This window comes from Candidatus Rubrimentiphilum sp. (assembly GCA_035710515.1).
GTDB lineage: Bacteria > Vulcanimicrobiota > Vulcanimicrobiia > Vulcanimicrobiales > Vulcanimicrobiaceae > Rubrimentiphilum.
This window is the reverse complement of sequence record DASTDE010000003.1, coordinates 227,181-283,508: the sequence shown is the minus strand read 5'-3', so window position 1 is coordinate 283,508 and position 56,328 is coordinate 227,181. Positions and strand designations below refer to the sequence as shown.

The window sequence follows — 56,328 nt, the reverse complement described above, 5'->3', positions numbered from 1 at the left end:
TGAATGGCTGGCGGCGTGCTCCGCAATTCGCCTTTTCACAAGTTTCCGAATAAGTGCAATTGGTAACGGATCGTCCGGCTGAAAACGGATGGTCCCTTTGTGCGTGTCGTAAGCTTTGAGCTCACTTTTGTGCACTCGAATCGGGTGCGCGCCGGCGTGAAAGGCGCAGTGTTTCGCAGCCGCGGCATATGCGACGAGCAGCTTTCCGTTTAGGCGGAAGGCCGGCATCCGGTAACTGATGCACTCCTCGGCCTTAGGGCTGCGGCCTTAATGGCCCTCCGCAGCCTCTCAAGCGCAGCTCGCTTCTCGCTGCTCAGGCGCCCAAGGTACGCGTCGACGGCTTTTGATCGCATGGCTAAGTCCATTTCGGTGGAGGCTACCATGGCCTTTTTCGGGTAGAAGCGCGTCATGGACGAGAAACTTCCAAGAGACGAATTCGGCGAGATACCGCAAGACGATCTGACTGAGAATCAAACGAAATTGGACGGCCCGGAGCGCGACGACATCGAGCACGATGAAGCGATGGATCCTGGGATCGATTCGCAAGAAGACGATCGCGCGATGGAAGAAAACATCTTCGGCGTGAACCAACCGAAGAAGCAATAAGCCTTGGCGGCATTCATATTCGATCTCGATGGGACGCTGGTCGACAGCGTCTATCAGCACGTCATGGCGTGGCATACCGCGTTGCGCGAGTGCGGCTACGATCTGTCCATTTGGCGGATCCACCGGCGCATCGGCATGAGCGGCGGCCTGATGATGCGTGCGCTCACGCGTGAATTGAATATGGACCTGGACGAAGCCACGGTAAAGCGTCTGACTGAGCTGCACGCGCAAGAATTCCGGCGGCGCGCGCCGTCGATCTCCGTATTACCGGGTGCACGGGAATTACTCGCGGATTTGCGGGAAGCGAAAATCCCCTATATTATCGCGACGAGCGGCCGGCTCGAAACGGCCCAGCCGATGCTGCAACTGCTCGGCATCGGTGACGACGAGCCGGTTATTACTCGCGAGAAGGTAAAGCGCGCCAAGCCCGATCCCGATCTCTTTCTCGCCGCCGCCGAAGCGCTGCACGTGCGCGATGTAGATACAATGGTTGTCGGCGACAGTGTTTGGGACATGCTCGCGGCGCGGCGCGCGAACTTTCTAGGTGTTGGATTACTGAGCGGCGGATACGGGCAACAAGAACTGGAGCAGGCCGGAGCCTATCGTGTGTATGCCGACCCCGAAGAGATGCGCCTGCATCTGGACGAGCTCGGCGTGCGCGCAGACTAGAAGGATGAGTATGGAACGCGAACGACTCGACGACGAAGACCAAACCGAGCGCGAGAACGACCCGCATGAATCGGCCGAAGCGGTCTACGGCGACACGGACCTAAATCCGAACGCCGACGACCAAAAAGACGCGCATCACGCGGAGCCGGACGAGCACGTCTAGGGGTTTCTTCACTCGGAAGCCGGATCAAAAATATCTTCGACGGACTTTTCGAACAATTTGGAGATCTTGAACGCGAGCGGAAGGCTGGGTGAATACTTTCCGGTCTCCAGCGCGTTTATCGTTTGCCGGCTTACGTCTAGCCGGCAGCCTAAATCTGCCTGCGACCAGCCGCGTTCGCTTCGTAGAACTCGTAAGATGTTTTTCATTGCGAGCTAGCTATACCGGCGCGATGCGATGGCGAGTCCGACTGCCCAAGTGAAAACCAGAACGGGCATAACGAGCGACATTGATAGTCTGGGAAAATGCGCAAACGACTCCAAGAAGCCGTAAGAAAGTGTCAGGATTGCCGTAATCAAGAACGAGAATTGGATCCCCTCCGATTGAATGCTGCGCTGAAGTTCGTCCAGCAAGCGCATCCGGTCTATGACCGCGATGGCGGCAAAAACTGCAGGAACTATCGGAACGAGGGCAACCGGAATGACGAGCCAAGACGGGACGAGTCTGAAGTTAAAGGCCGCGGCTTGCGCGATCACCGCGAGAATGTAGACGGCCATCCAAAACCAGAACCGACCCATGTGGGAGCCCCGAAATATTGTATGCATTGGGGCTATTGTAAAGTGACCTTGTCATAATGTCAAGCTTCCATGACACCATTTCGGGCTAGAAGCGCAGGCCCAGGCCAACTCCCAGGTAGTGCCCTCGAGCTAGGTCGGTCACGATGCTTCCGAGTTCGGCGTCGACCTCGAACTCCGGCGCGAGTAGATACTGGATGCCCCCGTTGATGCCGAAAAGTGTGCCGCCGTCGGGACGAATCTTCGTCTGCCCGTAGGCCTCGGCGTAGAATTGCGTGCGTGGATTTGTTTGCGTCGTGAAAGCTACGGAAGGCAGCGCCGAAAAAAATCGCGCGCTGCGTCCGTTCAGGTCTTGTGAATAAGAAGATTGCACGCCCAGCGTCGTTGCGAAGCCCGAAACGGATGAAAGGGAACGACCGTAGTCAAAATTGATCGTTGCCAGCGGACCTCCCGCGGTGAAAGCCGGCGCCCCCGTTGGAAACGTGTAAAGCAGATCGATTGCGGCCACGTTCGCGTCGTCCTGAAAGTATTCATATTTCGCCCCCACGCCCATGTCCAGAAAGCCGCGCTGCGTTGTTGCGCCTCCGCGCTGCACTTCGTAGAGCGGGCCGATGATATCGAACTCGACTTTGCGCGCCGCGCCGAAGCGTATGAAGCCCTGCGGGTAGATCGCCGCGCGCGAGCCGTCGGACAGCGACAGATTGTTGTAGCCAAGCTCCCAGACGCTCTCGCGCGGCTTGACGGCGCAGGCGCTGAAACCGATCGTCGGGCGATTCAAGGCCGCCAACAAACTCGTGGTCGCTCCGCCGCACGGGTCCGTGCTTGCGGCTCCGGGCGTCGGCGACGGACTCGGCAGGGCCGCCGCGGCCAATATGAGAATCATTCCTAAATTCATTGACGGCTATATTCCGGCGCGGCAGGGGCGTCCCTGCACCAGGCCCAATGAACCCGGGTTCTTTCCAACCCCTCCCGGGGTCTGTGCGTTTATAAGGGGCTCTTTCGCGTGAAAATCGTCGTGACCGTGAAGTTGGTGCCGGATGCCGGCGCCGTGAAACGGATCGATCCCGCGACCAAGCGCCTCATGCGGACGGGCGTGGAGACTGCGCTCAATCCGTTCGACGAATACGCGATTGAAGCGGCGCTTCAATTAAAGGAGCGCCTCGCGGATGATTCCACGGTTACGATCTTTACGATGGCGCCCGAAAGCTCCAAAGAGACGCTGCGCAAAGCGCTGGCAATGGGTGCGGATGACGCGGTGATGCTCAGTGATCCGGCGCTCGAAGGCAGCGACGCCGTAGTGACGTCGTATGCAATGGCGCAAGCGCTCAAGAAAATCGGTTTCGATCTTATTCTTTCCGGGGCGCTTTCCGACGACGGCAACACCGGCGGCGTTCCGGGCGCGCTAGCGGAATATCTTGGCGTTCCCGGGTTGACGAACGTGCGCAAGATCGAGGAGGCCGGCGGCGGCCGCATCAAAGCGCAGCGCGAAACCGACACCGGTTACCAAGTCGTGACCGGTCCGCTGCCGGCGCTCGTCACCGTAACGATGGCAGTCGGCGAACCGCGCTATGCATCGCTCAAAGGCATCATGGGCGCGAAGAAAAAAACGATCGACACGCTCTCGGTGAGCGATGCGGCCATCGATCGCCCCGTCGGCAGCGACGGCGCGAAAACCGAAGTTGTCGCAATAGCGGCGCCGAAGGCGCGCGAAAAAGCTCGCGTGGTTGAAGCCGCCGACGGCGAGAGCGGAGCACAGGCGATCTTTGACTTTCTGCGCGAACGGAAGCTCGTTTGATGCGCGACGTCGTCGTTTTCGTCGAGCACAGCGGCGCGCAAACGCGCAAGGTCACGTTCGAACTCGCAGCGGAAGCGCAAAGGCTTGCGGATGCGCTGGGCGGCAAAGCGCATGCGGTCGTGGTGGGCGGCGGATCCGCGGAGCTCGCAAAGCAGCTGCAAAATCATCCGCTCGACAAGATTCATTACAGCGACGATGCGGACGTCGACAAGTTCTTGCTCGATCCGCAAGTTGATTACTTGGAAGCCGTGGCCAAAGCCGTCGGGCCGTGCGTGATTCTCGTTCCGAACACGATGCTCGGCCGCGATATCGCCGGGCGGATCGCGGGACGGCTGAACGCGGGGCTGACCTCCGACGTGACCGAGTTGCGCGTCGAAGGCGGTCAGGTGCAATGCGTCGCGCCCAAACTCCAGGGGTCTACGATTACAACGTGCGCGTTCAAGAATGCCGACTATGGCGTGATTACGGTGCGGCCGAACGCGTTTGCGGCTGCCCCGCACGCGACCGGAGCCGAGCTCATCGCGCTTGAAAAGCCGTCCGGCAAGGCCTACGGCATGGCCATTGAGAGCGATGTTGAAGAAGCTTCCGGCGAGATCGGGCTGGAGGAGGCTGCGGTCGTCGTCAGCGGTGGCCGCGGGATGGGTGGTCCGCAGCCGTTCGAAACCCTCCTCAAACCCTTGGCGGATGCTCTGGGCGGCGCAGTCGGCGCGTCGCGAGCGGCCGCAGATGCCGGCTGGGTGCCATACAGCCTGCAGATCGGACAGACCGGCAAGATCGTCAGCCCTCAACTCTACATCGCCGTTGGAATCTCGGGTGCGATTCAGCACAAGGTCGGGATGCAAACGGCGGCCACGATAGTGGCGATCAACCGTGACGGCACGGTACCGATAGGCGAGACCGCGGATTTGCTCGTCGTCGGCGACCTTTTTCAAATCGTTCCCGCGCTTACACTCTTGGTCCAAAAGGCCAAAGCTGCTCACGCGTGACGTTCGCCCCGGTTGGGGCGTTAACACCGTAGCAATTCTATAAGGACGTCAGACTTGAAACGTATCCTACTGGTCGCCTCGTTCGTTGCCGCGCTTGCCTCGGCGCTTGCTTTCTCTGCCGGCAGCGCGCACGCCGACCTGGTTGCCGCCGCCAAAGCGACCGCAACGCCCTCGCCGACGCCGGCCCCGCTTCCGACCGCCTCCCCCGAACCGCCTCAGATTGCTATTCCACGCCTTGAGGGGCTCCTGAAGACGAATCCCAACGACCGGGACGCGATGACGCAGCTCGCCGCGCAGTTCTTGGCATTGGGCTCGCCGCAGGCGGCGCAGGCCGCACTCCAGCTGACGCAGCGTGTGATTCAGCTCGGCACGAAAACGGCACAAATCTATTTCCTGGACGGGTCGGCGCAACAGACGCTCGGCAATTACCCGGCGGCAATCGCCGATCTTGAAAGCGCGTCGAACCTCGAGCCGACCAATCTGACGATCCTCAGCCAGCTCGCGCAGCTGTATCTCAAGACGCAGCCGCCGCGGTTTGCCGACGCCGAGCGCATCGCCAACCGCGCCGTAACCTTCAACAAGACCGAGCCGTCAGCGTACGTCGTCCTCGGCATCGTTCTCGCCGCCGAGCAAAAATGGGATGACGCGCGCAAACAGTTCGACCAAGCCTATCTCCTGGACCCCAAAGACGTCACGCCTTTGATTCAGGAAGCGCAAACCTGGGTCGCGCAAAACACGCTGCCCAACGCGTTGACGTCGATCGAGCGCGCGATCGCGGCCGATCCGAAAAATGTGCGGGCACTCGTTTTTCGCGCCAGCATCTACGCCAAACAGAATAACACTTCGGCTGCGGCGCAGGCCTTCGACGACGCCATTGCCGCGGGCAGCAACGACTACGAGAAGGCTGCGATCATCGTTCAAAAAGCACTGATGTACGCCACAGCCAAGCAGCCGGCTCAAGCGCAAGCCGTCTTCGAGGGCGCGTTCCGGCAATATCCGAACGTTTCGGCGCTGCACACCGCCTACGGCGAGTACTGGATGGCGAATCGTCAAACAGCGCGAGCGGAAGCGCAGTTCATCCAAGCGGTACGAATCGACAAGAACGACACCAGCGCGCTGATCGATCTCGCGCAGCTGAAGATCGGCGAAAAGAAACCTGCCGATGCCGCGGGCTATCTGAAACAGCTGGCAGCCGTGGCGCCGAGCGGGCAAACGTATGCACTGCTCGGCCAAGTGTACGTCTCAAGCCATCAGTATGCACTGGCACGCGCGGCCTGCATGCAGTCGTTTCAAATGGCGCGCAATCCGGACACGCTGGCTTGCATCGCCGGTTCCGACTACAGCGTGAAGAACTTCAAGGAAGCCGCCACGCTCTTCACGATCTTGGATACGCAAGTCAAGGGCTACATGCAGCAGCATCCCGAGTACTTGTACATGGAAGCCTATTCGTTCGGTCAGACGAAGCAGCCGGCGAAAGCGGTTAGTACGTTCAAGCGTTTGCTAGCAATGATGAAGCCCGGAACGAAAGAGTATAAGCAGATACAAGCTCAGGTAGCCGCTCTTCAAAAAGCGGCGCCGCCGGCGAAGAAAAAACCCTAACGAGAGTCGTCTACGACGAGCTTTTCCGCGATCACCTGCGTGGGGTTCCGTTCCCGGAATCGCCCGCGCGGGTTGAAGCGATTGCGGATTACTTGCGCCGGCGCGGGGGTTTGGACGATCTGCTGGCGCCGCGAGACGCCACCCAAGAAGAAATCGAGCGGGTTCACACGCGCGGATATTTCGATCTCGTGCGCGCGGAGATCGCGCGGTTACAGGGCACGGCAGGATATCTTTCAACCGGCGACACCGTTGTAGACGAAAACTCATTCGCGGTCGCGCTGCGTGCCGCCGGCGGCGCGATCGTTGCAGCCGAAACGGCAATGCAAGATGGTAAGGCAACCTTTGCGGTCGTTCGCCCGCCAGGACACCACGCTGAACCCGCTCGCGGGATGGGATTCTGCGTCTTCAACAACGTGGCGATTGCGGCACGCGCCGTACAGGCGCAGAGCGGGGCGCGCACGCTTGTGGTCGACTTCGATTATCACCACGGCAACGGTACGCAGGCCGTCAGCGGTGACGGGCTTTCCTACGTCTCAACGCACGCATACCCGGCGTATCCGGGTACCGGTGGCGTCGAGGAAAACTACGTGCTTCCCGGCGGCGACGCAATCATAAACGTGCCGCTGCCGCCGCACGCATTCGGCACCGAGCACTTCGTCGCGCTATGGGAACGGCTGCTGCGCATCGCCGCGCAGCGCACGCGGCCCGACCTGTTGATCGTAAGCGCCGGCTTTGACTACGTCGCGGGGGATATAGTCGGCGATTTAGGCGTCGATGTGGACGCCGCCGGGCAACTGGCTGCCGCCATCAACGCGACCGCGCATGAATTTTGCGGCGGGCGAGTCGCCTACGTGCTGGAGGGTGGTTACGGCCTGGACGCACTCGCGCGCTCGGTGGCGCAGATCGCCGACGTGCACGACGAAGATCGCACGTCAGAAAGCGGTGCGCCGGACCGCGCGGTCCCTGCTGCGCAGCGCAATCTGTTGGAGAAGATCGAGAACTTAGACTGAGCCGCCGATGCGCGTCAGTTCGGCAAGCGATAACTCACCGACGAGCGCGAAGTACAACCCGCCTTTGTTCCATGCCAGCAGGGTCATCGCGCCGTCTTGAACGTACTGCGCGTCATTGGATTGAATCTTGGTTCCGTGCTGCGTGTACCGGCTCATATCCACGGCCGCGCCGCGCGCGTTTTCAAAGAGCGATATGGTGCGCAATCCGTCGGAGTAGAGCAAGTGCAAGGTGCGCACGCCCTTGATGGTGTTCACCTCGCCGGCGATGGGCAGAAAGCCCTCGGGCAAATACTTTGGACCAAGCGCGTGGAAGCCGGCGCTCTTTACGAGCGCTTGCAAGTCGTTGGACGGGATGCCTTCATCCTGACCACGCACCTGCGAGAAGCCCGACGGCACGTCGAAGACTTGCGGCTGGACGGCGGTGTAGCGGATCTGTTCGAAGCGCATTTGGTTCGTGACGGTGCCGTTGCTGCCGAAGCGGTCTTTCTCCAACACGAGCTTGGTTTCGGCGTCGAGCGAAAGCCGTATCACGGTTTCGCCTGTGTATTTGTTGACTAACAGCACCTGGACCGCTCGTCTTCCCGCGACGCTCGTATCCGGCCCCATCACGGCTTTGTAGTTGCGCAGCAGCATGCCGAAGTTGTCGTCCAAGGCCACCTGATCGTCCAGCGCATTATTGCGCGCGACGACGATGCGGCTCTTGTGGACGTCGACGTCGTACTCCATGCTTCCGCGAATGATGATCGAGTCGCCGTACAGCGAATCGGGCGCGAGGTACCAGCGCCGCGTGAAATCCGGCGCACGATGCTCGATACGGAAGAGCACCGCGTTCGCGTGGCTGCTGCCGAAGTCAACGTTCTGAATTTGTCCGACGTAGGAAAGTTTGCTGTATGCATCGACCGCCTGGCGCAGGAGCTGCGCCGGGTCGGTGCGCTGCGCCGCGCCCGTTAGGAGCGCGGCGAGCACGAGCGCTGCGGAACTCGCTTTACGGATTGGCATCCGCCATATACGAGGCGGTTAACGCGACGGCGTTTGAAGCTTTGGCGGAGCTGCTCGTTTCAAGATCCCCGGAGCTCGAGCTCGCGCGATCGCTGAACGGCACCGTGCTATTGAAGACGGCGTGGTCTTGCAAGTAGTACGCGGCGTCGATGGGAGCGGCGCCTCGCGGCCCCATGTAAGCGGTTCCAAAATACGCGGCCAAGGCAATGGCGGCTGCCATCGGCAGAGCGACGGCGGGGCGCAGCCAGCCGGCGATCTTTTGCAGCGGCGAGGGCTGGGCGGAACGGATACGTTCCCACAGTTCGGCCTTGAGCATCGGCGGCAACTCGCGCGTTTCGGCGCGCGCGTAGGCGCGCAGCAAGTCCGTCAACGCCAATTCGGCGTCGTACTCGGCGCGGCAAGCCGGGCAGGCTTCGAGATGCGCGTAAACGCGCGCGTCCTCTTCCGGAGCGAGCCCTGCGTGCATGTAATCGATCAGGAGTGGGTTGGCAAGATGCTCTGTCATAATTTTTTCTGCTCCAGTTGTCGCTGCACTAATCTTCGAAGTAACGCCCGCGCGCGGTGAAGCCTCGATCGGACGGTTCCGATCGAGCACCCCATGATCTCGGCGATTTCCTGATAGCTGTACTCCTCGATATCCGCCAAGACGATCACTTGCCGCTGATCACCTGAGAGCTGCTCCAGCGAACGCGCGAGCGGTTCGCTCAGCTGGCCCTCGACGTAGTCCTCGATGGGCGACACGGCCAGTGGGCGCCCCCCCGCGAACTCCTGCGGCGCATTGTCCTCGGGGATCTCCTCTTGGTAACGTCCCTTTCTGCGCCGAAGTTCGTCCCGGTGCAGATTCGTGACGATCCGGTAGATCCACGATAAAAACGAGGTTCCAGGCACGAAGGAGCGCCAGGCCCGGTAGACCCGGATAAAGGCCTCCTGGGTCAGGTCGCGGGCATCGGCCTCGTTGTGCGTTAGCCGGTAGGCGAAATTATAGGTCGCCTTGCCGTACTGCTCGATCGCCCGCTCCAAAAAAGCGGCCTGCTCGGGGGTCGGCGGTTGGATCGGCTTACGCGGAACTCCCATTCAACCGTCGTTTTACCCGTACGCTTGGTTCCGGACCTGGCAAGCGCAGGCAACCGCTTGTCCGGGCCTCGTCCCGCCGGATGGGTACCTTGATATGGCAATGAGCGTGCGATGCGGGTAATCCGGGCGGAACAGCTCACGCGGGCCGGTGAGGCATCGCATGGTGAGCTGGCCGAAAATTGCATCTTTGGCGCTCGTTGCGAGATTGCCGGCGTGGTCATGGAGTTGCGGACCGACCTGCACGAGGTAGCGCGGCTTTTCGGACTACGGTATGCCGATCATCCCGCTTCGCGCGAACCCGACTTTTGCTATTACGTTGCCAGTTCGCGGAACGGGTATTCGTTTTGGTCTGACCATGCGCCGTCGTGGCGCTGGACGCAGGGAACGCTGCCGCCGAACGCCATTGCGTTTCTGGCCGACGCGGTCATGCTCTCGGCCGTCATCCGCTTCGATCCCGACATGGCCTCGATTCACGCCGCGGCGCTGGAGTACCGGGGCACCGCGATTGCGATCGCCGGACATTCGAGCGCAAACAAGATCGCGGCCCTGATGGCATGCGTGCGCCGTGACATGCACGTGTATTCGGACGAGCGCGCCATCGTGCGCGGCAATATCGTCTATCCGTTCTTGCGCCGCTGCTCCGTGCGAACCGCGGGTCCCCGGCTGCTGCTGGCGGATCACCAGACGTTGCCCGACGTGCCCGAGCTCTCGTTAAAAACGTGTTTTGGCGCGGCTGCCATCGCCGACCCGCGGCCGCTCGGCGCGCTGTTCGTGCTGGCCGGTTCGGGCAATTCCGCGTCGCTGGAGCGCATCGACGCCGCGAGCGCGCTGCCTGCGATTACGCGCTGGTTCGATGCGCGAGGCGACTTGATGGATCGCGTGACGCGCGCTATCGCACTGTTGCGCGGCCTCCACTGCTTCCGGCTGATCCTTGGATCTCCCGACGCAACCGCGGATGCGATCGGCAACGCGATTTTGTCGCTACGAGCCTGACGTTCCCCAGAGCCTGCGCGCCACCCAACTTAAGAGAACGAACGAGATGGCGGCGATGATCAAGAAAAGCATCGTCTCCAGGGCAACGATTCCGGCGAATTGATTGCCGCCGCACAGCGCCGTAACGCTGGCGATCAGCCACAGCTGAAAGCGGCCGAACGGGTTGCTGACCATGCCGGCAAGGTGCTTGGCTTGCGCCGCCATCGAATCGGGCGTGAAGCCGGAGGTTTGCACGACTTGCGTGATCCGGCCGTCGGGCGCGGACAAGAACAGCCTGTCGTTGTGAATCAGGTTGCCCTTCTCGACGCGCAGCGACGAGATGCCGAAACGATCGAGCAAATTTGCGATCTCGTGCGGCTGTCCGGTAACCATCGACCAGGCCGCGTTGTCGGCTCCGAACTGCCGCGCGTAGCGCGCGAGCACCGAAGGCGAGTCGTAGACCGGATCGATCGTCACTTCGACTAAGTGAAAGTGCGCCGGGTCGAGCTCGCGCTGCAGCGCCGCGAACTTTGCGCTAATGATCGGGCACTCGTCTTTACAGCGCGTGAAGATGAAACTGACCAGGCTTACTTTGCCGCGCACCGCGGCCGCGAGATCGAAGAGCTTCCCCTGCTGGTCTACCAGATGCGTATGCGGCAGATAGCCGCCGACGTCGAGCGCTTTTACTTTTCCGGTTTGCGGCAACCCGGGAACGAATTCTCCGGCGATCGCTGCATCGTACCAGCGCCAGGGCCGCGTGCTGCGATCGATAAAGCCGTCGATCCCCACGCCCGCACTCAACGCAACCGGCGGCTCGACGCGATATGCGTGCGTCATAGACGGCAGCGTGCCGGTCACGGCGTCGTTGCGAATAACCGCAGTGTCTTTTGACGTAACCGCCAGCACCGTTCCGTGCACCGGAATGATCGTGCCGGCGGTTGCGGTTCCAGTGGCCAGCGCCGCGATGAGGATGGTTAAAAGGGTCGGCCCGACAAGGCCGGGATTCTTCATACGCCGGGCGGGAACGTGTAAATTCGCGGAGCCACGATCGGCGCGCCTACTTCGAGCACGACTTCCTGGTGAGAGCGCAGTGGAATGGATGAGAGGTCGCCGTTATACTGCGCGCCGTTGACGAACGCCGTAACGGCTCCCTTGAACGGTCCGACCTGAGTGCGGCTGAGCGGCTGTCCCCAGATGTCGAAGAAGTTTCCTAGCGTATAATTCCCGCCGGCTGGTGCGATGGCACTCCCGGCTTCGACGTGAATAATGCCCGTCGCATCGTGGGTGTGGATCCAGTATAAGCACACACCCTGCAATGTCCCCACGATTCCAACGTTCCGCGGGATCGCGATCTGTTTGCCGTTCACGAAAAGCGAGAGCTCCGTGTGCACGTGCAAGATCGCCTGCTCCATCGATTCGCAAGGGATCCCGTCGACGAGTGCACCCCGGCCGCCGGTCGGAAGATCCGCCGACTGGTTGATGGCGACCTTAAAAAAGTTCTTGCCGACCGCAGTAGGCGGTTGCAAGACGATCGGCTTTGACTTCGCATTTGGGCCCGGCGTCGGAGTCGAATTGACGAAACTCAGCTGCGCGTTGCGCGCCGAGTTTTGCACGTACGCCATGATGCCGAATCCGGCGAAGATGAGGACGATGACGATCCCGAGGCCGATATAGATCGACGTCATGGGATCGCGGCGCGGGGGCGGTCCGGATCCGCCGCGTTCTTGGCGGCGCCGGTCGGCTCGAGAGCTCATGCGCTGCGATTAACTGCCGCGGACGATTCCGCCTGCGGATCGAGGCGCCGGCCGGGCATCAAGTAGTTGCGCACGTAATCTTCGACTGCTTCGTTCAGCGGCGTAACCGGGCGTTTATAGCCGGCCGCGCGCAATTGCGCGATGGTCGCGCAGGTGCAGTACTGATACTTGTCGCGCAGCGTCGCCGGCATGTCGATAAAATCGATCCGCTCGGGCACGCGAAGCGACCGGAAGATCGGCCGCACTAATTCGAGCCACGTGTGAGGCTCGCCCGAGCCGACATTGTACAACCCGTACGCGTCGCGTTCGGCCAGATGCAGCGTCATGTCAACCGCGTCTTTAACGTAGAGGAAGTCGCGGCGCTGCTCACCGTCCTTGTACTCGCTGCGATAACTCTTGAAGAGTTTGATCGAGCCGGTGTCTTGAATTTGATGAAACGCCTTGTCGACGAGACTGCGCATGTCGCCCTTGTGCTGTTCGTTCGGGCCGAACACGTTGAAGTATTTGAGGCCCGTAATGCGATCCAGCCAGCCGCTGTCGCGCGCGAAGAGATCGAAGCGGTGCTTCGAGTACGCGTACATGTTCAGCGGTCGCAGCGAGTCGAGATCGCCGTCGTCACGCAGATCGCGCTCGAGGGCGCCGTACGTCGCGGCTGAAGAAGCGTAGACGAAACGTACGTTGCGATCGATCGCCCACGTCGCCACCTGCTTGGTATATTCGTAATTGTTGCGCATCAGAAATGCGGTGTCGGTCTCGGTGGTGGAAGAGCAGGCGCCGAGGTGCAGCACCGTGCGCACGTCCGCGAAGCTTTGCGGCCGCTCGCGAACCGCCGCTTCAAAATCGCTTGCGTCCGCGTAGTCTCGATAGCGCAGCGGGACCAGGTTCTTCCATTTCTCGGATTCATCGAGCCGGTCGACCACCAGGATGTCGTCGATTCCGCGCAGGTTGAGCGCCCATACCAGCGCGCTGCCGATGAAGCCGGCGCCTCCGGTGACCACTATCCGTCCGCGATCGAGCGAGTGCGACATGCCCTACGTTTCCGCTCCGGGCACGCCCGCGCCCTTGTTAGCCGCTAGTGCGCGTGTTCGTGAGCTGGGCAGTGGTGCGCCATCGGGTGCTTGCGGTTCAGGTACCACAGGTACGCAGCAAGCAAGCCAAAGACGATGTTCAGCCAGAACGTGTAGTTGATCGAGAACATCTCCAAGTGCGAGCGAATGTCCGGATTCGGGTGCGGGATTGCGCCGAAAGCGCCAAAGGCTAACTGCATGATGATGCCGGCGGCGACCATCGTCACGAAGAAGACGGCGCCGATGTAGGCCGCCATTTTCAATCCGTAGTAACGCCGGTACACGTCCAGCAGCGGCAGCACGATCAAGTCGGCGTATAGGAAACTGAGCACGCCGCCGAAGCTGATGCCGCTGCCCCAGAGAATCGCCGCCATCGGAACGTTGCCGATCGAGCAGACGAACGAAACGACGGCTATCAGGGGTCCGACTATGGCGTTCGCGAGAACTTGCACGCCCGGCGGCGCGCCGTGTAAGAAGAGCGCGCTCCAGACGCCGTTCGGGATAAACGCCGCAAGCGCGCCCGCGATCAAGAATCCCGCGGCCAGATCCTTCCAGAGCATCGACCAGTCCATCACAAAACTCTGCGCAACGAGAACCGGTGTCTGCGGGTCGCGCAGCTTCTCCCAGAACGTTGCGCCCTCTGCCATGTCGTCGTCATCGCCGCCGGTGACGTCAATGACGTGGCGGCGCGCATCGTCGATGAGCCGTTTCGGATATGTCGCCTTCACGATGACGGCCATGATGGCGATCAACAAAACACCGCCGAGCCATTCGGCCGCCGTAAACTGCCAGCCCATGAGAAGATACAAGATGATGCCGAGCTCGACGACGAGATTTGTGGATGCGAACAGAAACGCGAGCGACGGAATGAACCCGGCGCCCTTTTTGAAGAGGGTCTTGCTCATCGCCGCCGCCGCGTACGAGCACGACGAGCTCGCCGCGCCGTACGCCGTGGCGAGCGCGATCTCGCGCACGCCGTTTTTTCCCAGCTGCGCGGTCATGCGTTCCTTTGAAACGAGTACCTGGATCAATCCCGAGAGCAAAAATCCCAGGATCAGACTCCACGCGACCTGCCAAAACATCCCCGCTGCGAGGAGCAGCGCCTGCCCGATCGCCTGAAGGATCACGCCCGGTACACGACCTCGGTCATCATGCCGTCCATCATATGGATTGCGTTGTGACAATGCAATAACCAGCGCCCGGGCGGTGAATCCGCGCGGAAACGCCAGCTCAATGTGCCGCCGTTTGCGCGAACGAGAGATGTGTCTTTGGGAAGCGGCCGGGCAAGTGCAACATCGTCGATTCCCGTGATCTCAAAGACGTGGCCGTGCAAATGCATCGGGTGATCCATGTCGGTCTTGTTCAGGAGGCGCACGCTTACGATGTCGTTGCGATGCACGAATATCTTCGGTGTGTACGGATAGGTCTGGCCGTTGATCGTCCAGCGCGAACTGCCGTATTTTCCGTCGTCGAGCGTAAAATCGTAATGAGCTCCGCCCTGCGGCGGCAGAGCTCCCGCTGTGCCTCCCGCGTTTTGGTAGGTAAAATAATCGACGCCTTCAAGCGATTCCGTGCTCGCCATTGGCGGCGCATTTTCCATCGATTCGGTGTGAACGACGGCCGCCTGCTCGTACGCCAGCGGATCGCTCGAAAGACCCTGCAGCAGCCACGCTCCGGGAGCGTTTACCTCAAACCATGCGTCATAACGTTCGGCGACGCCCACCCGAAGCGCGTCGACCTCGACGGGTTGCGGCAGCGGATTGCCGTCACTATGCGTTACGACGAGACGATGGCCTGCCAGGCGCACGTAGCGCGTCTCCGTTGGATTTGCATTGAGGATCCGCAACCGCACGTGCTGGCCAACCTTTACCGGAAGCCGCTTCGTGTTCGGATAAGCAGCGCCGTTGATGCAGTGCGCGATGAATGCGATCTCATCGCCCATTTTGTCGTCCATGGGCATTTGCGTGAGCTCCGGCGAGCCAAGCGGATCGGTCATCGGGGCGTTCCCAACGCCGCGCATTGCCGGGTTGACTGTCGACATCCTCGGTACATCGTGAAAAACAAGTGCGAACTCGGCATCGGGTACCTGGTCGCGCGGATCCTCGACGATAACCATGCCGAAGAGTCCGCGCAACAGTCCATTGCTGACGTGATCGTGGTACCAACGCGTGCCCGGAGGGTCCGGCAAAAACTCGTAGACGAACGAGTCGCCACTGCGGACGGCGGCTTGCGTCACGCCTTCGGCACCGTCCATCGAGTTCGGCAGTATCATACCGTGCCAATGAATCGTCGATCCCTGGCCGGTGTTATTGTTGAACTTCGCCCGCAACCGCTGGCCGTGCACGATTCGCAGCAACGGACCGGGAATGGATCCGTTAAAGGCCAGTCCGTCGAAGCTGATTCTGGCCGCCGGTGAAAAGCGCATTGGCGCCGCTGTAAGCGTGTAATCCACGACATCGCTTGCCAGAGCGCGCGACGAGAGGTGGGGGAGCGTCAATACCGTCATTGCGCCCGCGCTCGCCTGCAAGAAGTGCGAACGCCGCATTACGATCCGACGCTTAAAGGCACGTCGAGCTCGTGACCGTCATACACGATTTGCACGATCCACGGCCCACCCATAGAGAACTCTATGCGGCCCGTGAAGGTGTTCGGGTCGGCGGGCGAAGCTTGCAGTTGAACTTGCCTGGTGTGATGCATGCCCGTGCCCATGTGCATGACCGGCAGCACGCTAACGCTGGTGGGAGCATTGCCCGGGAACGTCACGCTGATCGTTGCCTGATCGACCGGCTCCGAAGGAGAGAACGTCACGACCGGCATCGTATTCCCGAGTCCGCCGTCAAGCGCCCCCAGATAAGCCACGATGTCCGAGATCTGTGCGTCGCTGAACCCAAAGTTCGGCATCGGCGCACGCGGGTGAGCGATGAAGTCGGCGATCTGCGGGTTAGAAAGGCGATGCTCCAGGCCGTAAAGTGCCGGCCCGATTCCGCCGCCTTTGAGTCCCGCGCCGTGGCAGCCGGCGCATCCGTTGGCCTGCACCAGTTTCGCACCGTTGTTGGCATCGCCGGAGCTCGGCGACAGCGCGGTCGCCGGTAGTATTGTTGCGGGCGCGGTCTGCGCCGCGAGGTTTGCGGGCATATCGTGAAGGTTCGAGAGAATCCGCCGGCCGTTTTCCCACGGACCCGCATAAGCGAGCCGGAATGAAATCTGCGGCTTTTGCGCCGGCCCCATGCGAGCCTCGCCGATCAGTGCGAGGTTCGGCTGAAAGTTGTGCGCGAAGTCGACGACGTATTGGCGATTAAGCGTGTCGCTTGAGGCAACATCATAGCGTACGAGCGCGCGATCGTTTCGGCCGAACGCCCGGTCGGCTTCAAAGAAGTAGCCGTTGAGCGGGGCGTTCATAACGTCCACGTCGGATTGACTATCGTTGCCGCGATAATACATCGTCTGAAAATGCCAGCGGTTGTCTTGATACGCTAAGTATAAACCTTGCCGAGTCCACAGCTCGCTCTGAAGAAAGTCGCCGCTATCGGGATCGAGCAGCGGTGAATCTCCACGTATGGCGACCAAACCAATCTCCCACGGCACCTGCATCCCGCCGTACGACGCATTCACGTCGTAGGCGCGCGGGCCCGCAGTCTTGTTGAAATTCAACGCCTGGCCGGTTGGTCCGCTGCCGGCGATGTACGAAAGGTTGTACATGAATTCATTCGACATGCCGCTGAACGCCATACCCCAGCGCGCTTCGTCGGGGTTAAAATCATTTTGGCCATTTGTTTGCGTGGCCAGCAGATATGGCGAGAGCGTCCATGCGTGCGCCGGCATGAACGGAAAAGGCGTGTGAAATTTGCCGACTTGCAATGAGTTCGTGCCGCCGAAGAGCCCGTTCCACGAAAGCCACACCTGCTCGGTCTGTCCAATCTGCCCCGAATCGATAATGTGCTGCTCCGCATACCAGGTGAAGTTTCTTCCGGCGAACCCGCCGCCGAGCAGCGAAAGGTCCCCCACCTGCGTGAAACCTTTTTGATCGGACGTTCCGAGCACGGAGTCAACGTACAAGCGCACGCCGATCGGGAGCGCTTGATCTTGAGCGTGACGATTCAGGATTTGGAAGTTGGTCATCATCACCATCATCCCGTAGCGCGTCATGCCGGGAATTGTGGTGTGACAAGTCTGGCACGAGACACCTTGGCCATTGGCAAGGACGGGAATGGCCTGTGCTCTTGTGGTGAGCGCTCCGATGATGAACGCAATCCCAAATACGAAGCGAATGTTCATATTTAGAAAGGCGCCGACAGCCGGAACAGAATGCTCCGGCCGTTCGCAATCTGCGTCGTGTTGAACCCGTTGGCGATCTTGATGATGTACTGGTGATTCAACAGATTGTCCACAGTCAGATCGAAGCCTAACGACTTATCGCCGTTCTTTCCGGGGTCTTTGCCGAGCGACAGGTTTGCAGTAAGGTGCGCCGGCAGCCGGCCTTCGCCGCTTTCGAATTGGACCGGATAGCCGGTGCCGTACTCGCCTTGCAGCGTCGCAAACCAGGCCGACTTCAATCCAAAGCGGTGCGTGTATGCGGCATTCGCTTCATAGGTTTGATCGTGATCTTCGGGTTGAAAATCGGCGGCAGTAATTTGACCCGGCGGGTTGACGTCAGGCGGGAAGAGGAACGTCGAGCCGGAGACGCCCGCCGCTTCAGCTCGGGACCATGTTCCTGAAAAGAACCAACTGTCGGCGATCCCGTTGCGGCCCTGCAGCCGAACTTCTACGCCTTCGTCGCGACCGATCGCGTTGTTGAAGACCGCGAAGAGCGGCGTGTTTAGCAGCTGTGTCGTGTCCAGCACGTTGACTGCCGTTCGCATGAAGAAGTTCACATATCCCGTCATCGAGGGATCGAACGTGTGCGCGACGCCCATCTCAAAGTACGCGTCGCGTTCCGGCTTTAAGTCATAGACGGGTTCGGTGGGACAGCCTTCGAGCGCGACGCATGCCTGGCGTACATCTTCCAACTGCGGAGCGGCGTACATCCGCCCGTAGTAAAAATGCACGACGTTCCTGCCATCAGGCGCGACGTTGATGCCGATGCGCGGGCTTATTTGGTAGCCGCTAGTGAATCCGGTCGAATGATCCCAGCGCACGCCGTAATCCACGGAAAGCGCTCGCGAGGGCGACCATTTGTCTTGTGCGTAGAGACCGATCTGCCAGCCCGGCTGGGATACATTGGTGGCGACCGTATCCAAATCGCCGGTGATCGGATCCATGCTTCCGAAGACTTGACTTGCGGTGAAAAATTCGCGCGACAAGTCGGCGCCGACTTTCACGGCGTGATGCTGCGAGGCTCGGAACTCAGAGAGCCGCAGACCCACATACGAGGCACGGCGATCTTGCCGCAAACCGATCAGGTTCACAGGAATGCCGGTATCCGGATCGGGCTGTGTTGCCTGGATATCGTTTGCGAGGTCGCCGTCGTAGGCGATACGCGTGAACCTGAACCACGGAATGAGCTGGAAGAAGCCGTTGCCGTCTTTCGACGTCAGCGTTAGATTCAAGTTGGCATAGCGGTCGTACTCGCGCTGAACGTCATCCGTTCCCGGAACGCTGACGACCGGGTCATTCGGATTTCCGGGATCCGTATTGATTGGAATCTGAAATTGCGCCAGCTGATTGGAGAGGTCAAATGAGAGCGTTCCGCGCGGCCCGATCGGCGTGATGAAGCGCAGAAATTCGTCGGACTGCGACGAGTTGTCGTGGATCGCGTTGAAGTTGGGTGCGTCCAGCCCGCGATTGGTATGCTGCGAGTTCGCGTTCAGGAATAGCTCGGAAGAACCGAATTTGAACGCTTGGTCGAAGCTGGCTTGCGCCTGACCTTGATTGCCGCCGCCGAATGTGAGCATCCCTTGGGACGGCGGGCGGAGATCGCTCAAGCGGTTGCTGACGATGTTGATGACGGCGCCCTGCCGGCTGCCGCCGTACTCCGCGGGGAAGGCCCCCGTAAAAATCTCGAGCGAGTCGATATTTTTCGGATCGATCAACTCGGCAAAGTTTGAACTGGTCGCTTGGGGAATCGGCGCGCCGTCGATCTCGTAGGTCACGCCGTGAAAGCCGTGTGCGACCGGTTCGTTGTACGAAAAGCGAACGATGCCTGGTACCGTCTGTATGATACGATCTAAACTGTCGTTTGTCGGCATGGCCGCCAGTTGCTGCCGCCCCAGGACGTTGCTTGAAACGGGTGTGCCCGAAGCGCCGCCGCGCGATGTGACGTTCAAATTACTAATCAGTTTGAGTTGTCCAAGCCCGAAGTTGATGTTCAGCACCGCGTCTGAGGCGACGGAGATGCTCAGCGTGCGATCCGGAACGCCGCTGTAAGCCGCAGTCAGCGTGTAATCGCCGAACGGCACTTGTGAAAAAACGTAGTTGCCGGCTACGTCAGTCGTTGTTTGTAGTTGCGCGCCTTCGCCCTTGAGAGTCAAAGTGACGTTCGCACGCGGGATGTTATCCACGAGCACATTGCCGCGCACGATGCCGGTCACGGCCGCGCTAGCAGGCAGCGCATCAAAAAACAGGACGATGGCACAGAGGGCCAGGATAAGCTTTCGCATGAGGTTTCCTTTAACGCAGAGAGTTGAGTAACAATCGCGCGAGTGCGCGTTCTTGCGTTAAACCGGCGGCGGCCGGGAGAATAAACGATGCGCGTGAGCGTGCGCTGCGATCGTTGGAACTGCAATCCCTATGCCGGCGAATGCCCGGGGCTCGGAGGCCGCGCGCAGGATCTGAACCAATTCGAGCGCGATTTCCGCCGCGGCGCGAGCAAGTCCGCGCCAAGCTACACCGACGATCCACGCAGCTAGGCCGAGCGCGATCATCGCGGGCAGGACGGGAATCGCATGCGGCTGCTCGCGCAATTCGATGACGGCAAACCACGATGCCGTGCTGGTAAGCAGCGCAGCCAACGGAGGCGCGAGAGTCGATTTGAAGCGCGCGTTCAGAAAGGCGGGGATGAGTGCGCTCGCAACGGCGGCGCCGGCAAAGGCTATCCACAGCGCCCAGAAAAGCGCGTGGCTCCCTCCGCCCAGGACGTGAGCGCGGCCAAAGATTCCCGCATGAGCCAAGACGGCCGCCGGCAAGCCAAGCAGCGCGGAGAGGGCGACTATGCGGCCGGCCTTCTGCGTCACGTCCTCCATCATAGGTATTTACGAGGCCTCGGGCAACCGGGACCCCCTGGCGGACGGTTGGAGCTGTCGTGAAAGGCACAAGGGGGGCTGTTGGCACGATGTCTAAGAGACGGGACCCCCTAGCCCGGCCCCATCAGATCAGGTAAGGAAGTATCATGACCGCCCGCCCTCTGGAGAACAGCGATACCGTCAATTTGGTGTGCGCGCTGCTTGTGCGCTACCCCGAAATTGCGTCTATCCGTTCGATGCCGGGTGAAGGCACGGTCAAGTTTACGTTTGCGGTCGGACAACGCATGGACCGCGCGACGCAACGTGCCGCGGCGGAAGCGATCGAGGCTCACGTCAACGGGTTTCTCGCGCTGGCGCGCGACGGGGGCGACGTCAGCGTCGAGTGCGAGTCGGACCGCACGCACAGTTTCGTTCACGTAACCCGCGATCTCGACAGTTTCACCAAGGACGAACTAGCGATGCTTACCGCACTGTTTGCGCAGCGCTTTGGAGCGGCGCTGGTCCGCAATCCCGTGCCCGACGAACAGCCTGATGAGGATCCGGCCGCACAAGAGGAACTGGTCGAATCCGCCATCGAGGCGTTGCGCGATCCCGCGCAATCCAAGAGTTTGGTGGGATTCCGCGAAGAGAAACACGTTCTCGTCTACTTCTTGAACTCACGGAAGAAAGCAAAGGCTCCGGCCCGCCGATAAAGACACTCAATCTGCTGCTGGTGGGCGACGTCGTCGGTTCACCAGGCCGCGAAACGCTCAAACGCTGTCTCCCGATGGCGCGCGATCAATACAAGATCGACGCGTGTATCGTCAATGGCGAAAATGCCGCCGGCGGTTTCGGACTCACGGTACAGACCGCCGAAGAGATGTTTGCGACCGGCGTTGATTTTATTACGAGCGGCAATCACATCTTTGACAAGCGCGACTTCAAAGACTATCTCGATACGTCCGATCGCGTCATCCGCCCAGTCAACTATCCGCCCGGCGTTCCCGGGCGCGGCACGGGCACGTTTTCGGCCAACGGCACGACGGTAGGCGTTATCAACGTGATGGGACGCACGTTCATGCCGCCGGTTGACGATCCGTTTCGCGCGGTTGACTCGGCGCTTGCCAACGTCGCCGCCGATGCGCGCATTATCGTGGTGGACGTGCATGCCGAAGCGACCAGCGAAAAGGTGGCGCTCGGGCGCTATTTGGATGGCAAAGTCGCCGCCGTGTATGGCACGCACACGCACGTCCAAACGGCCGACGAACAGATTCTGCCCGGCGGAACGGCATACATTAGCGACCTGGGGATGACCGGGCCGACCGAAGGCATCATCGGAATGGAGTCGGAAGCCGTCCTCGACCGGTTCATAACGGGGTTTTCCGATCGGTTTTCCGTAGAGAAAGCCGGAACGAAACAGTTTTGCGCCGCGGTCGTAACCATCGACATAGACTCCGGGCGTGCGACGGAGATTCGACGTATTTTTCAGCGAGGCATAGCATGATAGAGAATCCGGTAAAGCCCGTTATCACAGGCAACGTTCTTAAGGTCTCCGCCAAGAGCAACCCAAACTCGGTAGCCGGGGCGCTGGCGGCGGTTCTGCGCGAACGGCCGCTGGCCGAGTTGCAAGCCGTGGGCGCGGGCGCGATCAATCAGGCCGTCAAAGCGATTGCGATCGCGCGCAGCTATCTGGCCGGCCAGACCGAACTCGTCTGCGTGCCTTCCTTTATAGATGTGCAAATAGAAGGCAACGATCGCACCGGCATCTCGCTGCTGATCGAGCGCCGTCCGGAAGGGGACGTCCAGCGCTAGTCGACTTCCACTCGCACACGAGCGAGAGCGACGGCACCCTTGCGCCGGCGGCTCTCTGCGACTTCATGCGGTCGCGCGGCGTGCAGATATTCGCCATCACCGATCACGACACGCTGGCAGCGTTTGACGGGCTCGAAACGCCGCCCGGCAGCCGCATCATCACCGGGATCGAAATCAACGCGACGTTTGACGACAGCGAAGTTCACGTCTTGGGTTTTCGCCTGCCGCTCGGCCCGTCGCCGCTGACGGCGGTGATCGAAGCGAACCGCGCCGCACGCCGCGTGCGTGTCGGCCGCATCGTGACGCAACTGCGCGACGCCGGGCACCCAATCACGTTTGAAGACGTCGAAGGCGAAGCGACCGCGAACGCATCGCTCGGCAGGCCGCACGTCGGCAAAGCATTGATCCGCAAGGGGATCGTCTCAAATATAGAAGCGGCCTTCCGGTCGTTTTTGCGAAGAGGCACTCCCGGTTACGTTCCTTCGACGCACATCACACCGCACGAAGCGATCGACGTGATTCTGGCGTCCGGCGGCATACCCGTGCTCGCACATCCGGGCCGCCTGCGGGATGAAGCGATCATCGGTGAATTAGCTGAGCGTGGACTACGCGGGCTCGAAGTCTTCTATCCGCGGCACGACGCGAATCAAGTGCACCACTTTCGCGGCATCGCTAAGCAGTACGGCTTGGTGATGACGGGCGGCTCTGATTTTCACGACATCCGTTATAACAAACGCGGCGTCGGCATGGAAGTTGCCGAAGACGACATCAAACCGTTTCTAAATTTGCTGTCATCCTGAGGTATCGAAGGACCCCGAGGTAACGAGGGGAGCGTGCTACCTAGTCAGCGTTGCACTCACCGCTTTACGCAACGACGCCACTAACCCGGTCGCTTCCCGCTCGTAGTCTTCCAGCAGCGCACGCTGGTCGGCGACCTTCGCTGCGTCTTTCATGAAGCGGTGATTGATGCGCACGTTGTAGGCGCAACCCATGAGCCCGGCGTGCGCGAATTCGGCGGCGCAGCCGGCGTCGCTGACGAGGTTGACGTTGCCAAGCGCGAGCGCGTTCGCGCTTAAGTGCAGCGCGTCCAGAGCGATGCGCATGCCTTCAAGCGGAACGGCTGCCGCCTCGGCCAGTGCGGCCTGGCGCTCCTCGCCGCGGGTCTGCATCACGCGTTCGAAGGCTTTTTCGTCCCGCTCGCTGTGCCCGAGCGCTTTCGCTCGGAGCGAATCGGCCGTCGCCGCGAGGGCGTCGTCCTTACAGATGCGTGCGACCATCGCCACCAGCGCGCAAGCGGCGCCTGCGACAACCATCGCAGCGCTGCCTCCCCCGGGAACCGCGTCCGCCGAGGCTAGACGCTCCAAATACTCGTCCACGTGCCACTCTTTAGGTAGCGGGGAGGGCAACTCATGTGGCAGAATAGCGAGTCTTATCCCACCAGAGAGGAATTTTGCTTTGCCAGTACTCCAGGAGCACACCGTGCGCGGAGACGTGAAAGATCGCGCCCTAGCCGAAACCGGACGTTCCCGGATCGCGTGGGCTGCGGCATACATGCCCGTGCTCGCACAGATTCGCGATCGCTTTGCGCAGGAGAAGCCGCTGCGCGGCGTCCGCATCGGCGCGTGTCTGCACGTCACCACCGAAACGGCGAATCTCATGCTCGCGCTGCAAGCCGGCGGCGCCGAGATAGCGCTTTGCGCCAGCAATCCGCTTTCGACGCAAGACGACGTCGCGGCCGCGCTCTGCGAGTTCGGCATTCCCACCTTCGCGATCAAAGGCGAAGACAACCAAACGTACTACAGCCACATCGAGGCCGTGGTCGCCACGCATCCGCACATGTCCATGGATGACGGCTGCGACTTGGTCACGACGATCTTTACCAAGCACAAGGAACAGCTCGCCGAGATGATCGGCGGCTGCGAGGAGACGACCACGGGCGTCATCCGCTTGCGCGCAATGCAGAAGGACGGCGTGCTTCCCTACCCGGTCATCGCCGTGAACAACGCGCTGACCAAGCACATGTTCGACAACCGTTACGGCACGGGGCAGTCGACGCTCGACGGCATCATTCGCGCAACCAACGTTCTGCTCGCGGGGCGGACGGTCGTCGTGGTCGGCTACGGCTGGTGCGGCCGCGGTGTTGCGTCGCGTGCGGCCGGTCTGGGCGCGCACGTCGTGATCACCGAGATCGATCCGCGCAAAGCGCTCGAAGCCGTCATGGACGGCTACCGCGTGATGCCGATGGAACAAGCCGCACGCGAAGGCGACATCTTCGTGACGGTCACGGGCAACTATCACGTGATCGACGAGCAGCATTTCAACGTCATGAAAGACGGCGCGATCGTCTGCAACTCGGGCCATTTCAACGACGAGTTGAATCTCGATGCGATCGAGCGCATCAGCAAGCGCAAGACGGCGCCGCGCACGTTCGTCGAGCAGTACGAAATGGCAGACGGACGCCGCATCTGCATCTTGGCGGACGGCCGTCTGATCAATCTAGCCGCGGGCGAGGGCCATCCGGCCTCCGTGATGGACATGTCGTTCGCGAACCAGGCGATGGCCGCGGCGTACCTCGCGCGCGATCACAAGAAACTCGAAAATAAGGTTTACGACGTGCCCGAAGACATCGACGAAGAAGTGGCCACGCTAAAGCTAGCATCCATGAACATCACCATCGACAAACTGACGCCTAAACAGGCAAAGTACATTGCCTCGTGGAGTGAGGGAACGTAAAGATGGCATCCCGCCGGCTCTTCACCAGCGAATCCGTCACCGAGGGTCATCCCGACAAGGTCGCGGATCAGATATCCGACGCGGTGCTCGACGCGATTCTCAAAGAAGATCCGAACGGGCGCGTCGCGTGCGAGACGTTCGCGATCACCGGCCAGATTCACATTGCCGGCGAGATCACGACGAAGACGTACATCGATATTCCGCGCATCGTGCGCCAGGTGATCGAAGATATCGGCTACACCAAGTCGGCCGTCGGATTCGATGCGGAGACGTGCGGCGTCAGTGTTTCGATCGACGAACAGTCGGCCGATATCGCGATGGGCGTCGATAATTCGCTGGAAGCCAAAGCCGGGGAGCATCCCAACGACCGCTACGAGCGTCTCGGCGCCGGCGATCAAGGCATGATGTTCGGCTACGCCTGCCGCGACACCGAAGAGCTGATGCCGCTGCCGATCGTGCTCGCGCACAACTTGGTGCGTCACCTCACCGCGCTGCGCAAGAACGGCGACATCCCGTATTTGCGCCCTGACGGCAAATCACAAGTCACCGTTGAGTACGAAGACGATAAACCGGTCCGCATCGAGGCGGTGGTCGTTTCGACGCAGCACGACCCGGAGATCCCGCTCGAGACGATTCGGGCAGAGATCACCGAAAAAGTGATCAATCACGTTATTCCGGCCTCGTTGCGCGACAAGAACACGCGCATCTACGTCAATCCGACCGGACGCTTCGTGATCGGCGGACCCAAAGGCGACGCCGGTTTGACCGGACGCAAGATCATTGCCGACACCTACGGCGGGATGGCGCGTCACGGCGGCGGAGCGTTCTCCGGCAAAGATCCGACGAAGGTCGATCGCTCGGGCGCGTATGCCGCGCGTCACGTTGCGAAGAACATCGTGGCAGCGGGGCTCGCGGATCGCTGCGAAGTGCAGGTCGCGTATGCGATCGGAGTCGCGCGTCCGATGAACGTTTCGGTCGAAACGTTCGGCACCGGTAAGATTCCCGAGCAGCGCATCGCCGAGATCGTTGCCAAGACATTCGATCTGCGCCCGGCCGCAATCATCGATCACCTCGGGTTGCGTCGCCCCATTTATAGGCAGACGGCCGCTTATGGCCACTTCGGGCGTCCGGATCTCGATCTGCCCTGGGAGAAACTCGACAAAGTCGAGGCGCTGCGAGCGGCCTCGGGCGTCAGCGCCGACACGCTCAAGGTCCCCGATTTCGCCAAACATTGAACTCCGCGCGGGTCTTTCACGTTAACCGGGAAAGTATCCAGCCAAAGGAGACTGCATGAACTTTCGCAGTAAAATCGCAGCCCTCGCAATGCTCGCAGCCTTCGCGGCCCCGAGCGTTGCGCTTGCACAGGCGATGGTCACGCTTGCCAAAGGCGACAACGTTAACCTCGTGATGCAGAGCGCGCTCGACACCGGCACGGCCTATGTCGGCCAGCGCTTCACCGCGCGCGTCGTACCGCCGTATCCCGAAGGCGACACGGATCTCGCGAATGCCGTTGCCAGCGGCGAAGTCGTCAAGGTAACTCCGGCCGGACAGGGCCGCAATCCCGAACTGTTCCTGAGCTTCACGACGATCACGCTAGCGAACGGCTCTTCGTATCCGATCAACGCTGAAGTGACCGGCGCCGGAACGACTCAGCAGCAGAAGAACGCCGGGCATACAGTGCTGACGACGATCGGCGGACTGATCGCCGGCAACATCATCGGCAAGACGATCTTCCACGCCGCCACCGGCATCGGCGGACTCATCGGCGCGGCCGGCGGATTCCTCATCGGGCAAAACAAGAAATCCAACCTCACGCTTTCGCCCGGCGCGAATATCCAGCTGACGCTGACCCGGCCCTTGCTCGTCCGCAGGCAAGCCACGCAGCCTTAGCCCCAACCAACCGAGCTGCAGAGCGCGGCATCCGGAAACGGGTGCCGCTTTCGTTAGCGCCGAACATGCGGGGCGCAGTCCGGATTAGCTCAGTTGGTAGAGCAGCTGACTGTTAATCAGCGGGTCGTTGGTTCGAGTCCAACATCCGGAGCCACTTTTCGAAGATCCTGACCCCAATCCCGAACCCAATCGGAGATTGGGATCGGGATCTTCGAATTTATTTTGAGAAGGCCCGCGCATTGAATTAACTAAGAGGCTGCGTTGGGAGGTTCACATGAAGGTTCTTATTTATTTCTTGGTAGCCGTTGCCATGCAATGAGCTGCTCGCAACCGGCGAGCGCCTATTTCGACGCCGTAACCGCTTACAACAGCTCGACATCATGCGCGAGGGTAACGGTCTTTCAAGCTGACGCGATAGGAAAGGGCACGCGCCATTTGGCCGACTCACACGACATCAGCCCCGGCCGGCACTATCGGTTTTTATGGATGAGCCTCCCTGGTGGCGCTATGGGAACTATACTGAAACCCTATACCGTATTGGCTCGCTTCGAGATGTTTCCGAGCGCGGACTGCCACGGTAGCCCGGTTGGAAGAAACCACGAAATGAAGAAGCAAGACAGCAACCCGTTCAAGGGCAACACCTGGCGCGTCAGAGTGCTGGGCGAACCCGGCCGGTACTACCTCCGGGGCTAGCTTGCGTCGTCACAAGTCGCCATCCGATCGACCGGAACAAAACCCGGCCCAAGGCCGTATCCCATGTAGTTTCGTTTATGCGCGTCATAATTGCCGCCCTCGCCCTTGCCATGCTCGCGCCGACTGCAATTGCGTCGGCCGATACCCTGTCCACCGGCGTGCCCATACTCGCGGCAATGCCGAGCATGAACGGCACCATCGACGACTCCTGGAGCAAGGCGGTGAAGCTGCCCGTGCTCTTCGATTTCACGTACCAGCGTTCCGGTGAACCGACAGACGCCTACGTCGCGCAGGATCCCAACGGCCTCGACGTCGCGTTCGATGTTACGCAGCACGCTACGCTGACCGCGTCGCAGCAGACCAACGGTCCGGGCGTATCCAGCGACGATCGCGTTGCCGTCACATTGTGGCCGCAAGGCAACAATGGCTTCCGCTATCGTTTCGTCGCCAACGCGCTCGGCGCGCGGTACCAAAGCTCGAGCGAAAACAGCGCGTATGAACCAACGTGGATCGCAGCCGCGCGCCGCACACCTTCTGGTTACACCGTTACGATGCACATTCCGTGGAACATCATTCGCAGCGGCGGCTCGAAAAGTTGGAGCGCGCAATTCGAACGCCTCACCGTCGCCGACAACGGCGACCAAGTTTGGGAACACATGCAAGGCCAGCGCAACGCGGCCGATTCCGCATACGCAGGGCTATTGACCGGCCTCAACGTCACCGCGCAAGCCAAGCTGGTACGCCCGCAACCGCGCTTGCAAATTTATGGTCTGGCCGAAGCAGCTCCCCCGCGCTTCGGCGGCAACACGTCACGCATCGGCGCCGACCTCGCCATCCCCGTCACGGCGACGTCCTCGCTGCTGGGCGCCTTCCACCCCGATTATTCTAACGTCGAGACGGATCAGCAAAGCATTTCCCCGACCGCATTCCATCGCTTCCTCAGCGAAGTGCGGCCGTTTTTCACGCAGGCGGCACAGAATTTCAACAACACGTTCAGCTGCACGAACTGCCCAACCACACTCTATACGCCCGCCATTCCGACGTTTCGGCAAGGCTATGCGTACGAAGGCACCGCCGGCCGTTTTTCATTCGGCGCGTTTGACGCCGTTGGTTTCAGCCGCACCGACAGCGCGCAAGTGCTCAACTGGGGCGTCAACAATACCAAACAGATCATGGGCGTCTCACTTCAACGCGTGAGCGTGAACGTTCCGGGCTTCCGCGACAATACGACCACCCTCTATACCGGCTATCTCAACCAGCATACGCACGACTTCGTCTACTTAAACGCCGGAAGCGATAGCGGGACCAACGTCACCGACAACGGCTTCGCCCAATACTGGGAATATGGCGGCGGGTACGTCGATAAGACCACCACGATCGGCTTCACCTTCCAAAAAGTCGGGCCGCAATTCAATCCCGTCGACGGATTTCTGAATCAGCCCGACGTTTCGGGTTACCAACTCTTCGCCAATAAGAAATTCATCTTCTCAAAAACCGCCACGCTCCAGGATGTCTTCGTCAGCGGATTCTTTACGCGCATGCACGATCACAGCGGCAATCCGGCGCAAGCGGTCAATTCCTGGCAGACGAACTTTGACTTGAAGAACCAGCTCTCGATACACGTGTTCGGGGGTTCGCAAACCATCGAGATCTTCAACGGAGAGTACTTGCCGTTTTACGGCAACGGCGGCGCGCTGATCTACCGGGGCTCGACGTCCACGCCTACGACCATCGTGTACTCGGGCGGCCCATATTATCACGGACACCTGACCTCGTGGACCTACAGCACGGTCCTACCGATCATCAAGCATCTGAACTTGGCGCTTGAGGATGACGAAAATTATTACGCGTCGTCCACCGAGCCAACGGCGAAGCAGTGGTTGGAGCGCGCGAGCCTCGACTGGCAGTTCAGCCGGACCGCTTCATTTGACATCGGCGCACGAAAAATCATCGGCCGAAATCTCCCCGACGCCTTCGAGCCGCCGCAATTTGCCTACATCAGCGCCGGAAACATCAGCGCCGCGTTTCACTTCCTGGCCGCCAAGAACGAGTTTTATCTCGTCTACGGCAGCCCGAACAGCTTAGCGACCACGCCTGCGCTGATCTTCAAATGGATCCGCTACATCGGGGCCGAGAAGGGCACGTAACCGGTCTCAGCCGGCCTCTAGCGCCGGCCGGATTCGCCGGCTCTCCCTAGAAAGGGCGCCGTATGATACACGCTATTGTGCTGGCGGGTTTAACCGCGTCCCAAATCAGTACTATCGAATCCTCGGTGCGCGCGCGGATGGCGGCGGCACAGATTCCGTCGGTCGTCGTCCGAATCGATCGCGACGGAAAAAACATTTACGCGCACGCTTTCGGCTACCGGGATATGGCCGATCGGGTTCCGGCCAATGTCGATACGCGCTTTCAGTACGGCTCGATTACCAAGCAGTTCACCGGCGCGGCCATACTTACACTTGTCGAAGACGGCAAACTCTCGCTCGATGATCGAGTGGGGAAGTGGCTTCCCCAATTCGCTAAGTTTCCGATTACAATTCGGCAACTACTCGTACATACCAGCGGCGTGGCCGATTACACCGGGGAGTTGTGGTATCTGCACAAGGATTACACCAACCCGTTCGTTGGTAGCGGGCCACTTCTGGAATGGTCCGCATCGCAGAAGCTCGAGTTCGTGCCGGGAACCAAAACCGTATATGACAATGCCGCTTACACGATGCTCGCGAGGATCGTCGAGCGGGCGAGCAAGGAATCATTCTTTTCCTACTTGCAGCAGCGTTTCTTCAAACCGCTCGGCATGACCAGCGTCGCGCCGCAAACGTTCTATAAGATCGAACCGAACACGGCGCGCGGCTACATGATTATCGACAATAAGGATACGTCCACGGCGTACGGTTTGCCGCTCGATCCCCGCGCGTTGCTGCCGTCAATGGCATGGAATATGGAACAGGTTGACGGCGCGGGCTATCTCGTTGGCGACGCCGCCGATCTTCAAAAATGGGACAACGCGCTTCTCGCCGGCCGCGTGTTTAAAGGGGTCGGGGCAAAGCTGTTTCATGAGCCCGGCATGCTGACAAATGGCAAGCCGACCTATACGGGCCCGGAGAACCCGGCGCACAAACCCGGCGTCTATTTACTGGGTGGCCTCGGGAATTTTCTGGTCGACGATGTCAGCGTCTATGGGGCCAACGGCGGTACGTCGGGGTTTCTATCGTTCACGGCGACGATACCGTCGAAGCACATCTCGATAACGACGCTCAGCAATCACGGCGCAGACCTCAATAACAGTTTGCTGACGCTCCCCATCATGCGCGCGCTGCTTCATTAATTTATTCTTATCCCGGCAGGCATCGCGGCCCAGGGGGCTAAGGTGCCTCGCGGAGGTTGCCTTATGAAGATCTTCGCTGCTGCTTTTGTGCTCGGGAGTCTGCTTGCGAGCAGTCTCGGCGCCGGTGCGACTGAGGTGCGTCCCGACGTTTTCTACATTCAATTGAATAACCACACCGGAGACAAGATCTACGCTTTGTTAGCCGGAGTGGGGCCAGCCGTCGGTGTAGTGGCTGGGCCTGATGAGGAGTCGCCTTGGGAAACTTTCAAGAGTACGCAAAGCACGGGCAGCCTTTCGTACAATTGCGGGGGCAAGGGACATTCAGCCATGGTGTGGTTGAAGCTATCGCAACCACACATCCTGGTTACAATCTTGTCCAACTGCGAACACAAAGTCACGTACAGCTGATGAACATATCACGCCGTTTTCTGCCGGCAGCACTTGCCGTTTTCGCCGTCCTCGCACTTGTACTAGTTACGTCGCGCGCGTTTGCCCGAGTTGAACAAACCGTTCGATTGCAGGTCCGCGATCAACAAGGCCGCGGCGTAGATGGATCGCAAGTGCGCCTCTATATGTATGAATCCGACGGTAAACATCAGGTTCTGATAAAAATGGATGCCGAGGGCAATGGTATTGCCCACGTGTCGAAGGCCTCGACGCGCAACTGTTGGCAAGCGATCACATTTTACAGGGGATCTGCCGAGCAGTGCTATGATGTTAGCGATCAGCCGAACGAATTGTCGTTCACATTGCCGTAACCATTAGGGAGAGTATAAAATGCGAAAGATGATCCTACTTATCGTCGCGTTCCCATTGGCTGCAATTCTTTTCCTAGGTGCGCCGCGTCCGGGAGTGTACGAGAATGTCACCGTGCACGTTGACAATACCTCGGATGCGTGCGCGTGGATCACCGTTTACTACGGCCGGTTTTACTTGCCGTGGATCATTGCCACGGGCTCGGCGCGTCCGGGTTATCTGAAACCCGGCGAAAACCGCGAGTTTGATGTCCGGATGCCCAATCCGCTTCCGGTCAAGACGGCGGAGATCAAGGTGCGCGCACAGTTCGAATCGGATGCGCACTGCACGAAGCCCACAATCGACGACAAGTCGGCAGAAAACAAAAGCATCCAACTCGGCTCGGAAGGGCACGCAACGGTGAGCTCCAAGGTCGAAGGCACGAAGGGGCACTACTCGGTCACCCGGCCCAGCTAACTAGCAATAAAGAAGCCGCCCGGAGGCGGCTTCCTTATTATTCGGCGAGCGTGCGTTCTATTTAGCCGAACGTTGCGCGAGGTCGACGAGAAACTGTCCCGCGTCTTCCGCGTCGCTGGCTGTTTTCTTCGCTACGGCCAGCACCGATTTCACTTCGCTGTCCGAGAGCACGGCATCGATCTGAGCGACCGCGGTAATTGTGTCTATTTGGCCGGTCGAAAGCAGGCCAAGGATGTTTCGTACGAGCGCGCGGTCAGGCTGCGTGAGACTTCCCAGCGCAGCACTTTGGATCGCTGTCGTGCTTTGGACATTGCCTTCCGCGAAGACCAAGACGGGAGACGAGAGGGCTAAAAGAAGCGCGGCAACCGCAATTTTTAAAGTAGTCATATACAGCAATTACGCTTAGGTATTCTCTAAGGTTCAATCCGACCCGCGAATGCTCTCGACGGCGAAAAACTTGCCACTGAGCCGCCGCATGTTCGTACCGGTCACATGAATAATATCTGAAGCACGGAGGTGCATTGCAATGCCGGCGGAGGCGATACAGCGTAGACGCATGTACCGATCACTCTCGCGCGCGATGACCTCAAACTCGCACATACCTCCGCCTGCGGCGCAGGGACTCGTTGTGACGCAAGCGAGAAAGGTTGTAGTGGATCGAAGCGGATTACGGGTGCACGCGTGGCCGCGCAGGGGTGGCATAGAAAGCGCCGCCTTGTGATTCGCCAGCATCTCGCTCAACCGCGCTGTCGCGACGATTGCCGCGGCCGACGTTAGAGAAGCTTCGGCCGCCTTTTTCATCGCAGGCGCGCCGGAGCGATTACCGGTCTAGCGGCGGCTGCAGAAAACCTTAGTCGCGCCTTACGTGCGTTGCGGTTTTGGAGTAGTAAAAAGTTCGCGAGTGCGGAATCGGCTTGTTTCTGCATCTTTACGCGTTGAACCGGTGCGAACGTGACCTTGTTCGTGATGCGAAGGAGCGTGGCTTGATTAGCAGTATCCGGTGGATCGGCTTGGGCCGCGGCGACACCTGAAAGAAAGCCAGCGATAACCAACGCTATTGTGCCGAATTTCATATGGGTTCTCCTCGCCAAAAGAATGCGCCGTGGTCCGTAAGAGTTCAAACCGAAGGGCACGACCTATTCGTAACACGGTCGTATGAGTCTGGAGAAGAAAGACGTCATTGAACTGGTGTTGACACTAGTCGCTGTAATTGCTGGTTCGATCGCTGCGTCAGGCGCATTTGTAAGCGCTTCATACGAGCAGCAGCGAGTGGCCCTCGAGGAAAAGCCGGCGATCTTTCTTTCCTGCGAGCCGGAGTTTACGACGCTTGACGCGGCACAAGGGAGGAAGCCTGAGGAAAACGCTGTTTTTCTGGACGGTCGCGGCGCCAGCTGGGTTCACATCGCCAACCTCGATCGCGATCAAACGCCGGCGCCCTTCGCCCGATGTACGCTAACCAACTACGGTCGTTTGCCGCTGCTTAATCTGCGCCTCGGCCTCGCATTGCAGAGCAAAAGCCACTCGCTGGATGTCCCTGGACTTGCTGCGGCTGAACGGTTCACGTTTTCGCTGATCAACGGGACAAATGCGAATCTTCGATTCGCCTTCGCTCCGACCGTTCAGGTTACGCGAGTTGATAACGGTTTGGACGATACTGTTGTGCTTTTCCTGAGCCGTTCACTCATTGCGCTGCAGGCGCAGACGATCAAGCCCGCGACGGTAGGTCAAAACTGAGCGTGATCGTCATCTGAGTGGGCTCGCAGGCCTTCGAGCGCCTCGCAGGTAAGGTGCGGGCTCGGAGGTTTCATCATGAAACGCTTTAGCTTTCACGCTGTAATGGCTTGCATAGCTTTGCTCATCGCCGTTTTTGGAATGTCGGCGATGGGAGCAAGAGCCGCCGCGAAGCACGCGATCGAGGTAACGGTTACAGGAGAGAGTGGGAAACCGGTCCACGATGCTCATATCTACGTGCAAATAGAGAAACCTAAGACCACCATCGACGAGAACTGGTCAGATTCATCGGGAAGACATACGTTCATGCTCCCGGATATCGAGGGGAAGTATTGCATCTGGGCCGTCTACAATGGAGCCGGAGGCGGAATTAGCTACCAACACTGCTTTGAGAACGAGTATCCATCGACCGTCGATCTCGTCTTGCGATAAATTAGTGGTCAAACGCCGCTATGGCCGCCGCTAATGCGAGTTTGTGGTCCGCATTCCACGGCGGCCCGGCCGCTTTGCGCGCTTGCAGAAAGCGAGCGTCGAAATCCTCGTGCAAGGCCTGGCTCGCTGAACTGACAACCTTCTTCGCGTCGTACCAAGAGACAGACCAACCGCGCGCCTGCGCGGCGGAAGCAAGAGCTTTGCGATACATCACCCAGTCGGCAACGTTTCTGGCGCGGTAATCCTGGATGCGCTCGGCGATCGTGGCCGGAAGCTCCGGACAATGGCGAAGTGCGACTCCGACGATGTCCGGTATGGTCGCCGCCACAGCTTCCAAGGCACTTGCCGCATGCTTTTCCGCCGAAGCGCGCACGCGCTCAACGAGCGCGACAGCATCGTTTATCGGAAGCAATTGGCCCTCGTGATGATGCGGAATTCCGGGTAGATCGTCGTCCACCAGCTCGACGCGGCGACGGTCCAAAAGCGTCCCATCGCGCGCTGCCGTTACCAACACCGCCCAACCGCCGTGATCCGAGACTCCGATGATACCGCCGGCCCTCGACATCGAGGCTAGCTACTTGCCGAAGAGCATCGCGTCGAGCTGCGCGCAGGTCGAGAACGGCCCGATCATGCTTAGGAGCGAAGGCGGATTCGGCTTACCCAGCGCAATCGGCGGCGCGCCGTACAAATTCTGCACCTGGCGTGCGAAGTAGCCGCGGTCAAAATCCGGGCCGAGACCGGCGCCGTTTGAAGCTTCGGCGACATAGGTGCCGTCAGGAAAGACCGCGTTGATCGCTGCGGCGATGGTGAAATCACCTTCGTGAAATACAACACCATTGGGAGTTACGAACCAGCCCAAAGCCATGCTCGCACCGCCAGGGAGTGGAAAGGCGGGCGCAACCATCTCTTTGCGGTGCGCTACGTCGAGCAGCGTTCCGTTGAAAAGGGCGATATCGAAGCGCACGAGATCGCTGGGCGTAGAGATCACGCCGCCCGCGCCAAGCTCGCCGCTCCAATCGGGTGGGGCACAGGCCAGAAATGGGTCTTGCGGCAGACGGTGCACGTACCCGAGCGCGAGCGTGGGGTCGGATGCGCCTTCATCGGAGTAGGTTTGCGTCATGCCGGCGGGCACGAAGATATGCTGCTTCAACCACGACGCGAAGCTCGCATGCCCGACGTTTTGCACGATCTGCGCGAGCAGGTAATAGTTCTCGTTCGAATAGTCCCATTGGGTGCCCGGCGTCGCATAGAGCGGCGTCGCATTGAGTTTGGTGAAGAATTCCGTTTGTGTGACCGGCCCGTCTCCGTGCAGAATCGGATCGCCGTGACCGCGCCCGGGGATTCCTGAGATATGCGCGAGGAGCTGCCGAATCGTAATTTTTGCGCCATTCGAGGTGAACTGCGGCACGTACGTCGACACCGGTTTATCGATGGAGATCGCGCCGGCTTGGTCCAGCATAAGAATCGCAGCGGCGGTGATCGTTTTCGAGACTGAGGCCACGCGCATAGGCGTCCGGGACGTCATGGCAATCGATGCCGCGATGTTTGCACGCCCGTAGGCGCCGGCTGCAAGGAGGCCTGTGCTATTTCCAACGGCGACGGAGATGCCGGGATAAACCTTGCCGGTAATCGGCGGACGTATGAGCTGATCCAGACCGTTAGCCGGCGTCGCCGGAGCTGCGGCGCACGTCGCTAGAACGAGAGCAAGGCTCGCATATTTGAGAATGCGTTCGAGCATGTGAGCGCCCCTAATGAGCCACGCCGAGCACTTGCGCGGCGGCACGCAGTGCGGTTTTATGCTTGGCGTCGCTCGCAAGCCACTCTTGGGGATACAGCTCGAGAATCTGCGCTTTATTTGCGATCGCGTACGGCAACAGGTTTGAGATGTCCAATTTGTAGCCGTATTCGTAGCCCGGCGTTGTCGCCACTATTGGCTGGAACTCGATCGGCACTTTGCCGGCGTGACGTTTCGTGGCTTGGCACCAGTAGAGATTCTCACTTTTGGCTTGCGGATTGCACGGGCCCGGCGTTGTTCCAGGGTCGGCGACGTGGCCGATTCCCAGATTCTCAGTACCGAATGCGATGCCGCGCGGCGCAGCCGCGGCCGTCACGGAGTTGGCATACGCATAGACGGATGGAGAATTCACGATGTAATTCAGCGCGATCATCAACTGCTTTTGGCTGCCCTGACGGGCCAGCATGCCGACCACGTTCAAACTGTGTTTCAGCCATTTCCTATAGGTCCAACCTGTGGCTTTCACCCAAGCGTTATAACACGGCCGCGACTTGGCCGACGGGTTTTCCATGTGCCCGGGATACGCTTCAACGCCTGCGCCGATGCCGAATCGCATGTAGCCGATCGACGAATCGTTTCCAAACTTTTGCACGGCGGCTGCGATAAACGACTGCCAATCACTCTCGAACTTCGGATCCATGAAATTCGGATAGTCCACTTGCTTGGGGCATTGCACTTTCGCAACGCGATCCTGAGTGAACACCCACGAAGGCGTGGTAGTATCCGACTTGCCGACTTCGGAGGCGTCGGCAAACAACAGATTCACGCGCAGATGCGCGCGGAGATACGGCGCGGCTTGCGTTTTGATGCTGCTCCAATCAAACGAGCCCTTCGAAGGCTCGACGGTGCTCCAACCGACGACCAGACTGACGCCGCAAAGCGTTGGATCTTTTCCGATCACGCTCGCCTCGAGTTGTTTTTCAAATTTGCCGCTCTGGACTTTGTACGGGTTCCAGACGTACATTCCGTGCGGCGCGTCCGGCACCGGAACATGCGGGTCACGAGCTGTGCAATTCACCGCAGGTCCGCTCGCGGTTACAGGCTTTGCGCCGGCCGTGTGCCGCGCTTTATGTGCCGGTCGGTGCGGCCGCGCAGCCACGACTCCACAGAAGAGGGCGACGATTGCAAGCGCGGATAGAACGACGGCTAAACGCTTCATGGACGGGCCGCCTTTGCTGCCTTGGCGCCGGGGTCCTATGGTCCTTAGGGAATTGCCGCGGCCCCGGCGAAGCGCTTCCCATGAAGAGACGTCTACTGACAGGTCTTGTTGTTCTTTGCATTCTGATCGGCTCGTTTGCGAAGCCGGCTCAGGCAGCGACATTGCGATTCAAGAACGACAGCAACGCGTACGTCCATTTAACCCTCATTTGGAGCATCTTCAAGGACTATCACGGCGTCTGCGTCGCGCCGCATTCCACGTACTCGGATCCGCTTCAGGAAGAACCTAAGGAGATCCACGCGCAGTTTTACAAGGGTCCGAGGCAAGGCCCCAGTTGTTCGGGACCGGTCGAATACGATTCCGTGTACACCGACGTGTGGCGGAACGGTATTGAGTTTTGGGCCGTCGGGAACGACGCCGACTCGTACCGCTTTTACCACAACTAGCTCTCGGCTAGGTTGGTGCTAAACCGGCGCGACTTTCTCAGCGGCGCCGCGAGCGCTGCCGCGCTCGGCGCGGGCGGAGTGGAACTGCTCGCCGCGACTCGCAGGCTGCCTTGGCAGGCGCTTGCGCACCGGATTTCGGGAAGCGTCGTGCTGCCGGGCGATCGCGGATTCGCTGAACTGGCGCTTCCGAAAAACCTGCGGTATTCCGCGCTCCGCCCGGCGGGCATCGCGATGTGCAAGAGCGCGCGCGATGTAAGCGCCGCAATTCGCTGGGCTCGCGAGAACGGCGTCCCGATCGTGGCTCGTTCCGGCGGTCACTCGTACGCCGGCTATTCGACGACCACCGGTTTGATGATCGACCTGCGCGAGATGAACAGCGTCTCGCTCGACGAGGGCACCGGTATTACGGTCCTCGGCGGCGGCGCCTTGAACGCCGATGTGTTCGAACATTTCAGGAACCGCAATATCGCAATCACACACGGCCGCTGCGAAGGCGTCGGGATCGCGGGCCTTGCTCTCGGCGGCGGCATCGGCTTCAACATGCGCGCCCACGGTCTGACCTGCGATCACATGGTTGCAACCGAAATCGTTCTCGCCGACGGAACGATCCGGCCGCTTACCGGCGACGACGATCTTTTGTGGGCTTGCCGCGGTGCAGGCGGCGGAAACTTTGGGATCAACACGTCATTTACGTTTCAAGCGTTTGAAGTGGGTCCGCTTACGGTTTGCAATCTGCATTGGGACAAAGAGCAAGAGCGCGTTTTCGCGAGTCTCGTCAATGCGCTTGAAGGAGCTCCCAAGACGCTCGGATCGAAGGTCTCGGCAAGTGCGCCGACCGCTTCATCAGGAATGAAGGTTCAATTGCTCGCGCAGTTCGCCGGTACGCCGGCCATGCTGCGCGAGCTGCTTGCCGGCGCCTATGCGATCGCGCCTCCGGCCGGCACCTTTACAAGTGGCCAGTATTGGAAAGCGCAGCAAGTGCTCTCCGAGGCAGGGCCGCCCGCCTATTACCAAGAGCGCTCGCGATTCTTCAACCAGGCCATCGATCATCGAGCCGTCGCAGTCATCTTCGAGTGGCTGCGAAAATATCCGCAAACCGGGAAATCGGCAACCTTCAAGGTTTTTCAAACCGGCGGCGCCGTTAACGAGAAGAAGCCGGGCGAAACGGCGTTCGTGCACAGGCAGAGCCGGTGGCTTGGCTCCATCGACATGTACTGGGATCACAACACGCCGCATGCTGCATTGCAGCGCAATTTGTTGTGGCTAAACGACTTCTACGAAGCGATTGTCCCGATTGCCAAAGGCGGTGCGTACCAAAACTTTATCGACCCGTCGCTGACCGATTGGAAGGCCGCCTATCATGGCGCAAATCTCGAAAGACTCGAAGCGATCAAGCGGCGTGTCGATCCGTCCGGCGTATTTACGTTCCCCGAGGCGATTCCACCATCGTAGTCACAGACGTGGCGATTAGGGCGTAATTCACCATGATGCAGCCTGTACTTCGGGCCGGCGGCGCGATGGTGTGCGCCATTTTCTGGCTGGCCACAACCGGTTCGGCGTTGTACGATGTTCCATCACCTCTGCCGAGTGCGCCGCCCGGCACCGTCATCTGGTCGCGACCGTTTACCGGCGGCTCGCTGCTGAAAAATGCAGCGTCGAACACGCTCGCGCTCTACCACACTGTCTCGGCTGCCGGACGCGACGTTGCCGTTTCAGGAACGATTGCAATTCCCAAAGGGTCGCCCCCGCCCGGTGGATGGCCGGTGATTAGTTGGGCCCACGGAACGACGGGCAATGCACCCCAGTGCGCGCCCTCTAAAGCCGCAGTACAAAACGGCGAACAACGTTTTCTGGAGCAGTGGATCTCACGTGGCTTCGCGGTTGTGCAAACCGATTACGAAGGCATCGGGACGCCAGGCGTACATCCATACTTCGCCAGCGGATCGGGTGCGCACGACGTCATCGATATCGTTCGCGCGGCTAGGCATCTCAATCCCGACATCGGCGATCGCTGGATCGCGATGGGACATTCGGAGGGCGGGACCGTCGCGTTATATGCCGCGGTGACGGGACGGTCGTGGGCGCCCGAGCTGCATCTTTTGGGCGTCGTCGCGTACGCGCCCGGCTCGGACATCTCCGATTTTTTCGGAGAGACAAGCGTCAGCACGCAGCCCACGACAATGTTGCCGCTTCTCGGCATGATGATCGCTGGGATCGCGTCGACGGATCCGCACGTCGATCTCAAGACGGTGTTGACTCCTAAAGGCATGGCGCTGCTGCCGTCGCTTCAAAGCGAGTGCGACGTGGCGCTCATGAGCTCGGCAGCTTGGACGAGCATCCCGCCTGCCGATATTTTTCAGCCGAACGCCCGATCGAGCGCGCTGATGCAAGACTTTATCGCGAACGAGCCGCTGACGTGGCATTTGGAAGGACCCGTGCTCGTCGAACAAGGCACGAACGACATGGTTGTTCCGTATCAAAACTCGGTCGTGCTGCGTTCGGTATTGTGTAGAAACGGGTCGCGGCTTGAACTTGATGCGGTGCAGGGCGCCACGCATGGTTCGGTGATGGCGCTCAGCTCGGATAGCGTAAGTGCGTGGATATCCGATCGCCTGGCAGGCAAACCGGCGTCAGGGAACTGTCCGGCGAGCTAACGGGAGTCTCCGCTAGGCGATACGAACGCGTTTCGCCGGAGGTTGGAGACAATCGAGAAATGGGAGCCCGCTAAGGACCGCCCGGACCCGCTCGAGCTGTTGCGCGAGCAAGAGCGAGGCCGAGTTCCCGAGCTTCTGACGATTCGGCACGAGCGCATGCGCGCGTCACCGTTTGATTTTTTTCGCGGCGCCGCTGCAATCATGGCTTCCGACATAGCAGCGATTCCGACCACCGGATTGAACGTGCAGTTGTGCGGCGACGCGCATCTGCTGAACTTCGGCGGTTTCGCGACTCCGGAGCGACGGCTCATCTTCGACGTTAGCGATTTCGACGAAACGCTTCCCGGACCGTGGGAGTGGGACGCGCTTCGGCTATTGGCGAGCGTGGAGATCGCGGGCCGGGACTGCGGCATTAAGCGCGATGGCCGAACTGAGGCGATCGTCGCCGGCGTGCGTGCTTATCGCGAGGCCATGCGGCGCTTTGCGCGGTCATCGCCGCTCGAAGTGTGGTATTCGCGCATGAACGTCAAACATCTCATCGCACTTCGGAAGCGCGGAAAGATCGGCAATCCCGAACATCCTTCGACGAAACTTGTGCGCGACGAGGACGGCGCGCTCTGCTTCCGAAGCGACCCGCCCACTCTTCAGCGGCTCACACGGCAAGACGCACAGGCGGTTCAGGCGCGCTCTCTGGTAACCATCTATCAGGCGACGCTCCCGCCGCACATTCAAGTGCTAAGCGCGCGGTACGAGTTGGCCGACGTCGCCATAAAGGTCGCCGGAATCGGCAGCGTCGGCCTGCGCTGCTACGTTGCGCTAGCCGTCGCGGACCGAAGCGACCCGCTCGTGCTGCAAGTGAAAGAAGCGACTGCTTCCGTGCTGGAAAGATATCTCGAGCGAAGCGTCTATCCAAACGCGGGACAACGCGTCGTTGCAGGTCAGCGCTTGATGCAAGCGGCCAGCGATATCTTCTTAGGCTGGATGCGCGACGAGGCGGGGCGGGATTATTACGTCCGGCAACATCATGATATGAAAGTCTCGGTTAATCTGCGGACTCTGCGCACGCGCGAGTTCGTTGACTACGTCGCTCATTGTGCCTGGACGCTCGCGCGGGCGCATGCGCGCAGCGGCGACGCGGGCGCGATTGCCGATCTCCTGGAGACGGACCACCGGTTCGAAAAGGCCTGCATCCGGTTCGCTCGATCGTACTCGAAACAGAACAAACGCGATTATCGAGCCTTCTGCAAGACGGCTTAGTTAGTTCGGGTTCGCGGCGCGGACGCGCAGCTCGAGGTATTGCCGTTCCGTGGGATTGCGCGCGAGCTCGAGCGCGGCTTGGAAGTGCTTGCGTGCGCTGTCATTCTCACCTCTGCGCAGCTCAAGCTCGCCGAGCGCAGCCGAATAAAATGGATAGCTCGCCAGGCGGTCGCTATGGGCGATCGCACGAATCTCCTCAAGCCCGCGCTCGGGGCCTTCGATTTGCGCTACGGCGATGGCGCGATTCAACGCGACCACAGGGGAAGGGCGGATCTGCATCAAGGTATCGTACATCGATACGATTTTCTGCCAGTTCGTATCTTCGGCGCGTGCCGCGTTCGAGTGAAGCGACGCGATCGCCGCTTCGACATGATACTCGGTCAGCTCTGAGCCGCGTGCCGAAAGATCGAGGTACTCTTGCCCTTTCGCAATCAGGCTGCTGTCCCAGCGCGAGCGATCTTGATCGAACAATGAGCGCAAGTTGCCCGCACCATCGATCCGCGCAGGCAGTCGAGCTGCGTGCAGCCACATCAGCGCGCAGAGCGCGTAGGTAGCCGGTGTCGCCGCAAGTGGATGCTCGAGCAGAACCACGGCAAGGCGCATCGCGCCGCGGCACAGGTCGACCCGCACGGCGGACTCCGCCGATGCGCCGTGATAGCCTTCGTTAAAGAGCAAGTAGAGCGCGCGGCGCACAGCGTCCAGGCGTGCCGAAAAGTCGCGGTCGGCCAAATCGAATAATTTCCTGGACGTCGCCAAGACCTGTTTTCCGCGTGAGATGCGTTTTTCGACGGCGGCGCGAGTATTGAAAAATGCGCCGGCGATTTCGCCGGCCGTAAAACCGCACAGCAGATTGAGGATCAGTGCAACTTGCGCCTGTTCGGACAGCTTTGGATCGCAGCACGAAAACATCATGCGAAGCTGATCGTCCTTAATCGCGCTTTCGCCGAAGTATTCGTTGAGCGTTGGGACCAGCGTCCACTCACTCTCGAGGCGGCGGCCGAGTTCGGGGACGAGATTGCGGGCCATGCGCTCGCGCCGCAAGAGATCGATGGCGCGGTTCTTGGCAGTTGTGATGAGCCACGCGGACGGATTCTCGGGTACGCCGCGCAGTTTCCAGACTTCCAACGCACGGCAGAAGGCGTCTTGCGCGACGTCTTCCGCCAGTGCGAGGTTGTCGAGTCCGAAGACGCGCGTAAGGGCGGCTACCAAACGCCCGGATTCGCGCCGGAACAGGTTCTCGTCGAGGTTCACTACATTTGCATGACCGGGCGGACTTCAACCAACCCATCGGAGTCGAAGATCGGACAGCCCTTCGAGAGCTCCGCGGCTTCCGCCAGATCTTTGGCTTCGACGAGCGTGTAGCCGCCTACCAGATCCTTTGACTCCGGGTACGGCCCGTCGGTGACGAGCTTCTCTTTGCCGCGGACGACCTTGCCCTCGGCCTCGAGCGGCTGGCCCCGGTCCTTCAGGTGACCGTTCTTGGCCAGGTTTTCCATCCAGGCAACCCATTTTTGCATCACCTTTTCGCCTTCGGCCGGCGACTCGGCGCGCTGACCGCCGCGGTACAGATAGACAAATTCACTCATGTTTTTCTCCTTTAAAAGTGTGCTCCGTTTCCGGCGCTGAACCCTAGACGTATGAGCAAGCCGGAACCGGACATTCAGGGCGCGACCTCCCCGCGCGGGTGGGGCGATTTCATCAGAATCGTCGCTTACATGCTCGCTTTTTATCTGGCCATCACGGCGTTCTTCGGATACCGGTTAGGCGCGCAACTCCATGCGGCCAAGTCTAATCCGTACGTCGGCATCGGCACCCAAATTCTCGGGCCGAAGGCGACCGAGGATTACATGATCCAGCAGTCGCGCCTGCCGGCGGTCGTCACTGCCTCGCCGGCCTTCTGGCTCGCGCTGCGTCTAAGCGAATAGCTAGTCGATAACTAACGACGCAATCTTATCGCCCGAAAGCGTAAAGATGTAGTCGACCTCGACCGGGCTGCCGGGAAAGTTCCCGCTTAACCGGACGCGCACGGTCGTTGTGTTGCCGCTGCTCGAGGCATCGAGCGCCTCGGTTTCGTACCGATACTTCGCTTGAGCCGCCTTTTTCCAGGCGCGAATTGCATCGCGTCCGCGGTAATCGTTGTTTTCGTCGTGCACCAACGAGTCTTCGGTGAACAACGAACTCTGCGCGTCCGCATCCTTGGCGGTTTCCGCAGCCAGATATGCGGCGACCGGCTCCGGCAGGTTAATGGCGGGCCTACTTGCCGTGGGTTATGACGATCTGCGTTTGGTTATCTTTTGAAGTGACCATGACGAGCGTTTGATTCGCGGTGTTTTCATCTGTCAGGAACTCCGCGATTGAGGCGCCCTCTTGGCTCACGTGCATCTTCTCAGAACCCTTCGGCATCTTGCCTTGATACCAGGAGTAGACTTTGTCGAAAGAATCGTTCGTAGTAAACGACGCCATATAACTCGAACCGCTGGCCGTTGTTACGCTAACGGAGCTGTTGTCTTCGGTTTGAGAGGCGCCCGGATAGAGCGGTGCGCCGAGCTTCGAAAGGTCAACCGCGCCCTGTCCGGCGGTAATTTTGCCTTCCTTCGTTTCGAGCGTCTTTGTCTTGCCGTTGTCGGTCACCGTTGCGGTGCCGTTGCTCGTGGAGTACGTTGTGGTCTTCTGCGATCCGCACGCCGCCAGCGCGACGATGGACAGCAGACATAAGGCGGTAGATAGACGCATGTACCGTGCCCCCTAAGAAGTAGCTTGCGCCTTAAATAAAACCGCGGAGCGGCAATTCCTGCCGCTGCAGCCAGTTGTCGGGCGCGTACGTCGCGCGCGCGTCGACCGCGTGCAAAGTATAGGCGTGCCGCGGTTTTTGGGAGCGGTTGGGCGCGCTGTAGTGCGGCAGCAGACCGTTGAAGACGACCAGCGTTCCGGATTCGACTTCTACGGGAACCGCATCGTCGGTTGTGGGCCACGGCGTGTCATCCAACGTTTCGAGCTGCGCCTTACCGTCGCGCACGACGAATTGGTTACGCTGCGGCGAGCGGTGGCCGCCGGGCTGAACCCATAGGCAGCCGTTGCTGCGGTCGGCGTCGTCGAGCGCGAACCAGAATGCGGTGACGCTTGTGGGATCGGTGCGCAGGAAAGCAGCGTCTTGGTGCCAGTCGACGACTCCGCCCACGCGCGGTTGTTTGAAGATGTACATCGACTGATAGAGCACAGGTTCCGCAAGGCCGGCCTCGCTTGCGATCTCCGTCAAACGCGCATCGTGCGAGAATCGATCGAACACGGGATCCAGATCGTGCATCGCATGTCCGATCTTGTTGACCGTCCGGCCGTCCTCTTCGAAGAAGCAGCGAATTTTGTCGCCGGAGGTCAGGAAATACTCGTCGGACTTTTCAGCCTGGTCGCGGGTGCTGAAGATCGAGACCTGGCCGGAGCTGCAACTTGCGGCGATCTCCTCGGCGCGGCGCCGGAGCGCGGCGAGTTCGTCGCGCGATTTAAAACCCGGAAAGACGGCATAACCGTCTTCGGAAAAGCGGCGCATGGCGCTCAGTAGTCCACGCGCGTGCCGCGCCCCTCGCGAACGGCGCGCCGGTGAAGTTCTCGCGCGGCGGCGATGTCCTCGATGGCCATACCGACGGATTTAAAGAGCGTGATGTCGCTGCTCGATATGCGCCCCGGAACCGTTCCGGCAGCCAATTCCCCGAGGTCGCCCAAGATGCGATCGACGCCGATGGCACCTTCGGCGATTGGAATGCGAAGATCGTCGGCTTCGTTCAGGACGCACTCGCGGTTGTCGACGAAAATGCGGCTGCGTTCGACGACTGCGGCGTCCAATTCGCGAAACGGCGGAACGGAAGAACCGGCGGCGTTTACGTGCATCCCGGGCTCAAGCCAAGCGCCTTCGAGAACCGGCGCGGTAGCGGCGGTAACCGTGCAGACGATCTGCGCGCCGCGCACGGCTTCACGCGCGCTGGCGGTTACCTCGATCTCGACTTTAAACTCGGCGCCCGCGGTTTCCGCAAAGGCCCGAGCATTCGCCGCCGTCCGGCTCCAGATTTTCACGTGCTTGATGGGCCGCACCGCGAGCATCGCCTCCAAATGCGAGCGCGCCTGCGTTCCCGAACCGAGCAGCGCGAGCCGGCTTGCCGATTCTTCCGCGAGGATGCGTGTTGCCAGCGCGCTAACGGCGGCGGTGCGAATCGCCGTAACCGCGCCGGCATGGACGATCGCCAGCGGTTTTCCGGTCGCAGTTTCGTGCAGTAAGACCGAGCCTTGATGGGACTCGAGTCCGAGTGCGCGGTTTTGCGGGAAGACTGTGATGACTTTCGCGCCCACCGCGTCCGGGTCGGCCAAGAAACCGGGCATCGTTCCGATCGCGCCCCGTCCGTCCGGCTGCCAGGCGATCGAGCGCAGCGGCTGCATGAATCCGCCGCGAGCTACGGTCCGGAACGCGCCGTCCATGACGTTGATGCACTCCGCGATCGGCAGCAGCTCGTGCACGTCGCGCTCACCCAGAACGATAAGGTCCATCCTGCGGACTTAAATGAAAGAGCGGCCGTTTCCGGCCGCCCTTCGAGTCTTTGCGCGCCTAGCGCTTTTTGCGCCGTCCGCCCTTGCGTTTGGCTTTGCGAGCGGCCTTCTTGCGTCCGCCCTTTTTGCGTCCGGCCTTTTTGCGTCCGGCCTTCTTGCGTCCACCCTTACGCGCTTTGCGTGCGCCTTTTTTGCGCCCGCCTTTACGCGCGGCTTTCTTACGTCCGCCCTTACGAGCGGCTTTCTTGCGTCCGCCTGCCTTACGCGCGCTCTTACGGCGCTTGCGAGGCTTGGGCGCGGCCGGCGCTTCACCCATCGTGCCGCCGTCTTGCATGAGATCGGAATCCATGAATTCCTCCGTTTTTGTTCCTCGCGCTTTTACTGCGCTCGTGCTGCATCATAGAATGTTTTGATGCAAAATGCAAATGCATAAAAAGGAAAGGATTTGTCGGGGGGTTGACCGGGGCGGTATACTAAGGCCCGTGAAAAAGCCCTTGATTATCGTGGAGTCGCCGACCAAGGCGCGCACGATCAAGAAGTTTCTTCCGGCCCGCTATGTCGTGAAGGCTTCGGTCGGTCACGTCCGCGATTTGCCCAAGAGCACCCTGGGCGTGGACGTCGAGCACGGCTTTACCCCGAAGTACCTCACCATCAAGGGCAAGGGCGATATTATTAAGGAGCTCAAGTCCGCGGTGAAAGCTGCGAGCGACGTCTACCTCGCCACCGACCCTGACCGTGAAGGCGAAGCGATCGCGTGGCATTTGGCCGAGCTGTTGAAGCTCGAGAATCCTCGACGTATCGAGCTGCACGAGATAACGAAGGAAGCCGCGATGGCGGCGATCAAGCACCCGCAGCCGATCGACTTGGACCGCGTCAACGCGCAGCAAGCGCGCCGGATCCTCGACCGGCTAGTGGGCTACAAAATCTCGCCGCTGCTGTGGGCGAAAGTGCGCGGCGGTCTATCGGCCGGACGGGTGCAGTCCGTCGCGGTCCGTCTGATCGTCGATCGCGAACGCGAGATCCTGGCTTTCATTCCGCGCGAGTACTGGTCGGTGACGGCGATGCTGGCCGCCGCCAGCGAACCCGACTTCGTCTTCCCGGCCGAATTGCTCAGCCGGGACGGCGAGAAGATCGAAGTGCAAACCGAGGCCGAGTCCAAGCGCGTACTGGCCGACCTCGAGGGCGCCGCCTATCGCGTTGCATCCATTAAACAGCGCGAAGGCCGGCGCAATTCGCCGGCGCCGTTTACGACCTCGACGATGCAGCAGGAAGCCTCGCGCAGATTGCGCCTGCGGGTCCGCCGGACGATGCAGATCGCGCAAGGTTTGTACGAGGGCATCGACATCGGCGCGGAAGGCACCGTTGGTCTGATTACCTACATGCGCACCGATTCGACGCGCATCTCCGACCAAGCGCGCGCCGCGGCGCGAGACTATATCGTTACAACGTTCGGCGAAGCGTTTTATGGCGGCCGCGAGCACCGCGTAAAAGAAGGCGCGCAAGACGCGCACGAGGCGATTCGTCCGACGTCGGTCCACCACACACCCGAGAAAGTCGCGCCGTTTCTCAAGCGCGATGACCTGCGGCTCTACACCCTTATCTGGGAGCGCTTCGTGGCCTCGCAGATGTCGCCGGCGGTCTTCGATCAAACCACCGTTGACATCGCGGCCAAGAATTACATGTTCCGCGCGTCCGGCAGCGTCTTGAAGTTTCCGGGCTACACCAAGCTTTATGAAGAGAGCCGCGACGACTCCGCGGCCGACGCCAAACGCCTGCCGAGGATCGCCGAAAGCGAAACGCTTGCATTCCGCGGCCTCGATCCCAAGCAACACTTCACCGAACCGCCCCCGCGGTATACCGAAGCGTCGCTGGTCAAAGCGCTGGAAGACAACGGCATCGGCCGGCCGTCGACCTACAGTACGATCGTCGAGACCATTCAGGCTCGCGGTTACGTCACGCAACAAGAACGCCGTTTCGCGCCGACCGAGATCGGGATTGCGGTGAACGACTTGTTGGCCGAACATTTCCCCGACATCGTGGACTTGAATTTTACCGCGCAGATGGAAGGCGACCTCGACAAGGTCGCCGACAAACAAGCCGACTGGGTACAACTGCTCGCAAACTTCTACGGGCCGTTTGCCAAAGAGTTGGCGTCGGCGGAAGAAAAATTGCCGAAGCTCGAGTTCAAGGACGAGCCGACGGACGAGATCTGCCCGAAGTGCGGGCGCCCGATGGTCATCAAGACGGGCCGTTTCGGCCGGTTTATTTCATGCACGGGCTATCCCGAATGCAAGACGACGCGGCCAATCCTCAAAGACACCGGCGCGAAGTGTCCGAAGGATGGCGGCATGGTGGTCGAACGCCGTTCGAAGAAGGGCCGCACGTTTTACGGGTGCGCGAACTATCCGCGATGCGACTTCGTCTCGTGGGATCGGCCGGTGCCCGATCGCTGCCCGGTCTGCGGGTCGTACGTCGTCGCCAAGATCAAGCGCGGCGGAATCGTTACGCTTGAGTGCAAGGCCGACAAGACGCACGACGTCAGTACGATCTCGACCGAACTGACTCCGACGCGAGAAGTTACCTCGGTTCCCGCGGCGTCGTGAGATTAACCGTCATCGGCGGCGGCCTCGCCGGCTGCGAAGCCGCGTGGCAAGCTGCCCGGTGCGGAGTTGACGTCGATCTGTATGAAATGCGCCCGCATAAATCGGGGCCGGCGCACAAAACCGCGAATCTCGCCGAACTCGTCTGCAGCAATTCGCTGCGCGGCGCCGCGCTCGAGAACGCCGTCGGCCTGCTGAAAGAAGAGCTTGCAACACTCGCTTCGTTGATCGTGCATTCTGCGCGCGAAGCTGCCGTGCCGGCAGGCGGAGCGCTCGCTGTTGATCGCGATGTCTTCGCGAGGCTCGTCGAAGAACGCATCGCATCGCACCCGCGCATTACATTACGCCGCGAAGAAGTGCACACGATACCGCTCGATCGTCCCACAATCGTCGCGTGCGGCCCACTTCCGAGCACAGAGTTCCTTACTGCGCTGGATACGCTATTAATGGGTCGTGATGCGGCACTGGTTGCAGCATTGAAAGGTGATGCAGCGTCATTAGAGTGTCATGGTGAGCCCTTCGATACCCTCAGGACAGGCTCTGTCGAACCACGCCCGAGCAGCGCCCGAAAGGGCGCGAGCCGAGGGCCGCGCTTACATTACTACGACGCCGCATCACCAATCGTCGCGGCCGATTCAATCGACGAATCGCAGATGTATCGCAAGTCGCGGTACGACAAGGGCGACGGCGACGATTACCTCAACATTCCGCTCGACAAGCAACAGTATTTGGAGCTGTTAGACGATCTGCGCACGCTGCCACGTCACGAGATCGAAGCGTTTGAAGATACGAAGTACTTCGAAGGCTGCCTTCCGATCGAAGAAATGGCCGATCGCGGCGAGGATACGATGCGCTTCGGTCCGCTCAAACCTGTGGGCCTGCGCGATCCGCGCACCGGTTTCACTCCATACGCCGTCGTGCAACTGCGTAGAGAAAACCGCGAGGGCACGGCTTACAATCTCGTCGGTTTCCAAACGCGCTTAAAATGGCCGGCGCAAAAGGAAGCCTTTGGAAAATTCCCCGGCTTGCATAATGCGGAGTGGTTGCGTCTGGGGGTGATGCATCGCAACACATTCATCGACTCGCCACGCCTGCTCGACTCGCACTTGCGTTTGCGCGGAACGGACGGCCTGTACTTCGCCGGGCAAATCACCGGCGCGGAAGGCTACGTCGAAGCGGCCGCATGCGGCGCGATGACGGGCATCCACGCGGCGCGCCGGATACTCGGTCTTCCGGGAATAGAATTCCCGGCGAACACCGCATTCGGCGCCGTGGTCGCGCATCTGCAAAACACCGAGACGCACGATTTCCAACCCGCCAATGTGACCTGGGCCTACATGATGCCTGCCCGGGAGGCGGCCGTGGTGCGGAGCGAAGGTAAAAAAGAGAAACGTCAACGGCTTGCTCTTTCGGCTATTGAAACGATGAAGAGGTTTGCGGCAGACCTGTCGCGCTCAAGAACCTTACAAGAGGTGTGAATATGAGCGCATGCATTCGTAGGGCAGCGCTTAGTGTTGCAACTGTATTTATAGCGTCGTCACTGCGCGTAATGGCGTGCCCGCCGCCTGCGACCGAGGCTAGTGATTTGGGCGCCCGCTGGTTCAGTGCGGGAGTCTCTGACATGCGTAGTGGTAATTATCCCTGCGCCCAAATCGCTTTTGCTAAAGCCGCAGCTTTCATTCGGCAAAGACTACCGGAAGATCCCTGGTATGGGCCATACGATCTGACGTTCGCACTGTCGCAGGAAGGTGTTGCAATGTCCTATCTCGGGCAGCGAAAGCGTGCCGCTCAAATCTGGCGTGAAACTGGCCACTTGCTGTCAGCGGACCAGCTGATCGGGCAAACACCGACCCAACATGCGGACGAGCTATTTGCTCGGCACCAGTATACGGCAGCGTTTCGCGCTTACCACAATGTGATTTTCTTTCAACCCGGCGTCTCAACGCTTACCCCGACTGAGCACGATAATGGAGCGGCGGATGCGATCGGGAAAGCGCTTGATCTCGCCGCTAGGGGAAAATACGCGTTGGCACTGAGTGCAATTAGAACCGCTCGTCCTTCCCAGGCCGCGCGCTACCTCGAGGGGCAGTTAGCCAGCATAGGCGGGAATTACAAGATTGCCTATGCGGCGTACGTTGATGAACTGGAGACATATCTGCTGTTGCCCGCGGAACCAGGGGCTGCCGCGTACGGCACGATTTGGGATAGGCCGGCGCGGCTGCGTCTTGTGGAGCTTATCAACCCATGAAGGCCGCTCGCTTCAGGCCGGCGCGCGGCGGTGCAACCCGAAAGCCCGCGCCCGGGTACTTGCCTAGGCAATGAGAATTCGGTCCACCACGATTCTGGCCGTTCGCAAGGATGGTAAGCTCGCCGTAGCGGGCGACGGCCAGGTAACAGTTGATAAAACAATCATGAAACACGGCGCGCATAAAGTTCGCCGCGTCGCCGGCGGCAAAGTGATCGCCGGCTTTGCTGGTTCTGCCGCGGACGGCATGACGCTGCTCGAAAAATTTGAAGGCAAGCTCAACGAGTTCAAAGATATTACGCGCGCGTCTGTCGAGCTTGCCAAAGACTGGCGCCAAGACCGCGCGCTGCGCCGTCTCGAGGCGCTGATGATCGTCGGCAATGCCGAGCATCTGCTGGTGCTTAGCGGAACCGGCGACGTGATCGAGCCCGATGAAGGCATCGCGGCGATTGGAAGCGGCGGCCCCTATGCCCAAGCCGCGGCAGCCGCGCTCTTGCGCAACACGAATCTCTCCGCTGAAGAGATCGCGCGCAAAGGGCTGGAGATCGCAAGCGAGATCTGCATTTACACCAACGAGCACATCGACGTGGAGACGCTGTGAACGGTTCACCGCAGGCCGTGGAACTGACCCCGCGTACGATCGTGGCGGAGCTCGACAAGTACATCGTCGGCCAGGCGAAAGCCAAACGCGCGGTCGCGATCGCGATGCGCAACCGTTACCGGCGCGAACGCGTCCGCGAGGATCTGCGCCCCGAGATCATTCCGAAGAACATTTTGATGATCGGACCGACGGGCGTCGGCAAGACTGAAATCGCGCGCCGCTTGGCCTCGCTGACCGGCGCACCGTTTGTAAAAGTCGAGGCGACCAAGTATACCGAGGTCGGCTACGTCGGCCGCGACGTCGAGTCGATGGTGCGCGATTTAGTCGAACAAGCCGTCCGCATGGTGACGGAAGAACGTCGCGCCGAAGTCTCGGAAGTGGCCAAACAGATGGCGGTCGAGCGCGTGATTGACGTGCTTCACCCCGAAACGCGGCCGCCTTCGGCGCAAGGCCAGCCGAATGCGTTCGCTGCGACCCTCGGTTCGATCTTCGGAAATAACTTTCAGGCGCAGCAGCAACAGCCGGCGACGCCGCCATCCGCTCCGAACGGCGACGCGCAGCAGACGCGCGAGCAAGCTCGCTCTGACGTGGAGCGTGGCTTCTACGACGTGCGCTTGGTTGAAATCGAAGTCGAAGAAGCTGCCAGCGTTCCGTTCGGTGTCATCGGTCCCGGCATGGATCAAGGCGGCGGCGATCTCGGCGAAATGCTGGGCGGCATGCTGCCGAAGAAGCGCGTGCACAAACGCGTGACCATCGCTGAAGCGCGGCGCATCTTCGAACAGGAAGAAGCCGCGAAGCTGATCGACATGGATGCGGTCAAGCGCGAAGCGCTGCGCCGCGCCGGCGAAAACGGCATCATCTTTATAGATGAGATCGACAAGGTCGCGGGGCGCGAAGGCGCTCGCGGTCCGGATGTTTCACGCGAAGGCGTGCAGCGCGACATCCTGCCGATCGTTGAAGGAAGCACCGTCAACACAAAACATGGCGCGCTCAAGACGGATCACGTCTTGTTCATCGCAGCCGGCGCCTTCCACATGAGCAAGCCATCCGATCTGATTCCGGAACTGCAGGGTCGCTTTCCGATCCGCGTCGAGCTGGACTCGCTGACGGCTGAAGATTTCAAAACGATTCTGACCCAGCCCAAGAACGCGCTCACCGAACAGTACAAAGCATTGCTGGGGAGTGAAGGCGTGAACGTTGATTTCCGTGCCGACGGAATCGAACAACTCGCGCAGTTTGCGATGCAAGTGAACGACCAGACCGAAAACATCGGCGCGCGCCGCCTGCACACCGTACTGGAGCGTCTGCTCGAAGACGTCAGTTACGACGCGCCTGAAAAGAAGGACGCGGTCGTCGTAGACGCGGACTACGTGCGCTTGAAACTCCAAGACATCGTCAAGGACGCCGACCTCTCGAGCTTCATTCTTTAGGAGAGCCGATGCCGCTGCCCGTAATTGAAACGCCGCGGCTGCGGTTGCGCAATTGGCGGGACGACGACCTCGTGCCATGGTTCGAAATGGGCGCCGATCCGCGCGTCATGGAGTTTTTCCCCGAGGTCTACGATCGAGAACGCTCGGACGCGATCGCGGCCAACGTCCGGCAGCGAAATGAAGCCAACCCGTACGGCTGGTGGGTCATCGAGGAGAAGGACGGAGAAGCGTTTGCCGGAGTGATCCAACTTGCCGACGTGCCGTTTGAAGCGCACTTTACTCCCGTGCGCGAGGTAGGGTGGCGGCTGCCGGAGAGATTCTGGGGACGGGGCTACGCGACCGAAGCCGCCCGTGCGATTCTCGACTACGCATTCGAAAGACTTGGGATGGACGAAGTCGTAGCGTTGACCACCGTGAAGAACGTCCGGTCGCGCCGCGTTATGGAACGCCTGGGAATGACGTACGACCCGAACGATGACTTCGACAATCCCCGCGTGCCTGAGGGGCATCCGTTCCAGCGCCACGTGCTCTACCGTATTCGCAGGGCCGCGCGCTGATGGCGTATCTCCGCCCGATTATGAAAGACGGTGAACCCGTCTTACGCAGAGTCGCAAAAAAAGTGGATCCCAAAGAGATCGCGGATCCATTGTTTCAACAGCTGATCGACGACATGTTCGAAACGATGTACGCTGCGCCGGGCGTCGGTCTGGCGGCGCCGCAGATCAATGTTTCCAAGCGGCTTTTTGTAGTTGATGCCGGCGAGGATGAAGAGCACCCCGAGGGCACCAAGCATGTCGTGATCAACCCGAAGATCGAATCGGCGAGCGAAGAACTCGAATTAATCGAAGGGTGCCTATCGGTTCCGGGCTTTGTCGGCGACATCGTGCGCTACGACCGCGTTGTCGTAAGCGGCCTCGATCGCAACGGCGCAAAGATTCGTCTTGAAGGCAGCGACCTGTTCGCGCAGGCGTTGCAGCACGAAATCGATCACCTAAACGGCGTGCTCTACATCGACAAGGCGAAAAATATTCGCAAGCCCAAGCCGAAAGACGAAAACGAAGAAGAAGAGATGTGAGGACGCTCTTCTTCGGAACCAGCGACTTCGCGGTTCCGAGCTTGGAGGTCACGGCCAAACGCACGGAGGTGCGCGGCGTCGTCACGCAGCCCGACCGCCCGGCGGGGCGCGGTCAAAAACTCCAAGCCTCTCCTGTGAAAGTGGCAGCGCAGCGTCTCGGTCTGCGCGTCTATCAGCCGGCGTCGTTGCGCGATTTTGTCAAGGAGCTCGGCGGCGAAGCGTTTGACTTGTTCGTGCTGGCTTCGTACGGCAAGATCGTACCGCAAGCTGTACTCGATCTGCCGAAGCTCGGGTCACTCAACGTGCATCCGAGTCTCTTGCCGAAATACCGCGGAGCGACGCCGATACAAAGCGCGCTGCGTGACGGCGCGGCGGAAACGGGCGTCACCATCATGCTGATGGACGCCGGCATGGATACCGGCGACGTCGTCCTGCAAGAGCGCACGCCCATTCTTCCCGGCGAAACATACGGCGAGCTGCACGATCGGCTGGCGCGCTTCGGCGCGCAGGCGCTCGCGCACGCCATTGACGCCGCGCGCGGCGGCGCGTTTCCGCGAACTCCGCAGATCGGCTCACCGACGCTCACGCGCCCCTTGCGCAAGGAAGATCTGGCGCTGGATTGGTCGTGGAGCGCGGAGCGGATCGTGAACCACGTGCGCGCGCTGTCGCCGCAGCCGGCGGCGCGGGCGACGATCGCAGACATCCCGGTGAAGATACTGCGCGCGGAAGTTGCGATGTGGAACCGCCCGCTGCTCGATCCTGGACAGATCGCCGGCATGATCGGCGATGCGCTCATCGTGAGTTGTGGCGATGCGGCAGTCAACGTGCTCGAAGTGATTCCGCCGAACCGGCCGCGGCAGAGCGGTGCGGCGTTCGGCGCGCCGCTGCTCGTAAAAGGCACATGACGCCACGCGAGACGGCGCTGCACGTAGTCCGCGACGTGTTTCAGGCCGACGCTTCGCAAGATCGCGGTGCGCAAGAATCGCTAGAGTACCGTTCGCAGAAGGGCGAGCTCGACGCCCGCGATCGGGCGTTCTGCACGAACCTCGTTTTCGGCGCAATCAAAATGCGGCGCACGCTGGACTGGTATTTGCAGCCGTACGTCGGCGGACGCGATAAGGCACTCCCGCCCGTCATCGCTGAAATCCTACGCCTGGCGATCTACGAGTTGCAGTTCACCGCGGCCAAAGATCACGCGGTCGTGAGCGAATGGGTGAACCTCGCCAAGCGATACGGACATCGCGGAACTGCCGGTTTGGTGAACGCGGTGCTGCGCGGTTTTCTGCGCGACCGGCCGGCAGCGCCGGCGCCGGAAGACTTCGATAACGAAGACGACTATCTCGGAACGTTATACTCATACCCGACGTGGATTGTCCGGCAGTGGCGCGCCGTTTTCGGCAGCGAGCAACTCGTCGACGTATTGAAAGCATGCAACGAACCCGCGCAGCCGGCGGCGACGGTGAATCGCGCGAAGGGCACCCGCGCCGAGCTGCAGACCTGGTTCGCGCAGCGCGAGGTGAAGACGCAGCCCTCGGAGTTGGCGGAGGATTCGCTCTTGCTGGAAGGCGGCGCGCTCGCCGCAGCCGGCCAAGGCGAGTCCGGTGAAGCGTGGTGGCTCCAAAGCGAATCGTCCGCTATGGTCGTGGACGTGCTGAACCCGCAGCCGGACGACAAAGTCATCGACGCATGCACCGGTCGCGGGAACAAAGCGCTGCAGATCGCGGCGCGCATCGGCGATGAACGGCCTGTGCTCTGCATCGATCGCGACCGGCGCAAGATACAGATGCTCGAGAAGCGCGCGACGGCTGCCGGTCTGGCGGTCGAAGCAGTGGCGGAAGATGCGACGGTTCCGGTCACGACGCAACGCGCCGATCGTATACTGATCGATGCGCCATGTTCGGGTTTGGGCGTGCTCGGCCGCCATCCCGAAGCGCGCTGGCGGAAGCGCCCCGACGACGGCGAACGCTTGGCTCTCACGCAGCGCGCGCTGTTGGATGCGCTTGCGCCGCAGCTCTACGAGGGAGGCGCCATTGTGTACGCCGTCTGCTCCACCGATCCGCGCGAAACAACTGATGTGATCGAGTGGTTCTTGGGCGCCTATAACGTAGAGCGTGGATTGATTCCGGCGCATTTCGCCGAGCTGCAAACCCCAGCCGGCGATTTGCTCGTTCCACCGGGACTACAAGGGCGCGACGGATTTTACGTCGCCCGGCTGGAGCGGCGGTGAGTTTTTTTGGGCGCGTTGAGGAAGCCTGCGCGGCGTTTGTCGAGCGCGCCTT

At 60.5% G+C, this 56,328-nt stretch carries 63 protein-coding genes and 1 tRNA gene (2 of these 64 running past the window's edge); 38 read left to right on the top strand and 26 right to left on the bottom strand.

What is annotated here, in order from left to right:
- The 4 genes from VFO29_08760 to VFO29_08745 all read left to right on the top strand — a co-directional run.
- Positions 1–3, top strand: partial view of a hypothetical protein gene (locus tag VFO29_08760; GenBank protein HET9393589.1) — the final stretch only. The gene continues 459 nt to the left of window position 1, outside the view; only the last 3 of its 462 coding nucleotides appear in the window; its start codon lies off the left edge, out of view; its stop codon occupies positions 1–3.
- A gap of 405 nt (positions 4–408) precedes the next feature.
- The gene (locus VFO29_08755; GenBank protein ID HET9393588.1) at positions 409–606 is read left to right on the top strand and encodes a hypothetical protein; all 198 of its coding nucleotides are present in this window, start codon (positions 409–411) and stop codon (positions 604–606) included.
- 3 nt (positions 607–609) lie between these two features.
- Positions 610–1,275 (top strand): HAD family hydrolase, encoded by a 666-nt coding sequence (locus tag VFO29_08750; GenBank protein HET9393587.1) that lies wholly within the window; start codon positions 610–612, stop codon positions 1,273–1,275.
- A 10-nt stretch (positions 1,276–1,285) separates the two neighbouring features.
- Positions 1,286–1,438, top strand: coding sequence for a hypothetical protein (locus tag VFO29_08745; GenBank protein HET9393586.1), 153 nt, complete (start codon positions 1,286–1,288; stop codon positions 1,436–1,438).
- A gap of 8 nt (positions 1,439–1,446) precedes the next feature.
- Here the strand turns inward: VFO29_08745 and VFO29_08740 are convergent, their stop codons facing one another.
- From VFO29_08740 to VFO29_08730, 3 genes are all read right to left on the bottom strand, one after another.
- Positions 1,447–1,644, bottom strand: coding sequence for a helix-turn-helix transcriptional regulator (locus VFO29_08740; GenBank protein HET9393585.1), 198 nt, complete (start codon positions 1,642–1,644; stop codon positions 1,447–1,449).
- A 6-nt stretch (positions 1,645–1,650) separates the two neighbouring features.
- Complete coding sequence (locus VFO29_08735; GenBank protein ID HET9393584.1) at positions 1,651–1,992, bottom strand: hypothetical protein; 342 nt, start codon at positions 1,990–1,992, stop codon at positions 1,651–1,653.
- Between the two features lie 106 nt (positions 1,993–2,098).
- Positions 2,099–2,893, bottom strand: a complete 795-nt coding sequence (locus VFO29_08730) for a transporter (protein ID HET9393583.1) — start codon at positions 2,891–2,893, stop codon at positions 2,099–2,101.
- Between the two features lie 120 nt (positions 2,894–3,013).
- On the opposite strand from VFO29_08730, the gene VFO29_08725 reads away from it, so the two are divergent.
- The 4 genes from VFO29_08725 to VFO29_08710 are packed head-to-tail and all read left to right on the top strand — an operon-like array spanning position 3,014 to position 7,400.
- On the top strand, positions 3,014–3,805 hold the full coding sequence (locus VFO29_08725) for an electron transfer flavoprotein subunit beta/FixA family protein (GenBank protein ID HET9393582.1): 792 nt from the start codon (positions 3,014–3,016) through the stop codon (positions 3,803–3,805).
- Positions 3,805–4,791 carry an electron transfer flavoprotein subunit alpha/FixB family protein gene (locus VFO29_08720; protein HET9393581.1) on the top strand — a complete coding sequence of 329 codons (987 nt, stop codon included), beginning with the start codon at positions 3,805–3,807 and terminating at the stop codon, positions 4,789–4,791. Before VFO29_08725 ends, VFO29_08720 begins: the two co-directional genes overlap by 1 nt.
- 54 nt (positions 4,792–4,845) lie before the next feature.
- Complete coding sequence (locus VFO29_08715) at positions 4,846–6,390, top strand: tetratricopeptide repeat protein (GenBank protein HET9393580.1); 1,545 nt, start codon at positions 4,846–4,848, stop codon at positions 6,388–6,390.
- Positions 6,391–6,425: 35 nt separating this feature from the next.
- Entirely contained in the window at positions 6,426–7,400 is a 975-nt protein-coding gene (locus tag VFO29_08710) for a histone deacetylase (GenBank protein ID HET9393579.1), read from the top strand.
- Here VFO29_08710 and VFO29_08705 read toward each other — a convergent pair.
- From VFO29_08705 to VFO29_08695, 3 genes are read right to left on the bottom strand one after another with little or no spacing between them, the layout of a single operon-like run.
- Positions 7,392–8,399, bottom strand: coding sequence for a sigma-E factor regulatory protein RseB domain-containing protein (locus VFO29_08705; protein ID HET9393578.1), 1,008 nt, complete (start codon positions 8,397–8,399; stop codon positions 7,392–7,394). The two genes, VFO29_08710 and VFO29_08705, sit on opposite strands and share 9 nt — an antisense overlap.
- Entirely contained in the window at positions 8,386–8,904 is a 519-nt protein-coding gene (locus VFO29_08700; GenBank protein HET9393577.1) for a zf-HC2 domain-containing protein, read from the bottom strand. Before VFO29_08700 ends, VFO29_08705 begins: the two co-directional genes overlap by 14 nt.
- On the bottom strand, positions 8,901–9,473 hold the full coding sequence (locus VFO29_08695) for a sigma-70 family RNA polymerase sigma factor (protein HET9393576.1): 573 nt from the start codon (positions 9,471–9,473) through the stop codon (positions 8,901–8,903). The genes VFO29_08700 and VFO29_08695 overlap by 4 nt, the downstream gene beginning before the upstream one ends.
- A gap of 111 nt (positions 9,474–9,584) precedes the next feature.
- Here VFO29_08695 and VFO29_08690 point away from each other — a divergent pair, with 111 nt between their 5' ends.
- Positions 9,585–10,466, top strand: a complete 882-nt coding sequence (locus VFO29_08690) for a hypothetical protein (GenBank protein HET9393575.1) — start codon at positions 9,585–9,587, stop codon at positions 10,464–10,466.
- Here the strand turns inward: VFO29_08690 and VFO29_08685 are convergent.
- From VFO29_08685 to VFO29_08650, 8 genes are read right to left on the bottom strand one after another with little or no spacing between them, the layout of a single operon-like run.
- A complete protein-coding gene (locus tag VFO29_08685; GenBank protein ID HET9393574.1) occupies positions 10,455–11,456 on the bottom strand; it encodes an SCO family protein in 1,002 nt (333 codons plus the stop codon). The two genes, VFO29_08690 and VFO29_08685, sit on opposite strands and share 12 nt — an antisense overlap.
- Complete coding sequence (locus VFO29_08680; protein ID HET9393573.1) at positions 11,453–12,199, bottom strand: hypothetical protein; 747 nt, start codon at positions 12,197–12,199, stop codon at positions 11,453–11,455. The genes VFO29_08685 and VFO29_08680 overlap by 4 nt, the downstream gene beginning before the upstream one ends.
- Entirely contained in the window at positions 12,196–13,227 is a 1,032-nt protein-coding gene (rfaD, locus tag VFO29_08675) for an ADP-glyceromanno-heptose 6-epimerase (protein ID HET9393572.1), read from the bottom strand. The genes VFO29_08680 and rfaD overlap by 4 nt, the downstream gene beginning before the upstream one ends.
- A 44-nt stretch (positions 13,228–13,271) precedes the next feature.
- Positions 13,272–14,393, bottom strand: a complete 1,122-nt coding sequence (locus tag VFO29_08670; protein ID HET9393571.1) for a permease — start codon at positions 14,391–14,393, stop codon at positions 13,272–13,274.
- Entirely contained in the window at positions 14,390–15,811 is a 1,422-nt protein-coding gene (locus tag VFO29_08665; GenBank protein ID HET9393570.1) for a multicopper oxidase family protein, read from the bottom strand. Before VFO29_08665 ends, VFO29_08670 begins: the two co-directional genes overlap by 4 nt.
- Positions 15,811–17,541 (bottom strand): c-type cytochrome, encoded by a 1,731-nt coding sequence (locus tag VFO29_08660; protein HET9393569.1) that lies wholly within the window; start codon positions 17,539–17,541, stop codon positions 15,811–15,813. Before VFO29_08660 ends, VFO29_08665 begins: the two co-directional genes overlap by 1 nt.
- 2 nt (positions 17,542–17,543) lie before the next feature.
- Positions 17,544–19,862 carry a TonB-dependent receptor gene (locus VFO29_08655; GenBank protein HET9393568.1) on the bottom strand — a complete coding sequence of 773 codons (2,319 nt, stop codon included), beginning with the start codon at positions 19,860–19,862 and terminating at the stop codon, positions 17,544–17,546.
- Positions 19,863–19,919: 57 nt separating this feature from the next.
- Positions 19,920–20,447 (bottom strand): hypothetical protein, encoded by a 528-nt coding sequence (locus VFO29_08650; protein HET9393567.1) that lies wholly within the window; start codon positions 20,445–20,447, stop codon positions 19,920–19,922.
- Between the two features lie 143 nt (positions 20,448–20,590).
- Between VFO29_08650 and VFO29_08645 the strand changes: the two genes are divergently transcribed.
- The 4 genes from VFO29_08645 (at position 20,591) to VFO29_08630 (ending at position 23,035) form a co-directional block, all read left to right on the top strand.
- Positions 20,591–21,136 (top strand): hypothetical protein, encoded by a 546-nt coding sequence (locus tag VFO29_08645; GenBank protein ID HET9393566.1) that lies wholly within the window; start codon positions 20,591–20,593, stop codon positions 21,134–21,136.
- A gap of 20 nt (positions 21,137–21,156) precedes the next feature.
- Positions 21,157–21,927 (top strand): TIGR00282 family metallophosphoesterase, encoded by a 771-nt coding sequence (locus VFO29_08640; GenBank protein HET9393565.1) that lies wholly within the window; start codon positions 21,157–21,159, stop codon positions 21,925–21,927.
- The gene (locus tag VFO29_08635) at positions 21,924–22,235 is read left to right on the top strand and encodes a stage V sporulation protein S (GenBank protein HET9393564.1); all 312 of its coding nucleotides are present in this window, start codon (positions 21,924–21,926) and stop codon (positions 22,233–22,235) included. The genes VFO29_08640 and VFO29_08635 overlap by 4 nt, the downstream gene beginning before the upstream one ends.
- Before the next feature lie 65 nt (positions 22,236–22,300).
- A complete protein-coding gene (locus VFO29_08630; GenBank protein ID HET9393563.1) occupies positions 22,301–23,035 on the top strand; it encodes a PHP domain-containing protein in 735 nt (244 codons plus the stop codon).
- Between the two features lie 36 nt (positions 23,036–23,071).
- Here VFO29_08630 and VFO29_08625 read toward each other — a convergent pair whose 3' ends face one another.
- Positions 23,072–23,611: a cyclodeaminase/cyclohydrolase family protein gene (locus VFO29_08625; protein ID HET9393562.1), complete on the bottom strand. Its 540-nt coding sequence runs from the start codon at positions 23,609–23,611 to the stop codon at positions 23,072–23,074.
- 79 nt (positions 23,612–23,690) lie between these two features.
- Here VFO29_08625 and VFO29_08620 point away from each other — a divergent pair, with 79 nt between their 5' ends.
- The 8 genes from VFO29_08620 to VFO29_08585 all read left to right on the top strand — a co-directional run bounded on the left by VFO29_08620 (position 23,691) and on the right by VFO29_08585 (position 32,091).
- Positions 23,691–24,968 (top strand): adenosylhomocysteinase, encoded by a 1,278-nt coding sequence (locus VFO29_08620; GenBank protein HET9393561.1) that lies wholly within the window; start codon positions 23,691–23,693, stop codon positions 24,966–24,968.
- A gap of 2 nt (positions 24,969–24,970) precedes the next feature.
- Positions 24,971–26,203 carry a methionine adenosyltransferase gene (gene metK, locus VFO29_08615; protein ID HET9393560.1) on the top strand — a complete coding sequence of 411 codons (1,233 nt, stop codon included), beginning with the start codon at positions 24,971–24,973 and terminating at the stop codon, positions 26,201–26,203.
- 55 nt (positions 26,204–26,258) lie between these two features.
- Positions 26,259–26,858, top strand: coding sequence for a hypothetical protein (locus VFO29_08610; protein ID HET9393559.1), 600 nt, complete (start codon positions 26,259–26,261; stop codon positions 26,856–26,858).
- A 78-nt stretch (positions 26,859–26,936) separates the two neighbouring features.
- A tRNA-Asn gene (locus VFO29_08605) sits at positions 26,937–27,012 on the top strand.
- A 616-nt stretch (positions 27,013–27,628) separates the two neighbouring features.
- Positions 27,629–29,698 (top strand): hypothetical protein, encoded by a 2,070-nt coding sequence (locus tag VFO29_08600; protein HET9393558.1) that lies wholly within the window; start codon positions 27,629–27,631, stop codon positions 29,696–29,698.
- A gap of 62 nt (positions 29,699–29,760) precedes the next feature.
- The gene (locus VFO29_08595) at positions 29,761–30,879 is read left to right on the top strand and encodes a serine hydrolase domain-containing protein (protein HET9393557.1); all 1,119 of its coding nucleotides are present in this window, start codon (positions 29,761–29,763) and stop codon (positions 30,877–30,879) included.
- 254 nt (positions 30,880–31,133) lie between these two features.
- A complete protein-coding gene (locus VFO29_08590; protein ID HET9393556.1) occupies positions 31,134–31,637 on the top strand; it encodes a hypothetical protein in 504 nt (167 codons plus the stop codon).
- Between the two features lie 28 nt (positions 31,638–31,665).
- The gene (locus VFO29_08585; GenBank protein HET9393555.1) at positions 31,666–32,091 is read left to right on the top strand and encodes a hypothetical protein; all 426 of its coding nucleotides are present in this window, start codon (positions 31,666–31,668) and stop codon (positions 32,089–32,091) included.
- A gap of 57 nt (positions 32,092–32,148) precedes the next feature.
- Here VFO29_08585 and VFO29_08580 read toward each other — a convergent pair whose 3' ends face one another.
- Positions 32,149–32,478 carry a hypothetical protein gene (locus VFO29_08580; GenBank protein HET9393554.1) on the bottom strand — a complete coding sequence of 110 codons (330 nt, stop codon included), beginning with the start codon at positions 32,476–32,478 and terminating at the stop codon, positions 32,149–32,151.
- A 768-nt stretch (positions 32,479–33,246) separates the two neighbouring features.
- Between VFO29_08580 and VFO29_08575 the strand changes: the two genes are divergently transcribed.
- On the top strand, positions 33,247–33,825 hold the full coding sequence (locus VFO29_08575; protein HET9393553.1) for a hypothetical protein: 579 nt from the start codon (positions 33,247–33,249) through the stop codon (positions 33,823–33,825).
- Between the two features lie 75 nt (positions 33,826–33,900).
- Entirely contained in the window at positions 33,901–34,254 is a 354-nt protein-coding gene (locus VFO29_08570) for a hypothetical protein (GenBank protein ID HET9393552.1), read from the top strand.
- Between the two features lies 1 nt (position 34,255).
- Here the strand turns inward: VFO29_08570 and VFO29_08565 are convergent, their stop codons facing one another.
- From VFO29_08565 to VFO29_08555, 3 genes are read right to left on the bottom strand one after another with little or no spacing between them, the layout of a single operon-like run.
- A complete protein-coding gene (locus VFO29_08565; protein ID HET9393551.1) occupies positions 34,256–34,819 on the bottom strand; it encodes a hypothetical protein in 564 nt (187 codons plus the stop codon).
- A gap of 9 nt (positions 34,820–34,828) precedes the next feature.
- Positions 34,829–35,992 carry a serine hydrolase domain-containing protein gene (locus tag VFO29_08560; GenBank protein ID HET9393550.1) on the bottom strand — a complete coding sequence of 388 codons (1,164 nt, stop codon included), beginning with the start codon at positions 35,990–35,992 and terminating at the stop codon, positions 34,829–34,831.
- A 10-nt stretch (positions 35,993–36,002) separates the two neighbouring features.
- Positions 36,003–37,208: a hypothetical protein gene (locus VFO29_08555; protein ID HET9393549.1), complete on the bottom strand. Its 1,206-nt coding sequence runs from the start codon at positions 37,206–37,208 to the stop codon at positions 36,003–36,005.
- A gap of 80 nt (positions 37,209–37,288) precedes the next feature.
- On the opposite strand from VFO29_08555, the gene VFO29_08550 reads away from it, so the two are divergent.
- Genes VFO29_08550 through VFO29_08535 form a run of 4 tightly spaced genes read left to right on the top strand, consistent with a single transcriptional unit; the run spans position 37,289 to position 41,565 of the window.
- Complete coding sequence (locus VFO29_08550; protein ID HET9393548.1) at positions 37,289–37,654, top strand: hypothetical protein; 366 nt, start codon at positions 37,289–37,291, stop codon at positions 37,652–37,654.
- A 15-nt stretch (positions 37,655–37,669) separates the two neighbouring features.
- Positions 37,670–39,106, top strand: coding sequence for an FAD-binding oxidoreductase (locus tag VFO29_08545; protein ID HET9393547.1), 1,437 nt, complete (start codon positions 37,670–37,672; stop codon positions 39,104–39,106).
- 32 nt (positions 39,107–39,138) lie between these two features.
- Positions 39,139–40,308, top strand: coding sequence for a lipase family protein (locus tag VFO29_08540; protein HET9393546.1), 1,170 nt, complete (start codon positions 39,139–39,141; stop codon positions 40,306–40,308).
- Positions 40,309–40,350: 42 nt separating this feature from the next.
- Positions 40,351–41,565 (top strand): DUF2252 domain-containing protein, encoded by a 1,215-nt coding sequence (locus tag VFO29_08535; GenBank protein ID HET9393545.1) that lies wholly within the window; start codon positions 40,351–40,353, stop codon positions 41,563–41,565.
- Here the strand turns inward: VFO29_08535 and VFO29_08530 are convergent, their stop codons facing one another.
- Both VFO29_08530 and VFO29_08525 read right to left on the bottom strand, forming a co-directional pair.
- On the bottom strand, positions 41,566–42,816 hold the full coding sequence (locus VFO29_08530) for a sigma-70 family RNA polymerase sigma factor (protein HET9393544.1): 1,251 nt from the start codon (positions 42,814–42,816) through the stop codon (positions 41,566–41,568).
- On the bottom strand, positions 42,816–43,151 hold the full coding sequence (locus VFO29_08525; GenBank protein ID HET9393543.1) for a YciI family protein: 336 nt from the start codon (positions 43,149–43,151) through the stop codon (positions 42,816–42,818). Before VFO29_08525 ends, VFO29_08530 begins: the two co-directional genes overlap by 1 nt.
- 51 nt (positions 43,152–43,202) lie before the next feature.
- On the opposite strand from VFO29_08525, the gene VFO29_08520 reads away from it, so the two are divergent.
- Complete coding sequence (locus VFO29_08520; protein ID HET9393542.1) at positions 43,203–43,490, top strand: hypothetical protein; 288 nt, start codon at positions 43,203–43,205, stop codon at positions 43,488–43,490.
- Here VFO29_08520 and VFO29_08515 read toward each other — a convergent pair whose 3' ends face one another.
- Genes VFO29_08515 through VFO29_08495 form a run of 5 tightly spaced genes read right to left on the bottom strand, consistent with a single transcriptional unit; the run spans position 43,491 to position 46,447 of the window.
- Complete coding sequence (locus tag VFO29_08515) at positions 43,491–43,781, bottom strand: nuclear transport factor 2 family protein (protein HET9393541.1); 291 nt, start codon at positions 43,779–43,781, stop codon at positions 43,491–43,493.
- 37 nt (positions 43,782–43,818) lie between these two features.
- Positions 43,819–44,298 carry a hypothetical protein gene (locus VFO29_08510; protein ID HET9393540.1) on the bottom strand — a complete coding sequence of 160 codons (480 nt, stop codon included), beginning with the start codon at positions 44,296–44,298 and terminating at the stop codon, positions 43,819–43,821.
- Positions 44,299–44,329: 31 nt separating this feature from the next.
- Positions 44,330–45,109, bottom strand: a complete 780-nt coding sequence (locus VFO29_08505) for a phytanoyl-CoA dioxygenase family protein (GenBank protein HET9393539.1) — start codon at positions 45,107–45,109, stop codon at positions 44,330–44,332.
- 5 nt (positions 45,110–45,114) lie between these two features.
- Positions 45,115–46,098 (bottom strand): ornithine cyclodeaminase family protein, encoded by a 984-nt coding sequence (locus VFO29_08500; protein ID HET9393538.1) that lies wholly within the window; start codon positions 46,096–46,098, stop codon positions 45,115–45,117.
- A 58-nt stretch (positions 46,099–46,156) separates the two neighbouring features.
- The gene (locus VFO29_08495; protein ID HET9393537.1) at positions 46,157–46,447 is read right to left on the bottom strand and encodes a hypothetical protein; all 291 of its coding nucleotides are present in this window, start codon (positions 46,445–46,447) and stop codon (positions 46,157–46,159) included.
- Between the two features lie 133 nt (positions 46,448–46,580).
- Between VFO29_08495 and topA the strand changes: the two genes are divergently transcribed.
- The 10 genes from topA to VFO29_08445 form a co-directional block, all read left to right on the top strand.
- Positions 46,581–48,701 (top strand): type I DNA topoisomerase, encoded by a 2,121-nt coding sequence (topA, locus tag VFO29_08490; GenBank protein HET9393536.1) that lies wholly within the window; start codon positions 46,581–46,583, stop codon positions 48,699–48,701.
- Positions 48,698–50,176 carry a methylenetetrahydrofolate--tRNA-(uracil(54)-C(5))-methyltransferase (FADH(2)-oxidizing) TrmFO gene (gene trmFO, locus VFO29_08485; GenBank protein ID HET9393535.1) on the top strand — a complete coding sequence of 493 codons (1,479 nt, stop codon included), beginning with the start codon at positions 48,698–48,700 and terminating at the stop codon, positions 50,174–50,176. Before topA ends, trmFO begins: the two co-directional genes overlap by 4 nt.
- Before the next feature lie 278 nt (positions 50,177–50,454).
- Positions 50,455–50,946, top strand: a complete 492-nt coding sequence (locus VFO29_08480; protein HET9393534.1) for a hypothetical protein — start codon at positions 50,455–50,457, stop codon at positions 50,944–50,946.
- A gap of 70 nt (positions 50,947–51,016) precedes the next feature.
- A complete protein-coding gene (hslV, locus tag VFO29_08475; protein HET9393533.1) occupies positions 51,017–51,544 on the top strand; it encodes an ATP-dependent protease subunit HslV in 528 nt (175 codons plus the stop codon).
- Positions 51,541–52,974, top strand: a complete 1,434-nt coding sequence (hslU, locus tag VFO29_08470) for an ATP-dependent protease ATPase subunit HslU (protein ID HET9393532.1) — start codon at positions 51,541–51,543, stop codon at positions 52,972–52,974. Before hslV ends, hslU begins: the two co-directional genes overlap by 4 nt.
- Positions 52,975–52,982: 8 nt before the next feature.
- Positions 52,983–53,531, top strand: a complete 549-nt coding sequence (locus tag VFO29_08465; GenBank protein ID HET9393531.1) for a GNAT family N-acetyltransferase — start codon at positions 52,983–52,985, stop codon at positions 53,529–53,531.
- Entirely contained in the window at positions 53,531–54,049 is a 519-nt protein-coding gene (gene def / locus VFO29_08460) for a peptide deformylase (protein HET9393530.1), read from the top strand. Before VFO29_08465 ends, def begins: the two co-directional genes overlap by 1 nt.
- Entirely contained in the window at positions 54,046–54,954 is a 909-nt protein-coding gene (fmt, locus tag VFO29_08455; GenBank protein ID HET9393529.1) for a methionyl-tRNA formyltransferase, read from the top strand. Before def ends, fmt begins: the two co-directional genes overlap by 4 nt.
- Positions 54,951–56,276 carry a 16S rRNA (cytosine(967)-C(5))-methyltransferase RsmB gene (gene rsmB / locus VFO29_08450; protein ID HET9393528.1) on the top strand — a complete coding sequence of 442 codons (1,326 nt, stop codon included), beginning with the start codon at positions 54,951–54,953 and terminating at the stop codon, positions 56,274–56,276. Before fmt ends, rsmB begins: the two co-directional genes overlap by 4 nt.
- Positions 56,273–56,328 carry the beginning of an FhaA domain-containing protein gene (locus VFO29_08445; protein ID HET9393527.1) on the top strand. Its footprint extends 613 nt past the window's final position, so 56 of the gene's 669 nt are visible here — the first part of the coding sequence; the start codon lies at positions 56,273–56,275; its stop codon lies beyond the right edge, outside the window. The genes rsmB and VFO29_08445 overlap by 4 nt, the downstream gene beginning before the upstream one ends.

Coding starts and splice junctions, on each gene's coding strand:
- VFO29_08610 (HET9393559.1), top strand. CDS start 26,259: ATGAACTTTCGCAGTAAAATCGCAGCCCTCGCAATGCTCGCAGCCTTC.
- VFO29_08600 (HET9393558.1), top strand. CDS start 27,629: ATGCGCGTCATAATTGCCGCCCTCGCCCTTGCCATGCTCGCGCCGACT.
- VFO29_08480 (HET9393534.1), top strand. CDS start 50,455: ATGTCCTATCTCGGGCAGCGAAAGCGTGCCGCTCAAATCTGGCGTGAA.
- VFO29_08755 (HET9393588.1), top strand. CDS start 409: ATGGACGAGAAACTTCCAAGAGACGAATTCGGCGAGATACCGCAAGAC.
- VFO29_08665 (HET9393570.1), bottom strand. CDS start 15,811: ATGCGGCGTTCGCACTTCTTGCAGGCGAGCGCGGGCGCAATGACGGTA.
- VFO29_08720 (HET9393581.1), top strand. CDS start 3,805: ATGCGCGACGTCGTCGTTTTCGTCGAGCACAGCGGCGCGCAAACGCGC.
- VFO29_08685 (HET9393574.1), bottom strand. CDS start 11,456: ATGAAGAATCCCGGCCTTGTCGGGCCGACCCTTTTAACCATCCTCATC.
- VFO29_08500 (HET9393538.1), bottom strand. CDS start 46,098: ATGGACCTTATCGTTCTGGGTGAGCGCGACGTGCACGAGCTGCTGCCG.
- VFO29_08730 (HET9393583.1), bottom strand. CDS start 2,893: ATGATTCTCATATTGGCCGCGGCGGCCCTGCCGAGTCCGTCGCCGACG.
- VFO29_08585 (HET9393555.1), top strand. CDS start 31,666: ATGATCCTACTTATCGTCGCGTTCCCATTGGCTGCAATTCTTTTCCTA.
- VFO29_08580 (HET9393554.1), bottom strand. CDS start 32,478: ATGACTACTTTAAAAATTGCGGTTGCCGCGCTTCTTTTAGCCCTCTCG.
- rfaD (HET9393572.1), bottom strand. CDS start 13,227: ATGTCGCACTCGCTCGATCGCGGACGGATAGTGGTCACCGGAGGCGCC.
- VFO29_08650 (HET9393567.1), bottom strand. CDS start 20,447: ATGATGGAGGACGTGACGCAGAAGGCCGGCCGCATAGTCGCCCTCTCC.
- VFO29_08525 (HET9393543.1), bottom strand. CDS start 43,151: ATGAGTGAATTTGTCTATCTGTACCGCGGCGGTCAGCGCGCCGAGTCG.
- VFO29_08555 (HET9393549.1), bottom strand. CDS start 37,208: ATGAAGCGTTTAGCCGTCGTTCTATCCGCGCTTGCAATCGTCGCCCTC.
- VFO29_08505 (HET9393539.1), bottom strand. CDS start 45,109: ATGCGCCGCTTTTCCGAAGACGGTTATGCCGTCTTTCCGGGTTTTAAA.
- VFO29_08740 (HET9393585.1), bottom strand. CDS start 1,644: ATGAAAAACATCTTACGAGTTCTACGAAGCGAACGCGGCTGGTCGCAG.
- def (HET9393530.1), top strand. CDS start 53,531: ATGGCGTATCTCCGCCCGATTATGAAAGACGGTGAACCCGTCTTACGC.
- VFO29_08705 (HET9393578.1), bottom strand. CDS start 8,399: ATGCCAATCCGTAAAGCGAGTTCCGCAGCGCTCGTGCTCGCCGCGCTC.
- VFO29_08550 (HET9393548.1), top strand. CDS start 37,289: ATGAAGAGACGTCTACTGACAGGTCTTGTTGTTCTTTGCATTCTGATC.
- VFO29_08520 (HET9393542.1), top strand. CDS start 43,203: ATGAGCAAGCCGGAACCGGACATTCAGGGCGCGACCTCCCCGCGCGGG.
- VFO29_08570 (HET9393552.1), top strand. CDS start 33,901: ATGAAACGCTTTAGCTTTCACGCTGTAATGGCTTGCATAGCTTTGCTC.
- hslV (HET9393533.1), top strand. CDS start 51,017: ATGAGAATTCGGTCCACCACGATTCTGGCCGTTCGCAAGGATGGTAAG.
- VFO29_08560 (HET9393550.1), bottom strand. CDS start 35,992: ATGCTCGAACGCATTCTCAAATATGCGAGCCTTGCTCTCGTTCTAGCG.
- VFO29_08630 (HET9393563.1), top strand. CDS start 22,301: ATGCGGTCGCGCGGCGTGCAGATATTCGCCATCACCGATCACGACACG.
- VFO29_08595 (HET9393557.1), top strand. CDS start 29,761: ATGATACACGCTATTGTGCTGGCGGGTTTAACCGCGTCCCAAATCAGT.
- VFO29_08510 (HET9393540.1), bottom strand. CDS start 44,298: ATGCGTCTATCTACCGCCTTATGTCTGCTGTCCATCGTCGCGCTGGCG.
- VFO29_08735 (HET9393584.1), bottom strand. CDS start 1,992: ATGGCCGTCTACATTCTCGCGGTGATCGCGCAAGCCGCGGCCTTTAAC.
- VFO29_08635 (HET9393564.1), top strand. CDS start 21,924: ATGATAGAGAATCCGGTAAAGCCCGTTATCACAGGCAACGTTCTTAAG.
- VFO29_08745 (HET9393586.1), top strand. CDS start 1,286: ATGGAACGCGAACGACTCGACGACGAAGACCAAACCGAGCGCGAGAAC.
- VFO29_08565 (HET9393551.1), bottom strand. CDS start 34,819: ATGTCGAGGGCCGGCGGTATCATCGGAGTCTCGGATCACGGCGGTTGG.
- VFO29_08695 (HET9393576.1), bottom strand. CDS start 9,473: ATGGGAGTTCCGCGTAAGCCGATCCAACCGCCGACCCCCGAGCAGGCC.
- VFO29_08690 (HET9393575.1), top strand. CDS start 9,585: ATGCGGGTAATCCGGGCGGAACAGCTCACGCGGGCCGGTGAGGCATCG.
- VFO29_08700 (HET9393577.1), bottom strand. CDS start 8,904: ATGACAGAGCATCTTGCCAACCCACTCCTGATCGATTACATGCACGCA.
- VFO29_08575 (HET9393553.1), top strand. CDS start 33,247: ATGAGTCTGGAGAAGAAAGACGTCATTGAACTGGTGTTGACACTAGTC.
- VFO29_08660 (HET9393569.1), bottom strand. CDS start 17,541: ATGAACATTCGCTTCGTATTTGGGATTGCGTTCATCATCGGAGCGCTC.
- VFO29_08680 (HET9393573.1), bottom strand. CDS start 12,199: ATGAGCTCTCGAGCCGACCGGCGCCGCCAAGAACGCGGCGGATCCGGA.
- metK (HET9393560.1), top strand. CDS start 24,971: ATGGCATCCCGCCGGCTCTTCACCAGCGAATCCGTCACCGAGGGTCAT.
- VFO29_08655 (HET9393568.1), bottom strand. CDS start 19,862: ATGCGAAAGCTTATCCTGGCCCTCTGTGCCATCGTCCTGTTTTTTGAT.
- rsmB (HET9393528.1), top strand. CDS start 54,951: ATGACGCCACGCGAGACGGCGCTGCACGTAGTCCGCGACGTGTTTCAG.
- VFO29_08540 (HET9393546.1), top strand. CDS start 39,139: ATGATGCAGCCTGTACTTCGGGCCGGCGGCGCGATGGTGTGCGCCATT.
- VFO29_08495 (HET9393537.1), bottom strand. CDS start 46,447: ATGGATTCCGATCTCATGCAAGACGGCGGCACGATGGGTGAAGCGCCG.
- VFO29_08645 (HET9393566.1), top strand. CDS start 20,591: ATGACCGCCCGCCCTCTGGAGAACAGCGATACCGTCAATTTGGTGTGC.
- VFO29_08465 (HET9393531.1), top strand. CDS start 52,983: ATGCCGCTGCCCGTAATTGAAACGCCGCGGCTGCGGTTGCGCAATTGG.